The sequence below is a fragment of the Streptomyces sp. NPDC059009 genome (assembly GCF_042740175.1).
GTDB lineage: Bacteria > Actinomycetota > Actinomycetes > Streptomycetales > Streptomycetaceae > Streptomyces.
Window position 1 is genome coordinate 1 of the sequence record NZ_JBHYJB010000023.1, and the last position, 57,671, is coordinate 57,671.

The window sequence follows — 57,671 nt, forward strand, 5'->3', positions numbered from 1 at the left end:
CCGCTGCCGCGGCCCTGAGTTGCCCTGTATCGCCTCAAGGGCTCGTCCTCAAGCGCCGGACGGGCTAGAGATAGCCCGTCCGGCGATTGAGGACGAGGCCGTCCAGGCCGAAAAAGGGGGTCTAGGGGCAAAGCCCCAGGAAGGCCGCCCCAGGGGCGACGGAGTCGCTGTTTCGGGAAGGGGCGGGATCGGGGAAAAGGACCCCCCTACCCCAGCAGCCGCTTCGTCAGCGTGAACTCCTTCACGCCCTCCGGATAGTCAGGGATCACGCACACCAGCTCATACCCCTGCCCCCGATAGAACCCGGGCGCCTGGAAGTCCCACGTCTCCACACGGGAGTTGAGACACCCCCGCTCCACCCGCGCAACCCGCTCCGCCTCCCCCAGAAGACGGGACCCGAGCCCCGCCCCCCGCACCCGCTCGTCCACCCACAGAAAGTCCACGTGCAGCCACCGCGCCCACGTGTGCGCCGCCAGCCCCCCGGCCAGCTCCCCCTCCTCCGTCAACGCCCAGAGACCCAGCGGGACTTCGTCGTCGTCCGGCGTCCCACGCAGCGCACGGAGCGCAGGGGACGCCGCCACGTTCGTCTCGCGCAGCCGGGACCGAAGAAGGGCAAGCCGCTCTTTGTCGACTCCTGTCTCCATACGAAACATACGGCTCACCATAAACGCGCCGGGCAATCAGTTCTGCAAATCACCTTCCGCTCCTGGCGTCCGGCTCTACTCTGAAGGGCAGTGCCGGTGGGGGCCGGCATGGATCAGGGGGCGAGACAGTCGGGTACGACGCCCGGCGTGGGGGTGGCAAGCGGTGCACGGCGGCGGCCGTGTGGCTGTGGCGATCCTCGTTCCGGGCGCCGTACCTGCGCAGTTCGTACCCCGGCCATCGACGATGGGGTGTCCCCCCGCTCCGTTCAGGAGCTGGGGAAGGGGGTTTCCGTGGTTCGTATCCGAGTTCTGGTCGTCGACGACCATCGCATCTTCGCCGAGTCGCTGGCCGCCGCGCTCGCGGCCGAGCCCGACGTCGACGTGTCCGCGGCGGGCAGCGGTCCCGCCGCACTGCGCTGCCTGGAACGTGCCATCAGCGAGGGCCGCCGCTACGACGTGCTCCTGGTCGACGCCGACCTGGGCAGCACGGCCAGTGCGCTGCAGAGCGGCCGGGCCGCCGTCTCCGTCCAGGAGGGCAACGCGGACGGGCTCGTGGACGGCATCTCCCTTGTCGCGGGCGTGCGTTCGGGCCAGCCGAGCGTGCGTACCGTGGTGCTCGCCGAGAAGGACGATCCGCGCCGTGCCGCCCTCGCGCTGCAGGCCGGAGCCTCCGGCTGGGTCGCCAAGGACTGCTCTCTCTCGCGGCTCCTCACCGTGATCCGCGGTGTCCTGCGGGACGAGACGCATCTGCCGCCCGCCCTGCTCACGGGCGTGCTGCGGGAGTTGACCGCAGCGCGCAAGCACCGCACCGAGAGCGAGCGCCTCGTCGAGTCGCTCACCCCGCGCGAGCGGGAAGTCCTGCGGTGCATGGTGGCGGGGCTGGGCCGCAAGGCCGTCGCCGAGCGGCTCTTCCTGTCCCCGCACACCGTCCGCACGCACATGCAGAACGTGCTGGGGAAGCTGGGCGTCCACTCCACGCTCGCCGCCGTGGCGCTCGCCCGGCGTGCCGGTGTCGGGCCCGTCGACCTAGCCGGGGATGTTGTCGAACGGGGCGGTCAACTGGCGTAGCAGCCCCGCCAGTTCACCCCGCTGGGCGCGGGACAGCTCCGCGAGGATCGCCCGCTCCTGGGCGAGCAGGCCCGCCAGCGCCTGGTCCGCGCGGTCCCGGCCCTCGTCCGTGAGGCGTACCAGGACGCCGCGGCGGTCGCTCGGGTCGGGCAGCCGCTCGACGAGGCCCTTCTTCGCGAGCCGGTCGATGCGGTTCGTCATCGTGCCGGACGTGACCAGGGTCTGGGTCAGAAGCTGCCCGGGGGAGAGCTGATAGGGGGCGCCCGCCCGGCGCAGCGACGTCAGGACGTCGAACTCCCAGGGCTCCAGCTGATGCTCGGAGAAGGCGAGCCGGCGGGCCCGGTCCAGATGGCGCGCCAGTCTGCTGACGCGGCTCAGCACCTCGAGTGGCTCCACGTCGAGGTCAGGGCGCTCGCGGCGCCACGCAGCGACCAGACGGTCGACCTCGTCCTCCATGGCGATCAGTGTAGGGGGTCTGTCGACCTCAAGTCTCTTGACGTCAAGATACTTCGAGTGTGAGGCTGGAGATCCAACGCCCCACGGAGCCTCGCCCACGGTGACTTGGAGGACCCCCGCCATGCCCGCAGCCCCCGCCCCCACCTGGGACCCCGGCCAGTACCTGCGCCACGCCGACCACCGCGCCCGCCCCTTCGGCGAACTCCTGGCCCGCATCCCCGAACCCCCGGCCACCGCCCCCCGCATCGCCGACCTCGGCTGCGGCCCCGGCAACGTCACCGCCCAGCTCGCCGAGCGCTGGCCCACCGCACACATCACCGGCTACGACAACTCCCCGGAAATGCTCGCCCGCGCCGAGGCCCACGCCGGAGAGACCCCGGGCGGCGGCCGCCTCGACTTCGCACACGCCGACGTGGGGCGCTGGCTGCCCGAGGAGACGTACGACGTGATCGTCTCGAACGCGACGCTGCAGTGGGTCCCCGGCCACGTCGAGTCCTTCGCCGCCTGGGTGGACCGCCTCGCCCCCGGCGGCACCTTCGCCTTCCAGGTGCCCGGCAACTTCGACGCCCCCAGCCACGTACTGATGCGGGAGCTCAGCGAGTCCACGCGGTGGCAGGGGCTGCTCGGCGGGGTGCTGCGGCACGCGGACGCGGTCCTCACCCCCGCCGACTACCTGGAGCGGCTCGCGGCCCTCGGCTGCGCCGCCGACGTCTGGGAGACCACCTATCTGCACCTGCTCCAGGGCCCCGACCCGGACCCGGTCCTGGACTGGGTCAAGGGGACGGGCCTGCGGCCGGTCCTCACCGCCCTGGAGGGCGACCCCAAAGCCCGCACGGAATTCCTCGACGCGTACCGCGGACTGCTGCGCGAGGCGTACCCGGCGACCGGCCACGGCACGGTGTTTCCTTTCCGCAGGGTCTTCGCGGTGGCCCGGAAGGAGAACTGACCAGATGCTCGTGACCGTCGACCACATCCAGCTCGCCGCCCCGCCCGGCAGCGAACCCGCCCTGCGCACCTACTACGGAGAAGTGCTCGGCATGACCGAGCTGCCCAAGCCGCCGGTGCTCGCCGCCCGCGGGGGCTGCTGGTTCCGCGCCGGACCCGACGGAGGAGTCCAGCTGCACCTGGGCATCGAGGAGGACTTCCGGCCCGCACACAAGGCCCACCCCGGGCTGCGGGTGCGGGACATCGAGGCGTACGCGCGGCGGCTCCTCAACAAGGGCGCGAGCGTCACCTGGGACGAGAACCTCCCCGGACACCGCCGCTTCTACTCCCACGACCCCGTGGGCAACCGCATCGAGTTCCTGGAACACGTCGCCCCCGGGGTGTGAGACCCGGGGGCGACATTCAGACCGTGAGGCGGTGGCCTCGGCTCTTCAGCTCTTGCGGTGGCCTATCAGACGGGGCTTCGGCTCCAGACCGTCCAGACCGTGCCACGCCAGGTTCACCAGATGCGCGGCCACCTCCGCCTTCTTCGGCTTGCGGGCGTCCAGCCACCACTGGCCGGTCAGGGCGACCATGCCGACCAGGGCCTGCGCGTACAGCGGCGCGAGTTTCTGGTCGAAGCCACGCGTCTTGAACTCCTGGCCGAGGATGTCCTCGACCTGCGTGGCGATGTCGGAGATCAGGGACGCGAAGGTGCCCGTCGACTGCGCCACCGGACTGTCACGGACCAGGATGCGGAAGCCGTCCGTGTACGACTCGATGTAGTCGAGGAGAGCGAACGCCGCCTGCTCCAACAGCTCACGCGGATGACCGGCCGTGAGCGCACCCGTCACCATGTCCAGAAGCTGGCGCATCTCCCGGTCCACGACGACCGCGTACAGACCCTCCTTGCCGCCGAAGTGCTCGTACACCACCGGCTTGGAGACCCCGGCCTTCGCCGCGATCTCCTCCACCGACGTGCCCTCGAAGCCCTTCGCGGCGAACAGGGTGCGGCCGATGTCCAGCAGTTGGGAGCGGCGCTCGGCGCCCGTCATACGGGTACGGCGCGGGCGCCGCTTGCTGTCCTTGCCGGAAGTGCTGTTCGAAGAGCTCGTGCTGGAGTCGGTCGCCACACCCTCCATCATGCCGCGTCGGCGGTCTCGGCCTTGCGGCGGGAGTCGATCCGCGACCGCGACGGCCAGCGCACGTCATGGGCCCAGCCCAGCTGCTCGCACCAGCGGATGATCCGGGCCGACGAGTCGATCTGGCCGCGCATCACACCGTGCCGCGCCGACGTCGGGTCCGCGTGGTGGAGGTTGTGCCACGACTCGCCACAGGAGAGGACAGCCAGCCACCACACGTTGCCCGAGCGGTCCCGGGACTTGAAGGGGCGCTTGCCGACCGCGTGACAGATCGAATTGATCGACCACGTGACGTGATGGAGCAGCGCCACCCGGACGAGCGATCCCCAGAAGAAGGCCGTGAAGGCGCCCCACCAGGACATCGTCACCAGGCCGCCGACCAGCGGCGGGATCGCCAGGGACACCACGGTCCAGACGATGAACTGGCGGGAGATGGCGCGGATCGCCGGGTCCTTGATCAGATCCGGTGCGTACTTCTCCTGCGGCGTCTGCTCCTCATCGAACATCCAGCCGATGTGCGCCCACCACAGGCCCTTCATCAGGGCCGGGACACTCTCGCCGAACCGCCACGGGGAGTGCGGGTCGCCCTCCGCGTCCGAGAACTTGTGGTGCTTGCGATGATCGGCCACCCAGCGGACGAGAGGCCCCTCCACGGCCATCGAACCCGCGACCGCCAGCGCGATCCGCAGCGGGCGCTTCGCCTTGAACGAGCCATGCGTGAAGTAGCGGTGGAAACCGATCGTGATGCCGTGACAGCCGAGGAAGTACATGAAGACGAGCAGGCCCAGGTCGAGCCAGCTCACCCCCCAGCCCCAGGCCAGCGGCACCGCCGCGACCAGGGCGAGGAATGGGACCGTGATGAACAGCAGCAGCGTGATCTGCTCCAGGGAGCGCTTCTGCTCGCCGCCGAGCGTGGCGGAGGGAAGCGAGATCCCGGTCGTGTCCGGTGCCGGGTCGGCGGCGCCGTCCGCGATCACATCGGGGCTCATCGTCATGGGCATCCCCTACGGGGTTGAGGGTAGTGGCAGGTGTAGGTGAACGGGTGGGCCCGCCTACGGGTCCGTAACTTACGGCGTCGTAAGTATGTCAGTGCGTGGCCCGGCGGCAAGAGGCCGTGAATCCTGTGCTTCATCCGGACACCTATCCTTGGACTCGGTCGGACAGCGCGGTCCGCTCGCTATCTCCCCCGGACCCTCACCGGGGATCCCCCCGGACCCTCCCGGGGACCCCTCCCAGTGCCTTACGAACACTGCAAGGAGCCGCACCTGTGAGCAGTGCAGACGACCAGGGCCGCCAGGCCAACGGAAACGCCAGCACCGAGCTGCGCGCCGACATCCGCCGCCTCGGCGACCTGCTCGGCGAGACCCTCGTACGCCAGGAGGGCCCCGAGCTCCTCGAACTGGTCGAGAAGGTCCGCCGGCTGACCCGCGAGGACGGCGAGGCCGCCGCCAAGCTCCTCGGCGGCACCGAACTGGAGACCGCCGCCAAGCTGGTGCGCGCCTTCTCCACCTACTTCCACCTCGCCAACGTCACCGAGCAGGTGCACCGCGGCCGCGAGCTCCGCGCCAAGCGCGCCGCCGAAGGCGGCCTCCTCGCCCGCACCGCCGACCGCCTCAAGGACGCCGACCCCGAGCACCTGCGCCAGACCGTCGAGCACCTCAACGTGCGCCCCGTCTTCACCGCACACCCCACCGAGGCCGCCCGCCGCTCCGTCCTGAACAAGCTCCGCCGCGTCGCCGAGCTCCTGGAGACCCCGGTCATCGAGTCCGACCGGCGCCGCCACGACACCCGCCTCGCCGAGAACATCGACCTGGTGTGGCAGACCGACGAGCTCCGCGTCGTCCGCCCCGAGCCCGCCGACGAAGCCCGCAACGCCATCTACTACCTCGACGAACTGCACGCCGGCGCCGTCGGCGACGTCCTGGAAGACCTCACCGCCGAGCTGGACCGCGTCGGCGTCCAACTCCCCGACGACACCCGCCCGCTCACCTTCGGCACCTGGATCGGCGGCGACCGCGACGGCAACCCGAACGTGACCCCGCAGGTCACCTGGGACGTCCTGATCCTCCAGCACGAACACGGCATCAACGACGCCCTCGAACTCGTCGACGACCTGCGCGGCTTCCTCTCCAACTCGATCCGCTACACCGGCGCGACCGAGGAACTCCTCACCTCGCTCCAGAGCGACGTCGAGCGCCTCCCCGAGATCAGCCCCCGCTACAAGCGCCTCAACGCCGAAGAGCCCTACCGCCTCAAGGCCACCTGCATCCGGCAGAAGCTCGAGAACACCAAGGAACGCCTCGCCAAGGGCACCACACACGAAGCAGGGCGCGACTACCTCGGCACCGCCGAGCTCCTGCACGACCTCACCCTCATCCAGACGTCGCTGCGCGCCCACAAGGGAGCCCTCTTCGCCGACGGCCGGATGAACCGCACCATCCGCACCCTCGCCGCCTTCGGCCTCCAGCTCGCCACCATGGACGTCCGCGAACACGCCGACGCCCACCACCACACGCTCGGCCAGCTCTTCGACCGCCTCGGCGAGGAGTCCTGGCGATACGCGGACATGCCCCGCGAGTACCGCCAGAAGCTGCTCGCCAAGGAGCTCAGGTCGCGGCGGCCGCTCGCCCCGTCCCCGGCGCCCCTCGACGCCGCCGGAGAGAAGACCCTCGGCGTCTTCGAGACGGTGAAGCGGGCCCTCGAAGTCTTCGGCCCCGAAGTCGTCGAGTCGTACATCATCTCCATGTGCCAGGGCGCCGACGACGTCTTCGCCGCCGCCGTACTCGCCCGCGAGGCCGGCCTCATCGACCTCCACGCGGGCTGGGCGAAGATCGGCATCGTGCCGCTCCTGGAGACCACCGACGAGCTGCGCGCCGCCGACGTGATCCTCGACGAGATGCTCGCCGACCCCTCGTACCGACGCCTCGTCGCCCTCCGCGGCGACGTGCAGGAGGTCATGCTCGGCTACTCGGACTCCTCCAAGTTCGGCGGCATCACCACCTCCCAGTGGGAGATCCACCGCGCCCAGCGCAGGCTGCGAGACGTCGCCCACCGCTACGGCGTACGACTCCGCCTCTTCCACGGCCGCGGCGGCACCGTCGGCCGCGGCGGCGGCCCCTCCCACGACGCGATCCTCGCCCAGCCCTGGGGCACCCTCGAAGGCGAGATCAAGGTGACCGAGCAGGGCGAGGTCATCTCCGACAAGTACCTCGTGCCGTCCCTGGCCCGCGAGAACCTCGAACTCACCGTCGCCGCCACGCTCCAGGCATCCGCGCTGCACACCTCCCCGCGCCAGTCCGACGAGGCACTCGCCCGCTGGGACGCCGCCATGGACGTCGTCTCGGACGCCGCGCACTCCGCGTACCGCAAGCTCGTCGAGGACCCGGACCTGCCGACGTACTTCCTCGCATCGACGCCGGTCGACCAGCTCGCCGACCTGCACCTCGGCTCCCGGCCCTCCCGCCGCCCCGGCTCCGGCGTCTCACTCGACGGACTGCGCGCCATCCCATGGGTCTTCGGCTGGACCCAGTCCCGGCAGATCGTACCCGGCTGGTTCGGTGTCGGCTCCGGCCTGAAGGCGCTGCGCGAAGCCGGCCTGGACACGGTGCTCGACGAGATGCACGAGCACTGGCACTTCTTCCGCAACTTCATCTCGAACGTGGAGATGACACTCGCCAAGACCGACCTGCGCATCGCCCGCCACTACGTGGAGACACTGGTGCCGGACGAGCTGCGGCACATCTACGCGATGATCGAGGAGGAGCACGCACAGACGGTGGCGGAGGTCCTGCGAATCACCGGCGGGTCCGAACTGCTCGGCTCCAACCCGGTACTGCAGCAGACCTTCGCGATCCGCGACGCCTACCTCGACCCGATCTCCTACCTTCAGGTAGCCCTCCTGAAGCGGCAGCGAGACGCGGTCGCGGCGGGCGAGGAAGCCGACCCACTGCTCGCCCGGGCGCTGCTCCTCACCGTCAACGGAGTGGCCGCAGGACTGCGCAACACCGGCTGATCGCTTGCCTGTCGGGCCCCGCACCACTGGGTGGTGCGGGGCCCTTTCAGCTTCAGCTAGAACGTCAGCGTGGCGAAGGCCGCCGTCAGCAGCGCGCCACCCGCCAGCGCCATCCCCCACGCCGTACGCGTCGCACGCAGGCCACCCGCCACCACGATCGAGGCCAGCAACAGCGCGCCGCCCAACGGGATCCACGCGCTCAGGAAGCCCGCCCCGTCCGCCCGTACGACATCACGGGACGTCCCCGACTTACGCGCCACCGGGATGCGGGCGCCCTTCTTCTCCGAGATGGAGCGGTCGATCACGACCTTGACCGTACGGCGAGAGGCGCCGGACGACGCCGCATACGAGCCCTCGCACGCATCGGAGCCGCAGCGCGTCACCGTCATCGTGCCCCGGTCCGCGTCCTGCGCGCGCACCACGTGCCGGGCCGTGTCCCAGGACGCCCAGACGCCCGCGACGATCAGCAGCGCCGCCAGGGCACCCATCGCGGCACGGCGACCATGGGAGAGGAGCCGTCGGTCAGACATGGCCGCGATCCTTGGGGATACGGCTGCGCTCCGTCAACAGCGGGCCTCAAACGGCCACACCGCGTTACGAGTTGTACGTGCTCTGTGCGCGCTCCAGGCCCTCGGACACGAGCGCCTCCACCGCGTCGGCGGCGCGGTCCACGAAGTAGTCGAGCTCCTTGCGCTCCGTCGAGGAGAAGTCCTTGAGGACGAAGTCCGCGACCTGCATCCGGCCCGGCGGGCGGCCGATCCCGAAGCGCACCCGGTGATAGTCCGCGCCGAGCGACTTGGTGATGGACTTCAGGCCGTTGTGGCCGTTGTCGCCGCCGCCGAGCTTGAGGCGGAGCACGCCGTAGTCGATGTCGAGCTCGTCGTGGACGGCCACGATGTGGTCCGTGGGCACCTTGTAGAAGTCGCACAGGGCCGTCACGGGGGCACCGGAGACGTTCATGTACGACATCGGCTTGGCCAGGATCACCCGGCGGCTCGCGGGCCCGGGCGGACCGATGCGGCCCTCCACCACCTGGGCCTGACCCTTCGTCGCCCGCTTGAACTTGGCACCCATCCGCTGCGCGAGCAGATCGGCCACCATGAAGCCGACGTTGTGCCGGTTCATCGCGTACTCGGGACCGGGGTTGCCGAGCCCGGCGATCAGCCAGGGGGCGGTGTCGTCGGACATACGCGTTCCTTCGGTCAGCAGCGGTCAGCAGCGGTCGGCGGTGTCGGCCAGCGAGACGGGGTGGCAGGCACAGCCCACCACCCCGTACTCACATTCAGACGCGAGAGGCTCAGGCCTCGGCGGCCTCGTCGCCCTCGGCCTCACCCTCGGCCGGGGCCTCCTCGGCCTGCGCGGCCAGGACCTGCAGAACGACAGCGTCGTCCTCGACGGCCAGCGTGGTGCCGGCCGGCAGCGTGATGTCCTTGGCGAGGACGGAGTCACCGGCGTCCAGGCCCGCCACGGAGACCGTGACCGACTCCGGGATGTGGGTGGCCTCGGCCTCGACCGGCAGAGCGTTCAGAACGTGCTCGAGCAGGTTGGCACCCGGGGCCAGCTCGCCCTCGGTGTGGACCGGGACCTCGACGTTGACCTTCTCGCCGCGCTTCACGAGAAGCAAGTCGACGTGCTCAAGGAAGCCCTTGATGGCGTCGCGCTGGACGGCCTTCGGGATCACGAGCTCGGGCTTGCCGTCGACGTCGATGGCCAGCAGCACGTTGGACTGACGCAGAGCCAGGTTCAGCTCGTGGCCGGGAAGGGTGATGTGGGCCGGCTCGTTGCCGTGGCCGTAGACGACCGCGGGGACCTTGTTCTCGCGGCGGATGCGGCGGGCAGCGCCCTTGCCGAACTCGGTACGGGCCTCGGCGGCGAGCTTGATCTCAGCCATGGTGCACTCCTCGTAGATAGGTACGGATTGGTCACCCGGCCACGAACGGCCTGCTACGAAGAGCGCGTCGATTACGGACAGCCACCCATTCCCGTACGGAAATGAAAGCGGCCTCCCTCGCCGAGCAACTCAGTGAGTCTACCCGGCGGGGAGGCCGCCCCAGAAATCGATCTTCAGAGCAGGCGTACGGTCACGCCTGCTCGTCGAAGAGGCTCGTCACCGAACCGTCCTCGAAGACCTCACGCACCGCGTTCGCGATCGTCGGCGCGATCGAAAGCACCGTGATCTTGTCGAGCTCCAGCTCACCCGGGGTCGGCAGGGTGTCCGTGAAGACGAACTCGCTGACCTTCGAGTTCTTCAGCCGGTCCGCCGCAGGACCCGAGAGCACGCCGTGCGTGGCCGTCACGATGACGTCCTCCGCGCCGTGCGCGAACAGGGCGTCGGCGGCGGCGCAGATCGTGCCACCGGTGTCGATCATGTCGTCGACCAGGACGCAGACCCGGCCCTTCACGTCACCGACGACCTCGTGGACGGTGACCTGGTTGGCGACGTCCTTGTCGCGGCGCTTGTGCACGATCGCGAGGGGGGCGCCCAGGCGGTCGCACCAGCGGTCGGCGACGCGCACGCGGCCGGCGTCCGGCGACACCACGGTCAGCTTGTCGCGGTCGACCTTCGCACCCACGTAGTCCGCGAGGATCGGCAGCGCGAAGAGGTGGTCCACCGGACCGTCGAAGAAGCCCTGGATCTGGTCCGTGTGCAGGTCGACCGTGAGGATACGGTCCGCACCCGCGGTCTTCATCAGGTCGGCGATCAGACGGGCCGAGATCGGCTCGCGGCCCTTGTGCTTCTTGTCCTGACGGGCATAGCCGTAGAACGGCACGATCACCGTGATGGAACGGGCCGACGCGCGCTTCAGCGCGTCGATCATGATGAGCTGCTCCATGATCCACTTGTTGATCGGAGCGGTGTGGCTCTGGATCAGAAAGCAGTCGGCGCCGCGCGCGGACTCCTGGTAGCGGACGTAGATCTCACCGTTGGCGAAATCGAAAGCCTTCGTCGGCACGATGCCGACACCCAGCTTGTGTGCGACCTCCTCGGCCAACTCGGGGTGGGCGCGGCCGGAGAAGAGCATCAACTTCTTCTCGCCGGTCGTCTTGATCCCGGTCACAGCACTGTCTCCTCAGAGAGTTCGTCCCGCTGCCGTACTGACGCGTCCCGGTGCGTCGAGTCGGCCGATGTGTGCACCTATCACGGTACGCCGTCGCCGACGCACCTGTTTCCGGTCAGGCTTCGCTGTCCGGCTTCCGGGAGGCCGCCTCGGCCGCCTTCGCCGCCGCGCTCCCCGGACGCTTCCGGGCCACCCAACCGTCGATATTCCGCTGCTGGCCCCGCGCCACGGCCAGCGAGCCGGGCGGCACATCCTTCGTGATCACGGAGCCCGCGGCGGTGTACGCGCCGTCCCCGACCGTGACAGGAGCCACAAACATGTTGTCCGATCCGGTCTTGCAGTGGGAACCCACCGTCGTGTGGTGTTTGGCCTCACCGTCGTAGTTCACGAAGACGCTCGCGGCACCGATGTTGCTGTACTCGCCGATGGTCGCGTCCCCGACATAGCTCAGATGCGGCACCTTCGTGCCCTCACCGATCGAGGCGTTCTTCATCTCCACGTACGTCCCGGCCTTCGCCTTCGTCCCGAGCCGCGTGCCGGGCCGCAGATACGCGAACGGGCCGACGCTCGCCTGCTCCCCGACCTCGGCGCCGTCCGCGACCGTGTTGTCCACCCGGGCACCCGCACCGACCGAAGTGTCCTTCAGCCGGGTATTGGGCCCGACTTCGGCCCCCTCCCCGATGTGGGTGGCGCCCTGCAACTGCGTCCCCGGGTGCACGACCGCGTCCTGCTCGAACGAGACGGTCGCATCGACCCAGGTGGTGGCCGGGTCGACGACCGTGACGCCCGCGAGCATGGCCGCGGTGAGCAGCCGGTCGTTCAACGTCCGCCGGGCCTCGGCCAGTTGGACACGATTGTTGATACCCGCGATCTCACGGTGGTCGGCGGCGACCGAGGCACCCACACGGTGCCCCGCCTCCCGCAGGATCCCGAGCACGTCCGTGAGGTACTCCTCACCCTGGCTGTTGTCGGTACGCACCTTGCCGAGCGCATCCGTCAGCAACTGCCCGTCGAAGGCGAACACCCCCGAGTTGATCTCACGGATGGCACGCTGCGACTCGCTGGCGTCCTTGTGCTCGACGATCGCGGTCACGGCACCGGAGACACCGTCGCGCACGATGCGGCCGTAGCCCGTCGCGTCCGGGACCTCGGCGGTCAGCACGGTCACCGCGTTGCCGTCGGCGGCGTGGGTGTCGTTGAGGGCGCGCAGCGTCGCGCCGGTGAGCAGCGGGGTGTCACCGCAGACGACGATGACGGTGCCGCTGACCGGGCTCCCGGTGCCGCCCGCCAGCTCCTCCAGCCCCATACGGACGGCATGGCCCGTCCCGTTCTGGGTGGGCTGGAGCGCGGTGCGCACGTCCGGCGCGAACGTGGCGAGATGCGCCTCGACTTCCTCGTGCTTGTGACCGACGACGGCGACGATCTGCCCGGGGTCGAGCTCTCCACTGGCTGCGAGCACGTGTCCGACCAGCGAACGTCCGCAGATCTCGTGCAGGACCTTGGGCAGTGCCGACTTCATACGGGTGCCCTCACCCGCTGCGAGGACGACGACGGCGGTCGGGCTGTTGGCGCTCACGGGGGTGCCCTTCGGCTGCGGAGGGGTGGGGTTTCCTCATGGAGAGGACATCCGCAGGATACCGGGGCGTTTGGGGGCGGAAATGAGGAAGGGTCCTGACCTTGGGGTCAGGACCCGAACCGGGGCACTGCTCGCCTGGGCTCCCCCGCAAGGATTCGAACCTTGTCCTGCTAGTACCAAAAACTAGTGTGCTGCCAGTTACACCACGGGGGACAGCGCCTCAGACCTTACCTGAGACGCGCCTCGGAGTCGGCGGCGATTCCCCGCCACCACCCTTCAATGCGGCAGTACAAATCGGCACCTTGCCGGACTCTGATGACGAGGCAGCCCCGGTAGTCATCGCCGGTGTTCTTCCGGACGGTCTTCGGGTTGTGCTTCTTGAGCGTTGTCCGTTGGGTTCAGGATGTCGTTGTTGAAGACCTTCAGCTCGTCGCGGATCTGTCGAAGGCCCAGCCCTGCTCGCCGCAGCGCCACCGCCCGCTCCCGCAACCCCTCGAAGTCGGCGTACTTGCCTGTGATCTCTGTCATGGGGCGACCCTCGCCGGGGGAGCGGGAAGGCGGCCACAGTTCTGGGTGGGGTCCAGCAGTTCGAGTGGGGGCCCTGTCCGGGGCGGGCTCAGCAGTCCGCTGAGCCCCGCGCCGGGAGTACCGCCGAGACTCTGAAGCCGCCCGCCTCCGTCGGCCCCGAGACGAAGACGCCGCCCAGGGCGCGGACACGTTCCTGCATGCCGAGGAGGCCGTTGCCGCCGCTGGGGAGGCGGGCCTCGGGGGAGCCGGGGACGGGCTCGGGGGGTGGTTCGTTCTCCACCTGCATGGCTATCTCGGAGGTGCGATGGGCCAGGCGTACGTAGGTCTTCGCGCCCGCCGCGTGTTTGTGGACGTTGGTGAGGGCTTCCTGCACGACGCGGTAGGCGGTCTGCTCGACGTCCGCCGGGTAGCCGGGGGCGGGGGGCTCGCCGTCGACCGAGAGGTCCACCGCCATGCCCGCGGCCCTGGACTGGCCGACCAGTTCGTCCAGTTCGGCCAGGCACGGGCCGTCGGAGGAGTCGTCGGCGCGGGCCGCCGCCGCTGCGGCCGCGGCGGCCACCGAGGCGAGCGGGACGGGTGCCGTGGAGGGGGCGGTGCTGCCGCGCACTCCGGGGGTGGTCGCGGTGTTCTCGTTGGTGCGCAGGACGCCGAGCATCTCGCGCAGCTCGGTGAGGGCCTGGCGGCCCATGTCGCCGACGAGGGCGGCGTTCTTGACGGCCTTCTCGGGGTCTTTGCGGGCCACCGCCTGGAGTGCCGCCGCGTGGACGACCATGAGGCTGACCCGGTGCGCCACCACGTCGTGCATTTCGCGGGCGATGCGGGTCCGTTCCTCGTTGCGTGCCCATTCGGCGCGCTCCTCGGCGCGTTCGGCGAGGAGCTGGAGTTCGCGCTCCAGACTGTCGGCGCGTTCCCGCAGGCTTTCCATGAGGCGGCGCCGCGCGCCCACGTACAGGCCGAAGAGGAGGGGTGGGGCGGTGATGCCGAGTGCGGTGGTGATTGCGGCGAACGGTACGAACCAGTCGCCGACCTGGAGGTCGCCGCGTGACATGTCCTGGTCGGCGCGGACGAAGGCGATGATGAGGGTGCCGAGCATCGACATGCCCGCCAGGGAGCCGATGATGCGGCGTGGCAGTTCTGCGGCGGCCAGTGAGTAGAGGCCGACGACGGTGAGGAGTACGCCCATGCGGGCGGGTGTCACCGCGATCGAGACGAGGACCACGGCGATGGGGAAGCGTCGGCGCAGGAGCAGTACGGAGCCGGCGAGTGCGCCGAAGACGACGCCGGCCGCCATCGGTATCCCGGCGTCCCGTGCGAAGGGGATCCCTTCGGCGCCGCATTCCAGGGCGGACAGGACGGCGAGGACGATGTCCAGGACCGCGCTGCGGCGTCGTTCCCACCACCACGGCCCGGTCATGGCCGTGGTGCGACTGTCCCCCGTCGTGGTCATGTCTTCCAGCGTACGGGCGTCGGGCCGCCCGTTCCCGGGAGTTTTCGGGCGGGGGCCGGGGGTGGCGTCAGGGGTGGTGTCTGGGGTGTCTTCGGCATGTCAGCCCACCCGCAGCCGGTCCGGGCGGGCGCCTGTGACGAGGGTCGCGAGGGCCTCGTCGATGTGGGCGCCCAGGTACCAGTCGCCGCTGTGGTCGAGGCTGTAGACGCGGCCTTCGGTGTCGAGGGCGAGGAGCGCCTGGGTCTGGGTCTCTTCGCCTATGGGGCAGACCGCGCGGCCGAGTGCCCGGCCCAGGTCGCCGAGGGTGCGTGCCAGGTGGAGCCCGTACATCGGGTCGAGGTGCACGGCGGCGGGGGCGATCTCGCGGCCCGGGCCCTGGGGTGCGATGTGCAGTCCGCCGAATTCGGCCCAGGCTTCGACGGCGGCGGGGAAGACGGCGTGCTGGTGTCCGGCGGGTGAGGTGTGGCGGCGCAGGACGTCGGCCCAGATCTCGGCCTGCTTTATGTCCCAGCGGCCGGGCCGCCAGCCCGCGGCGCGCAGGGCGGCGTCGACCGGGACGGGGAATCGGGTGGTGGAGGCTGCGTCGGCGTGCATGGGCCCTCGTGTTCGGTGGTCAGTTGTCGTTCGGCGGCTCGGTGGAGGGTTCCACGACCCGCACGCCGAAGTGCGCCGTCAGTGCGGTGCAGGAGCGGCAGGGGCGGGCGAAGGCGCCGTGCAGCGGGTCTCCGTCCTCGCGGATGCGGCGGGTGGTGAGCTTGGCGTGCTTGAGGGCTTTGCGGGCCTCGCCGTTGGTCATCGGTTTGCGGGCGGCGCGCTTGGAGCGGTTCGCGTCGGCCGCCGTCAGGTGCCGGGAGACGAGGATGGCCTCGGCGCAGCGGCCGGTGAAGCGTTCGCGCTGGCCGCTGGTGAGGGTGTCGAGGAAGTCCTGGACGAGTGGGTGCAGCGGCGGGGGCTCTTCGCCCCGGGCCGGGGTGCAGGTGAGGGTTTCGCCGCGTACCGAGAGTGCGGCGGCGACGGTCGGCAGTATGCCGTCGCGGCGGTGGGCGAGTACGGGTGTGCGTGCGGCGACGCTGCTCCAGCCGACGCGGGGGTCGCCCGTGCCCATGGTGCTGGTGCTGTCGTCGGCCATGCCGGTTGGTGCCGTCTGCATGGTGGTGCTTCCCCTCCCGTGCCGCGGCGGTGGCCGCTGGTGCGCCACCTCCCCGTAGCGCTTGCACAGATTGCCAAATGGGACGGGTGGTGCGGAAGCTGGGGCTCTGCGACACGCGGGGCTTTCGGCGCTCGGTGACCGGGTCGTGGCGGGTGGTCACGGAAGCGGAGGGGCCTTGACCGGTACGGAACCGGAGGCCCGGTGACCGGTGTCGTTCTTACGCATAGGCTGTTCGCTGATTCGCGTTCCAGCATCTTCATATCGCCGTCTTCATCTCCAGATCTCCATCTTCTTCAGTGCCGCAGGGGGCAACCGCCATGACGACAGGTCGGCTCGGGCAGCAAGCCGCGCCGCCGAACGCGGCCTATGCCGGGCAGGTCGTGCGCTTCCCGGACCCGGTCCGGGCCGCCCGCCACCCCAGAGGGGTGCGGATCGACGAACACGGCTACCCGGACTTCTCGCCGTACGCCCGCGCGGTCGCGGAGATCGCCGAGCCCCCCGAGGGTTTCGGCGTCGACGAGCTGCGTCTGACGGATTACGTGTCGGCGAACGCGGCGCTCGCGGCGGCGGGCCACGACCTCTGGGAGACCATTCCGGCGGTGGCGACCCCGCACGGCTGGACCTGGCACCACGTGCCGCACGGCCGCCGCCTGGAGCTGGTCCCGGTCGAGGTCAAGGCGCTGCTGCGGCACCACGGCGGGCTCGCCACCACGGCCGTGGACCAGAACAAGCGCGGCACGCGCCCGCTCCAGGAGACCCGTCCCGCCCATCTCGGCCTGCCGAAGTCGGGGGTCGCGGTGACCGAGGCCCAAGTGCTGGGTGTCGAGGAGGACTTGGGGTACCGGCTGCCGGGCGCCTACCGTTCCTTCCTGAAGGCGGCGGGCGGCTGCGCCCCGGTCGGTGCGGCGCTCGACGCGGAGCTGGGTCTCCTCATCGACCAGCCGTTCTTCACGGTCCGGGACGAGGCCGCGGTCAACGATCTGGTGTACGTCAACAAGTGTCTGCGCGATCACCTCACCAAGGACTATCTGGGCGTCGGTTTCGTCCAGGGCGGTCTGCTCGCGGTGAAGGTGAAGGGTGACCGGATCGGTTCGGTGTGGTTCTGCGCGTACGACGATGCGCGGGATGTCTCGGAGGTGTCCGGCTGGGCCCCGGCGGAGCGAGTGGAGCGCCTCCTTCTGCCCTGTGGTGACGACTTCGATGCGTTCCTGTCCCGGCTCGCGGGTAATCCGCCGGAGCTGGAGACCGTGGCGAACCTGATGGTGGACGGCGGCTTCGCGCACTCCGTCCCCGTGTCCTCGGGTGGGGAGTGAGTGTGCCGATGGTGACGTTCGCACAGGCGCAGGAGCGCGCCGAAGAGTGGATCAACGGAGATGTGCCGGGCTATCAGCACCGTGAGGTGCGGGTGCGGGAGTTCGAGCTCGGCTTCGTCGTCTGGGCCGAGGACCGTGAGACGGGTCCGGTCTCGGACGGCGGCTGCCAGCGGCTCGTCATCGCCCGTGACAGCGGCGAGGCCACGCTCTGGCCCGGCCTTCCCGTCGGTGAGGTCATTCGCCGGTACGAGGAGGAGTACGGGGTTCCGGACACGGCCCCGGACCCGGAGCCGGCGCCGCCCGAGCGGGTGGACCTGAACCAGACGTCGTTCCTGTTGAGTCCGCCGGAGTGGCTCCAGGAGGCGGCGGACAAGCTGGGGATTCCGGATCGGCGGGGGGAGTCGGCGGGTTCGGGTTCGAGCTCCGCTTCGGGTTCGGTGTCGGGGGCGGTGCCGTCGCAGGCTTCGCCGTCTTCGCCGTCTTCGCCGTCTTCGGCTTCGGCACAGCCTTCTCCAGCTCCTTCCGCTCCTTCCGCTTCGTCCGCTCCTGGTGAGGGTGCGCCGTGGCCGTCGGCCGGGGCCTCCGGTGCTGCCGGTGCTGCCGGTGTTTCTGGTGTTTCTGGTGCGCGGAGTGGCGGTGGCCATGAGTCCGCCGCCGACGAGGGCGTGCGTGCGGCGTCGCCCGCCGCGCCCGCCGGTGCCACTCCGTGGGCCGGTACGGACAGCAACTCCGAGGCGGGCGAGGACCGTTCGGTCCCGCTGCCCGCGACGGTCTTCGCGCCGCCGCTCTCGGGCCAGGACGACGACGGGGACACCCCGCCGCCCGCGGTGGCCCCCGAGGCCAAGACGGCCCTGATGTCGGGCGGCAGCCAGCTTCCGAAGACGACGGTCGCGCCTTCGCTCGGCGGGCCGGGCGGCCAGGGGGGTCCCGGCTCTCCGGGTGCTCCGGGTGCTCCGGGTACTCCGGGTGCGCCTGCGGGGCCCGCCGCTCCGGGGGTGCCGGACCCGGCCTCGTACGGGTACCCGCAGGGTGGCCCCGGTGCTCCGGGCGCCCCTGCTGCGCCGGCTGCCCCGGCCGCTCCGGGTGCGCCCGGCTTCAACGCCCCGCCGCCGCCCGCCGGTTCGGCCGTCTCCGGGCTCAACGCGCCGCCCCCGCCCGCGGGTTCGGCCGTCAGTGGCCCGAACGTGCCACCGCCGCCTGCCGGTTCGGGTACCCCTCTGCCTCCCGGTGCCGGGGACATCGCCGACGCCGCGACCAGCAAGGCGCAGTCGCCGCCGCGCGGTGCCCGTGGCTCCGGTGCCGGTGCCGGTGCCCCGCCGCCGCCCGCGCCGCCCGGTGCTCCGGGCGCGGCCCCCGGCAGCACGCCGCCGCCGTCCGGTCCGGGCGCTCCCGGCACCCCGGCGGGCGGCTATGTGCCGACCCAGCTGGTCTCCTCGCTCGGCGGCAACGAAGGCATCCAGCTCCCGGACGAGCCCGCCGCGCCCGCCGCGCCCGCCGCTCCGGGTGCCCCGCAGCCGCCCGGCCCGCCCGGCTCCCCGGGTACGCCGCCCGGTGGTGTGCACCACGCGGCGACGATGCTGGCCGACCCGAGCCAGGGCGGCCAGGGAATCCCTGCGCCTCCGTCGGCTCCGGGTGCGCCGGGTGCCCCTGGTGCTCCGCAGCCGCCTGGCGCTCCTGGTGCTCCTGGCGCGCCTGGTGCGGGTGCTCCGGGTACGCCTCCCGGCGGTGTGCATCACGCCGCCACCATGCTGGCCGGTCCGGGTCAGGGTGGCCCCGGTGCGCCCGCGCCTCCGTCGGCTCCTGGTGCGCCGGGTGCTCCTGGCGTGCCTGGTGCGGGTGCTCCGGGTGCGCCTCCCGGTGGTGTCCACCACGCCGCCACCATGCTGGCCGGACCCTCGGTCGGCGGCCCCGGCGCTCCCGGTGCCCCGCAGCCGCCCGGTGCTCCGGGTGCCCCTGGTACTCCGGGCGCCCCCGGCATGGCGCCGCCCGGCCCGCCCGGTCAGCCGTACGGCTATCCGCAGCAGCCCACCGGTCAGCCGACCGTCGGCCCCGGCTACCAGGCCGTGCTGCGCTACCGCGCGCCCGACGGGAGCGAGCAGCAGCTGATCCGGCGTTCGGCGCCCGGCACCCCGCACCCGGAGTGGCAGATCTTCCACGAGCTGCGCGCCATGAACATCCCGCCGGACCAAGTCCTCGAACTCCACACGGAGTTGGAGTCCTGCCAGCTGCCCGGCGCCTACTGCGCGCGCATGATCAAGGAGACCTGGCCGCAGGCCCGGATCGCCTCGATCGCCCCGTACGGCACGGACCACGCGTCCCGCCAGCAGGGCATGCAGCAACTGCTCGCGCACCAGGGCGAGTTGCACCAGGTCGCGGACGGCCCGGCGCGCCCCGCGCCGGTGCGCGCGCCGCTGCAGCAGGTGCAGCCCGCGCCGCCGGTGCCGCCGGAGGGCGTGGCGCAGGAGATCGCGGGCTCCTTCGGGCCCGGCGTCTTCCGCTTCGACCAGCGCGCGGTGTCGCGCCAGGGCGTGCCGGACATCGTCGCGCACACGCTCGTCGTGGCGGGTCTGCCGGCCGACTTCGGCCCGTTCTTCTGGGCCCAGGCCCAGCCGGGGCGCCCGGTGCCGACCCTCGCCGAACTGGCCCAGGAGCGTGGCGTGGTGCCCGCGTCGGACGCCGGTTCGTATCTGGTGATGGGCAGCGACTTCGGCCGCGCCATCTGCGTCCAGTACGGCACGGCGAACATCGTGGCCGTCCCGGTCGAGGCCGGTCCGGGCGGAGCCCCCGTACCGCCGCAGTTCGTGAACACGGGCCTGCCCGAGTTCGCGCGCAGCCTGGCCCTGCTCGGCCGGATGTGGCGGCTGCGGTACGGGCTCAACCAGGAGCAGGCGGGCCGTTGGACCGTCGACTTCCAGGGCCAGCTGGCCGCGCTCGACCCGGCGGCGCTGGCTTCGCCGGAGAGCTGGTGGTCGGTGCTGCTCGAGCAGATGTGGGACGGGCTGCTGTAGGGCCCGGCTGTCTGTGTAGGGCCGGGCTGTCTGTGTAGGGCCGGGCCGGTGTGCTGCTGGTCCGGTGTGGGCCGCCCGGCCGGGCACTGACGTACGTACGAATGAGGCGCTCGAATGAGGCGCTCGACCTGCGCGACGGGTCGGGCGCCTCGATCATGCGGTCATGGCAGCCACGGGCGCGGGCGCTGTCCCGCGGAAGAAGCGCCGCTGGCCGAGGAGGGTCCTGCTGATCCTCCTCGCCCTCGTCGTGCTGGTCGCTGCCTATGGCACGGCCCTGTATTTCTGGGCCGATTCGCGACTGCGGACGACGAAGGCGTTCGCCGCCTACGAGGGTGAGCCGGGCCCGAGCAAGGGCACCGACTGGCTGCTCATCGGCTCCGACAGCCGCTCCGCGCTCACCCCCGAACAGCGCAAGGAGCTCCATGTCGGCAACGACCAGGGGCTCAACACCGACACGATCATGGTCCTGCACTACGGCGACAGCGGGCCCTATCTGGTCTCGATCCCGCGCGACTCGTACGTCCCGATCCCCGGCCACGGCAAGGGGAAGATCAATTCGGCGTACGCGATCGGGGGCGCCCCGCTTCTGACGCGCACCGTCGAACAGGCCACCGGGCTCCGCCTCGACCACTACGCCGAGGTGAACTTCCTCGGCTTCGTGGACGTGGTGGACGCGTTGGGCGGGGTGCGGATCTGTGTGCCGTCCGGCGGGCTGCACGATGAGAAGTCGGGTGCGGACTTCGATGCCGGGTGTCAGCACATGGACGGCGTCCAGGCGCTGCAGTACGTGCGCGCCCGCTACAGCGATCCGCTGGGTGACCTGGGCCGGGTCAAGCGCCAGCAGCAGTTGGTGAGCGCGGTCGCCGACAAGGCCGTGAGCTGGCGGGTGCTGCTGCCGCCGTGGGAGCTGATCCCTTTCGTGAGCGCCTCGCTGGACGCGCTCACGGTCGACCGGGACACGGGGGTGGGTGCCCTGGCGCAGCTCGGCCTGAAGATGGAGGGCCTGTCGCACGGGTCGGGCGCCACGACGACGGTGCCGGTGGCTTCGGAGCCGGACATCGCCGGGGTCGGGGATGTCGTGGTGTGGGACGAGGAGAAGGCGGGGCGGCTTTTTGGGGCGCTGAGGGACGACCAGCCGCTTCCTTCGTCGTCGTAGAGGGTGTCCGACCTCCTCGATTCCGACTTCTGACGGCAATTGGCGCATCCTTGACCGGGTGGGGTGGGCGGAGTGTCGCGTTATGAGCGCTTCCGCTTGATCCATCAAGATGTGCGCCAATCGCGTTGTACGTCGGAGAGGGGAATCAAGGATGAGCAGTGCATCGGTGTCGCCTCACGGCTTCGTGACCGTGCGGGGCCGCGGCTACCGTCCCGAGCAGGTGGAGGCGTACGCCGCAGGGGTGTCCCAGGAGCGCGACGGCGCGTGGGAGCGTGCCGCTCGGCTCACCGTCCTCGCCAAGGAGATGGAGGCGGAGGCGGAGCGGCTGCGCGTGACCGTCTCGCAGCTCGCCCCCCAGACGTACGAGACGCTCAGCGAGCGCGCCCGGTATCTGCTCGCCCTGACCGAGGAGGAGGCCGTGGCGGTGCGCGCCGCCGCGGAGTCCGAGGCCGCGGCGGCCGTGGAGGCCGCCGAGAGCGAGGGGCGGGAGTGGGCCGAGGCGGCGCGGGCGTACGCGGACTCGGTGCGGGGGGACGCGGAGGAGCGGGCCCGGCAGCGGTTGCTCGCGGACCGGGCGGCGGCCGATGAGGCGCGGGTCGCCGCGCGCCGTGATGTGAAGGAGTGGCGGGGGGAGGCGCTGGCCGCGCTGCGTGAGACGCGGGAGCGTGCGGAGGGGCTGCTCGCCGAGCAGGAGAAGGAACAGGCGGAGCGCTGGGAGGCGGCGGAGCGGGAGCTCGCGGAGCGCGAGGCGGCGGCGGACGCGGTGGCGGCGGAGCGGGTGGCGGCTGCGGAGGCGCGGCTGTCCGAGGCGAAGCGGGCGTTCGCGGAGGCGGAGGAGTCGGCGCGGCACGGGCAGGAGGACGCGGAGGCGCAGGGGGCTGAGCTGGTGGCGGAGGCGCAGGTGCGGGAGGAGCGGGTGGCTCGGGAGACGGAGCGGGTGCTGCGGGAGCACGGGGAGGAGTGGGACGAGGTGCGGGCGCACATGGATCATGTGCGGAGCAGTTTGGCTGCGCTTACGGGGCGGGCTGCGGCTGCGGAGTAGCGGGCGGGGTGCGTGGCGGGTGGGGGCGGGGCGGGGCGCGGCCGGTGGGTGGGTCGGGGTGGGGACGCGGCGGTATGTCCGTCCTCGAAAAGCCGGGGGCGCTGTGCGAGTGCATGAGTACTGGCTTGGGTGGGGTGCTGTACTGCGGGCGGACATACCGCCGCGTCCCCACCCCTTGCGCCGTCGCCCGTCTGCGGGCGGTCGCCCCTTCCGGCCAGTAGGCCCTCCCGCCGCGTCCCCACCCCTTGCGCCGTTGCCCCTTCCGGCCAGTAGGCCCTTGCGCCGTCGCCCGTCTGCGAGTCGTCGCCCCTTCCCGCCAGCAGGCCCTCCCGCCGGTCGCCCACCTGCAGGCCCTCCCGCCTTCCCGCGCGAGGGCGGGTCCCTTCAGCCTCGGGGGGATCATTCAGCCCGTCCGGCGTTTGAGGACGAGGCCGTTCAGGCCGATGGGGGTCTGGGGGCGCAGCCCCCAGGAGGGTGCGCCAGGGGCGACGGAGTCGCCGGTTCGGGAAGGGGTGGGGTTGGGGAAAGGGTCACGCTCGGGCGGGAGGGCCCTCCTCCTGGCTCGCGGGGGTGCCCGGAGACGGCGCCGGCTCTTCCGTGCGTACGGGAAAGCGGCGAGGAGCCAGGAACAGCAGGACCAGAAGCGCGAGGCCCGCCGCGCACGCGGCACCCAGATACACCGACTCCACCGCCGCGTCGACGGCACGGCGCAGGCGCTCGGGATCGGCCACCGACCCGGGGTCCTCAAGGGACTTGGCGACCGAGTCCAGGGAACCGGAGCCGCCGAGGCGGGAGCTGAGGACGCCATTGGCCACCGCCCCGAACAGCGCCGCCCCCACCGTCTGCCCGATCTGGCGGCAGAAGAGGACCGACGCCGTCGTCGTGCCCCGCTCCGACCAGCCCACCGTGGACTGCACCCCGACGATCAGCGGGAGCTGGAAGAGGCCGAGTGCCGCGCCCAACAGGAGCATGATCAGGGCCGGTTGCCAGGCCGAGCCGGGGTACGGGAGGAACTGGAATGTGAGGAGGATGAGGGCTGCTGCCGCTATGCCTGTTATCGCTGTGTTGCGGAAACCTATGCGGCGGTACACGTGTTGGCTGAGCGCCGCCGACACCGGCCAGCTCAGGGTCATCACCGAAAGTACGAAACCCGCCGCCATGGGAGCCAGGCCCAGCACCGACTGTGCGTAGGTCGGGAGGAAGACCGTCGGGGCCACCATCAGGAGACCGAGGGCGCCGAGCGCCAGGTTCACCGCCGCTATGGTGCGGCGGCGCCAGACCCAGCCGGGGATGATCGGCTCCGCCGCCCGGCGTTCGATGACCACCACGATCGCCGCCAGGGCCAGGCCGCTGCCGAAGAGGGTGAGGGACGGGGGTGACAGCCAGGGCCAGGCCACCCCTCCCTGGACCAGGGCGGTGAGGAGCACGCCGCCGCAGGCGAAGACCGCCAGCGCGCCCGCCCAGTCGATCTGCGGACGCTTCGGTGCTGTGCGTGCCGGCTCGTGGAGGTGGCGGGCTATCAGCCACAGCGCGATGGCACCTATGGGCAGGTTGATGAGGAAGATCCAGCGCCAGTCCGCGTAGGTGGCGATGAGCCCGCCGAGCGCGGGGCCCGCGACCGCCGATACCGCCCACACCGTGGACAACTTGGCCTGGATCTTGGGGCGTTGGTCGAGTGGATAGAGGTCGGCGGCGAGGGTCTGGACCGTGCCCTGGAGGGCGCCGCCGCCGAGGCCCTGGACGACGCGGAAGGCGATGAGGGCCGCCATGTTCCACGCGCTCGCGCAGAGGGCCGAGCCGAGGAGGAAGAGGATGCTGCCCGCGATCAGGACCGGTTTGCGGCCGAAGGTGTCGGAGAGCTTGCCGTAGACGGGCAGCGTGACCGTGACGGCGAGGAGGTACCCGGAGAACAGCCAGGAGAAGACGGAGAAGCCGCCGAGGTCGCCGACGATCTGCGGGACGGCGGTGGAGACGATCGTCGAGTCCAGGGCGGCGAGCGCCATGGACAGCATGAGCGCGGCGACGACGGGGCCGCGGCGGTCGGGGATGCCCGTACGGCTCGTGTCGCTCGTGTCGCTCGTAGCGCCTGTGTCGCCTGTGTCGCCTGTATCGCTCGTGTCGTTCGTATGGGGTCCTGGAGTGCCCTTGTCGGGATCTGGACTGCCCACCGTGATTCCTTCCCCCTGCACCTGTTGCTCCGGGCCACCATCTCACCTCTTCGTGCAGGTGGACGAGGGGGCAGTGGGCGAGAGGGTGGAGGTGACCCTGAGAAGGCTCCACCGGCGGGTGGAGATCCCCTAGGGGAACCTCCGTACTGCGGACCGGGCCGCCTTCGTCCCGGCGGAGGACGAGAAGGCCCGGAGCGGGTTCTTAAATGGTTCTTACGAGGGGCCCGGCGGGGGCGGAGGGGTCGGCGGGGCGGCGGGGACGGCGCGAGGCCAACCACCCTTCCGAAGGTGGGGTTTTCCCCAGGAAAAGACTCCGCTGCGCACCAGCGCGCGCGGGCACCCCGGCCACCGAGACTGACAAGCACCGACAAGCGCCGAGCACACCCGGCTCATCGCATCACCGACATAGGAGACTTACCGTGACAACGGCTGTGACCACTCCCAGGCACGGGGGCACTGGAGGAGGACGTACGGCCGTGGCGGCGCGGGCTCGCCAGGTCGTGAAGGCGTACGGCAGTGGGGAGACCCAGGTCGTCGCGCTCGATCATGTCGATGTCGACGTGGCGCGGGGGCAGTTCACCGCGATCATGGGGCCCTCGGGGTCCGGCAAGTCGACGCTGATGCACTGCCTCGCCGGGCTCGACACCGTGACCAGCGGGCAGATCTACCTGGACGAGACCGAGATCACCGGGCTCAAGGACAAGAAGCTCACCCAGCTGCGGCGGGACCGGATCGGGTTCATCTTCCAGGCGTTCAATCTGCTGCCGACCTTGAATGCCATCGAGAACATCACGTTGCCGATGGACATTGCCGGGCGGAAGCCCGACCGGGGGTGGCTGGATCAGGTCGTGGAGACCGTGGGGCTCGCCGGGCGGCTCAAGCACCGGCCCACCGAGCTCTCCGGCGGCCAGCAGCAGCGCGTCGCCGTCGCCCGTGCCCTCGCCTCGCGGCCCGAGATCATCTTCGGTGACGAGCCGACCGGGAACCTCGACTCCCGTGCCGGGGCCGAGGTGTTGGGCTTCCTGCGGAGGTCCGTGACCGAGCTCGGGCAGACCATCGTGATGGTGACGCACGACCCGGTCGCCGCCTCGTACGCGGACCGCGTGCTGTACCTCGCGGACGGCCGGATCGTCGACGAGATGTACAACCCGACCGCCGAGCAGGTGCTGGACAGGATGAAGCACTTCGACGCGCGGGGGCGTACGTCATGAGTTCCACCGTGATGAAGACCTCGATGCGCAACTTCTTCGCGCACAAGGGGCGCATGGCGCTGTCCGCCGTGGCCGTCCTGCTGTCGGTGGCGTTCGTGTGCGGCACGCTCGTCTTCTCCGACACCATGAACACGACCTTCGACAAGCTCTTCGCCGCGACCTCCGCCGATGTCACGGTCAGCCCGAAGGACGCCGGGGACGCCGACGAGCGGCCCAAGAGCGGCAAGCCGGAGTCGCTGCCCGCCTCGGCCCTCGCGCAGGTGAAGAAGGCGGACGGCGTGAAGTCCGCCGAGGGCGCCGTCAGCAGCGACAGCGTCACGGTGGTCGACGCGAAGAACAAGAACGTCGGGCCGACGAGTGGCGGGCCGACCCTCGCGGGCAACTGGACGCACAACGACCTGCGTTCGATGGAGATCACCTCCGGCCACGCCCCGCGCGGCCCCACCGACGTGATGGTCGACGCCGACACCGCCGACAAGCACGACATCAAGATCGGCGACGAGCTGCGTACGATCTCCGTCCTCGGCGACTTCAAGGCCAAGGTCAGCGGCATCGCCACCTTCAAGGTGACCAACCCGGGCGCGGGCGTCTTCTTCTACGACACCGCCACCGCCCAGCGTGAACTCCTCGGCGCCACCGGCCGGTTCACCCAGCTCAACCTCGCCGCCGACGCCGGTGTCAGCGACACGCAGCTGAAGCAGAACGTCACGAAGACGCTGGCCGCCGACACCCCGGGCGCCTACAAGGTCAAGACGGCGAAGGAGAGCGCGGACGACAACCGCAAGTCGGTCGGCGACTTCCTCGACATCATGAAGTACGCGATGCTCGGCTTCGCCGGGATCGCCTTCCTCGTCGGCATCTTCCTCATCATCAACACCTTCTCGATGCTGGTCGCCCAGCGGACGAGGGAGATCGGCCTGATGCGCGCCATCGGGTCGAGCCGCAAGCAGATCAACCGCTCCGTCCTCGTCGAGGCCCTGATGCTGGGCTTCTTCGGCTCCGTCCTCGGCGTCGGCGCGGGCATCGGTCTCGCCGTCGGCCTGATGAAGCTGATGTCCGGCATGGGCATGGAGCTGTCCACCGCCGACCTGACGGTGAAGTGGACAACTCCCGTCGTCGGCATGACCCTTGGTGTCGTCGTCACGGTCCTCGCCGCCTACCTTCCGGCCCGCCGCGCGGGCAAGGTCTCCCCGATGGCCGCGCTCCGCGACGCCGGTACGCCGGCCGACGGCAGGGCGGGCGTGCTGCGCGCCGTCATCGGGCTGCTCCTCACCGGCGCGGGCGGCGCCCTGCTGTACCTGGCCGGGACCGCCGACAAGGCGAGCGAGGGCTCGCTCCCGCTCGGCGGCGGTGTGGTGCTCACGCTGATCGGCTTCGTCGTGATCGGTCCCGTGCTCGCCTCGGGCGTCGTACGGGTGATCAGCGCGGTCCTGCTGCGCATGTTCGGCCCCGTCGGGCGGATGGCCGAGCGCAACGCGCTGCGCAACCCGCGCCGCACGGGCGCCACCGGCGCGGCCCTCATGATCGGCCTGGCCCTGGTCGCCTGCCTCTCCGTGGTCGGCTCCTCGATGGTCGCCTCCGCCACGGACGAGCTGGACAAGTCGGTGGGCGCGGACTTCATCGTGCAGGGCACGGGCAACAACCCGCCGCCGGTCACGCCCCAGGCCGAGCAGGCCCTGAAGAAGAGCCCGTACATCTCCCACGTCACCCGCTACAAGGACGTCCAGGCCGACGTCACCACGCCGGACGGCAAGACCGGCAAGAAGATGGGCTTCAGCGCCGCCGACCCGACGTACGCGCAGGACCTGCGCAAGGAGACGGTCGCGGGCGAGCTGTCGGCCGCCTACGGCACGAACGCCATGTCGGTGGGCGAGGACTTCGCCAAGAAGCACCACCTGAAGGTCGGCGACGAGCTGAAGGTCGCCTTCGACCACGGCCGGACGGCGCAGCTGCGGCTCGCGGCGATCACCTCGGACGACAGCTCCCTCGACCAGGGCGCGATGTACGTGAACATCGCGACGGTCGCGCGCTATCTGCCCGCCGACCGGATGCCGCCGAGCGACATCGTGTTCGCCAAGGCGGCCGAGGGCAAGCAGGACGAGGCGTACAAGGCGCTCAAGGCGAGCATGCAGACGTACCCGCAGTACAAGGTCATGGACCAGACCGACTTCAAGCAGACCCTGAAGGACCAGGTGGGCCAGCTCCTGAACATGGTCTACGGGCTCCTCGCCCTCGCGATCATCGTGGCGGTCCTGGGCGTCGTGAACACGCTCGCCCTGTCGGTCGTCGAGCGGACCCGGGAGATCGGTCTGATGCGGGCGATCGGTCTGTCGCGGCGGCAGCTGCGCCGCATGATCCGCATGGAGTCGGTCGTGATCGCCCTGTTCGGCGCGCTGCTCGGCCTCGGGCTCGGCATGGGCTGGGGCGCGACGGCCCAGAAGCTGCTCGCCCTGGAGGGCCTGAAGGTCCTGGAGATCCCCTGGCCGACGATCCTCACGGTCTTCGTGGGCTCGGCCTTCGTGGGGCTCTTCGCGGCGCTGGTGCCGGCGTTCCGGGCGGGGCGGATGAATGTGCTGAACGCGATCGCGACGGAGTAGCAGCTACTCCGTGTAGCCACCCGCAATGGGGGAGCGGGGGAGGGAGGGCCCGGAAGCGAGAGCTTCCGGGCCCTCCTCGCTCGCGCCGTACGGCCGGGCGGTCACCCTCAGTGGCCGAGCCGCCCCCCGCGGGGCAACCGACGTACGCTGGAGGCCCCCGGCCCGTACCACGTGTCGGGCGTCTCGCGTTGCCCACCCTTGGACGGGAAGCCCACACCATGAGCCTGCACGGACTCCTCGACGCCGTAGTCAAGGACGCGGCCCTCACCGAAGCGGTGGAGGCCGCGTCCGGCGGTAACCGGCACCACGTCGACCTGGTCGGCCCCCCGGCCGCCCGCCCCTTCGCCGTGGCCGCCCTGGCCCGCGAGACCGGGCGCACCGTGCTCGCGGTGACCGCGACCGGGCGGGAGGCCGAGGATCTCGCGGCCGCGCTGCGCTCACTTCTTCCGCCCGACGGAGTGGTGGAGTATCCGTCGTGGGAGACGCTGCCGCACGAGCGGCTGAGTCCGCGCTCCGACACCGTGGGCCGGCGTCTCGCCGTCCTGCGCAGGCTGGCGCACCCGAGGAGTGACGACCCGGAGACCGGGCCCGTGTCCGTCGTCGTCGCGCCCGTGCGCTCCGTGCTGCAGCCGCAGGTCAAGGGGCTCGGGGACCTGGAGCCCGTCGCGCTGCGGTCGGGGGAGAGCCGGGACCTGGGCGAGATCGTCGAGGCGCTCGCCGCCGCCGCGTACTCGCGGGTCGAACTCGTCGAGAAGCGCGGGGAGTTCGCGGTGCGGGGAGGCATCCTCGATGTCTTCCCGCCCACCGAGGAGCATCCCCTTCGTGTGGAGTTCTGGGGGGATGACGTCGAAGAGATCCGGTACTTCAAGGTTGCCGATCAGCGGTCCCTCGAAGTCGCCGAGCACGGGCTCTGGGCGCCGCCCTGCCGCGAGCTGCTGCTGACCGAGGACGTCAGGGAGCGGGCCGGCGCTCTTGCCGAGCGGCACCCGGAGCTCGGTGAGCTGCTCGGCAAGATCGCCGAGGGCATCGCCGTCGAGGGCATGGAGTCCCTCGCGCCGGTCCTCGTCGACGACATGGAGCTGCTGCTCGACGTGCTGCCCGCCGGGGCCATGGGTCTGGTCTGCGACCCGGAGCGGGTGCGCACCCGGGCCGCCGACCTCGTCGCGACCTCCCAGGAGTTCCTGCAGGCCAGCTGGGCCGCCACGGCGGGCGGGGGAGAGGCGCCCATCGATGTCGGCGCCGCCTCGCTCTGGGGCATCGCCGACGTCCGTGACCGGGCCCGCGAGCTCGGCATGATGTGGTGGTCGGTGAGCCCCTTCGCCGCCGACGAGGACCTCAGCGACGACACCCTCAAGCTCGGCATGCACGCCCCCGAGACCTATCGCGGGGACACGGCCAAGGCCCTCGCCGACACCAAGGGCTGGCTCGCCGACAGCTGGCGGACCGTGTACGTGACGGAGGGGCACGGCCCGGCCTCCCGCACCGTCGAGGTGCTCGGCGGTGAGGGCATCGCGGCCCGGCTGGACAAGGAGCTGGCCGAGATCAGCCCGGCCCTCGTCCACGTGGCCTGCGGCTCCATCGAACTCGGCTTCGTGGACCCGCAGTTGAAGCTCGCCGTCCTCACCGAGACCGACCTGACCGGGCAGAAGGCGGCCGGCAAGGACGGCCAGCGGATGCCCGCCCGGCGCCGCAAGACCATTGACCCGCTCACCCTTGAGTCCGGTGACTACATCGTTCACGAACAGCACGGTGTAGGGCGCTACATCGAGATGGTGCAGCGCACCGTGCAGGGCGCCACCCGGGAGTACCTCGTCGTGGAGTACGCGCCTGCCAAGCGCGGGCAGCCCGGGGACCGGCTCTACATCCCCACCGATCAGCTGGAGCAGATCACCAAGTACGTGGGCGGGGAGGCCCCGACGCTGCACCGGCTCGGGGGCGCCGACTGGACCAAGACCAAGGCGCGCGCCAAGAAGGCCGTCAAGGAGATCGCCGCCGATCTGATCAAGCTGTACAGCGCGCGCATGGCGGCGCCGGGGCACTCGTTCGCGCCCGACACCCCGTGGCAGCGCGAGCTGGAGGACGCCTTCCCGTACGCGGAGACGCCCGACCAGCTCACCACCATCGCCGAGGTCAAGGAGGACATGGAGAAGACGGTCCCGATGGACCGGCTGATCTGCGGTGACGTCGGTTACGGAAAGACGGAGATCGCCGTCCGCGCCGCCTTCAAGGCCGTCCAGGACGGCAAGCAGGTCGCGGTCCTCGTCCCCACCACGCTGCTCGTGCAGCAGCACTTCGGGACGTTCTCCGAGCGCTACTCCCAATTCCCCGTGAACGTGAAGGCGTTGAGCCGCTTCCAGACCGACACCGAGTCGAAGGCGACCCTCGAAGGGCTGCGCGACGGGTCGGTGGACATCGTCATCGGCACGCACCGGCTCTTCTCCTCCGAGACCAAGTTCAAGGACCTGGGCCTGGTCATCGTCGACGAGGAGCAGCGCTTCGGCGTCGAGCACAAGGAGCAGCTGAAGAAGCTCCGCGCGAACGTGGACGTGCTGACCATGTCGGCCACGCCCATTCCCCGTACGCTCGAAATGGCCGTCACCGGCATCCGCGAGATGTCGACGATCACCACGCCGCCGGAGGAGCGCCACCCGGTCCTGACCTTCGTCGGGCCGTACGAGGAGAAGCAGATCGGCGCCGCCATCCGGCGTGAACTCCTGCGCGAGGGCCAGGTCTTCTACATCCACAACCGCGTCGAGTCCATCGACCGTGCGGCGGCGCGGCTGCGCGACATCGTCCCCGAGGCGCGGATCGCGACCGCCCACGGCCAGATGTCCGAACAGGCCCTGGAGCAGGTCGTCGTGGACTTCTGGGAGAAGAAGTTCGACGTGCTCGTCTCGACGACGATCGTCGAGTCCGGCATCGACATCTCCAACGCGAACACGCTGATCGTGGAGCGCGGTGACAACTTCGGTCTCTCCCAGCTCCACCAGCTGCGCGGGCGTGTGGGCCGTGGCCGCGAGCGCGGTTACGCCTACTTCCTCTACCCGCCGGAGAAGCCGCTGACCGAGACCGCGCACGAGCGGCTCGCCACCATCGCCCAGCACACGGAGATGGGCGCGGGCATGTACGTGGCGATGAAGGACCTGGAGATCCGAGGGGCCGGAAACCTGCTCGGCGGCGAGCAGTCGGGCCACATCGCGGGTGTCGGCTTCGACCTCTACGTACGGATGGTGGGCGAGGCCGTGGCCGACTACCGGGCGTCGCTGGAGGGCGGTGACGGGCTTTCGGATGAGCAGCCGCCGCTGGAGGTCAAGATCGAGCTGCCCGTCGACGCGCACGTCCCGCACGACTACGCGCCCGGCGAGCGGCTCCGCCTCCAGGCGTACCGCGCCATCGCCTCCGCCAACACGGAGGAGGACATCAAGTCCGTACGCGAGGAACTCACCGACCGCTACGGCAAGTTGCCCGAGCCGGTGGAGAACCTGCTGCTCGTGGCCGGGCTGCGGATGCTGTCGCGGGCGTGCGGCGTCGGCGAGATCGTGCTCCAGGGCAACAACATCCGCTTCGCGCCCGTGGAGTTGAGGGAGTCGCAGGAGCTGCGGCTCCAGCGGCTCTACCCCGGGACGGTCATCAAGGCCGCCGCGCACCAGGTGCTGGTGCCGCGCCCGAAGACCGCGAAGGTCGGCGGGAAGCCGCTCGTCGGGCGCGAACTGCTCGGCTGGGTGGGGGAGTTCCTCACGTCGATCCTGGGGTCGTGAGCCATCGGCTTCACGGCGTGCACGCCTCGGCGACGGACAGGCTGTTCTCGTAGAGGTGGTGGCGGGTGATCCGGCCGTCCTCGACGGTCAGGCGCAGCGAGAAGGGCCCTGCGTAGGACTTGCCGATCGCGCGGACGGTGCCGGAGAGGTGTCCGAAGAGCACCGCGTCGGTGCCGTCCACGAGGACGGTGTCGAGGCTCGCCCGCGCCGACTCGGGGATGACGTGGGCGAGCAACTCCTCGCCCTGTGCGGCGCATTCGGCACCCGTGCGGCGCGGGCGGAGCCACGGGACGGCCGGGTTCTCGGCGAGCAGCCAGTCGACCTCGTCGGCGAACAGGGCGGTGAGCCGCTCGGTGTCGGCGGCCATGCGGGCGGCCAGGAACTCCTGGACGGTGGCGCGGGTGGCCTCGGCGACGTCCGTGGACTGAGGGGCCTTGGTGGCGCCGGCGGCCTGAGTGGGCTGAGCGGCCTGAGTCGGCTGAGTGGGCTGAGCGGGCTGGGTGGCGTCGGTGGTCGTCATGGCACTGATCGTGCCCCGGGCGCGCGGCCCGCGCGATTACTTCCGGGGTAATGCTTCCGTACGCCTCGTTCCCCAACCCGCAAGCCGCCCCCGGACGTTGGTCCGTGGGCGGCCTGCGGATGTGCCGACAGGGGTGCCGGTGGGGGTGCCGGTGGGCCTACTCGGGCTTGTCGCGGTCCATGCCCAGCTTGTCCTCCACCTGCTCCTGAACCGAGTTGACCTTGTCCTCGTACTTGCCGCCGGTCTTCTCGTTGATCTCCTCTTCCGCGGCGTCGGAGACGTCCTTGGCCTTGTCCTTGGCCTGGTCCTTGAACCTGTCGAAGATGCCCATAGGGGGCTCCTTCCGGGCGTTCGGGGGTGGTGCACGAACGACGATACGTCCGTAATGCCCCGATTGCTCGCCGAGGCCCTGCGTGGTCTGGACCACTGGGCCGCTACGCTGCGCGCATGCTTCGTACCGCCGCCGCGTCCCGTGTCACCGCCCTGCCCCGCACCACCGCCGCCCTGCTCCTCGGCGCCCTGCTCACCACCACCGCCTGCACCGCCGAGGACGAGAAGTCGGGCGGCAGCTCCGGGCCCGACGCGAAGGCCGGTTCGGCGCTCGCCGCCGTCGACGCGCTCACGGTCAAGGGCCGGGCGCCGAAGACCGGGTACGACCGGGCCCGCTTCGGCACCCCCTGGGCCGACACCGACGGCAACGGCTGCGGCACCCGCGACGACATCCTCAAGCGCGACCTGAAGGACGTCACGTTCCGCGGCGGCGACTGCACGGTGGCCTCGGGCACCCTCTCGCCGGACCCGTACACCGGCAAGGACGTGAGCTTCACGCGCGGTCGCAGCCGGGTCGACATCGACCACCTCGTGGCCCTCTCGGACGCCTGGCAGAAGGGCGCCTTCCAGTGGGAGCCGGGCAAGCGCATCGCCCTCGCCAACGACCCGCTCAACCTCCTCGCCGTCGACGCGGGCCCCAACCGGGGCAAGGGCGACGGCGACACGGCCACCTGGCTGCCGAAGAACAAGGCGTACCGCTGCACCTATGTCGCTCGGCAGGTCGCCGTGAAGAAGAAGTACGGGCTGTGGGTGACGGCCGGGGAGCGGGACGCGATGAAGCGGGTGCTCGGCAGCTGCCCGCAGGAGAAGCTGCCGTCCGGCGGCAGCCCGACCGTCGCACCGCCCCGCTTCCACGCGCGCTGAGCCGAACCCGCCGGTCGCGTGGGCACCCGTCGGTCGCGTGGGCACCCGCTGTCCCGTGGCCACTCGCCGGTCCCGTAGGCACCCGCCGGTCCCGTAGGGCCCGGCGGGCCGCTCAGGTGCCCAGCTTGCTCAGCGCGTCGAGGTCGAGGACCTTGCCCGCGGGCGGGTTGGCGCGGACCGGCTTGTCGTAGTCCGTGAAGGTCATCTCCAGCGGCTTGTTCTTCTTGTCCACGCCGTCGGCCTTCAGGAGATACGGCTTGCCCTCGGTGGCGATGTAGAGGGTGCCGTGCCCGTCCTTGTCCTTCGAGTCGAGGGTGAACGCCGGGGTGCCGCCGAGTGTGGTCGCCTTGCCCCTGCGGATGACTGACTTGTCCTTGCCGCCGTCGCCGTCGTCGTCGCCGTCCGTGAGGTCGGAGAGCATGTTGTCCAGGTCGCAGAGTTCGTCGAACTCCTTGGCGTCCGGGCTCTTCGCGTTCATCTTCACCCAGCGCCCCGCGAGCATCTGCACCATCGCGTCCGTCTCGGCCTTCGACCCGGTCTTGCCCAGGGCGCGCACGAAGTCCTCGTCGTACTTCATGTAGAGGGTGGAGCCGGTCCTGACCAGGTCGGCGGAGCCCTGCTCGGCCATGCCGATCGTGCCGGCGCACCGGCCCTGCCGGTCCAGGGCCAGGTCCATGGTGATCCGGCCGCCGTCGTCGTTCGGGCCCGAGCCCTTGATGCGGAGCGAGGAGGCGCTCTTCGTCGCCTCTTCGGCCTTGTCGCTGATCTGCTTGCCGCTGAGCCCGGCGAACGGCTCCTTCGCCGGGTCCGGCTTCTTCGACTCCGGGGCCTGTGAGGTCTTGTCGGAGCCCGAGCCGCCCGAGTCCGAGCCGCAGGCGGTGAGGCCGAACGCCGCGACGGCGGCCAGGCCGAGACCGGTGAACGTGGTAAGTGCGGTGCTGCGCATGGCAGTTGCCCCCCAAGGGCGCTAAGTGCAGTCCCCCCATGGACTGTTGAGGACACAATGAGAGCAGGAGCTGTGAACCGCGTCAACACGCAAAGCTGTGGATGTAGGGTTAACGGGCGCGCGTGACCAGGCGCGTGGACGAGGGGAGCGGGTCCGTGCCGGACAGTCTGCAGAGTGGTGCGCGGGGCGCCGCGTCCGCCGGGGCCGCATCATCTATCGGTGCCGCGTCCGGCGGTGCCGCGTCCGCTGGGGCCGCGTCCGGCGGCGCCACGTCCGTCGGCGCCGCCGAGGTGACCGCCGCCGGGATCGCGCGGCTCGCCGGGGTCGGCCGGGCCGCCGTCAGCAACTGGCGCCGCCGCCACCCGGACTTCCCCCGGCCCGTCGGCGGCACCGAGACCAGCCCCTCCTTCGCCCTCGCCGAGATCGAGGGCTGGCTGCGCGACCAGGGCAAGCTCGCCGAGGTCCCCCTGCGCGAGCGGGTCTGGCAGCGGCTAGCGGGCCACCCGGCGGGCCCCGTCACCGCCCTCCTGCACACCGGCTGCGCCCTGCTCCTCGTGCACGACCGGCACCCCAAGTGGCTGCGGGTCAGCGCCGTGTCGGACGAGCGCATGGCGCAGCTCCTGCCGGACGCCCTCGACGACGTGCTCACCCCGCGCTTCGGGGTGCGCAGACGCCGGGCGGTGCAGGCACCCGAGCCCGCCCAACTGCTGCCGTCCGTACCGCTGTTGCGCGCGGCCGTGGAGCTCGCCGCCGGGCTCGGCACCCGGCAGACGTACGAGTTCCTGCTCGGCCGCCACCTCGACGCGAACCCCCGCCAGTACCCGCTCACCCCGGCCGGACCCGCCGAGCTGATGGCCGCGCTCGCCGGGCCCGCCCGCACCGTCACCGACCCGGCCTGCGGCACCGGTGCCCTGCTGCGCGCCGTCGAACCGGTCCCCGGCCAGTACCTGTACGGGCAGGACAGCGCCCCCGGTCTGGCCGCGCTCGCCGCGCTGCGCCTGGCCCTCGGCTCCGGGAACTCCGGGAGCCATGGGAACTCCGGGAGTCACGGGAGTGCCGGGAGTCCCGGGAGCCGAGGGAGTTCCGGAAGCGCTCAGCGGTCCGCGAGCTTGGAGACGACCGTGCGCACGATGGCCGCCGACACCCTGCGCGCCGACGCCTACCCCGACCAGCGCGCCGACGCCGTGCTCTGCCACCCCCCGTTCAACGAACGCAACTGGGGCCACGACGAGCTCGCCTACGACGACCGCTGGGAGTACGGCTTCCCGGCCCGCACCGAGTCCGAACTGGCCTGGGCGCAGCACGCGTTGGCCCGCCTGCGGGAGGGCGGCACCGCGGTCCTCCTGATGCCGCCCGGCGCCGCCTCACGCCGTTCGGGCCGCCGTGTCCGGGCCGACCTGCTGCGCCGGGGCGCCCTGCGCGCGGTCATCGCCCTGCCCCCGGGTGCCGCACCCCCGTACCACCTCCCGCTCCACGTATGGGTGCTGCGCAAGCCCACCCAACGGCAGCCCACCCAACGGCAGCCCATCCAACGGCAGCCCACCACACCGGAGTTGCTGCTCGTGGAGGCGGCGGGCCTGGCTCCCGCGGACGGCAGGCCCGCCTGGGCGCGGGTGCGGGACGCGGTGCTCGACGCGTGGCGCGGCTTCGACCAGCACATCGGTGACGGCACGTGGGCCGCGAGGCAGGGCTTCGCCCGCGCAGTGCCGGTGCTCGAACTCCTCGACGACGAAGTGGACTTGACCCCGGCCCGGCAGCTGCCACCCCCGGACTCCGGCACCGTGGGCCAGGACCTCGCCGCGGTCCGCGGTGACCTGGACGAGGCGCTGCGCCGGGCCGCCGCCCTCGCCCCCGCTCCCGCGCCGGACCCCGGCGCGGACGAGGACGCCGCCTCCTGGCCCCTCACCACCGTCGGTGAACTCGCGCGCGCGGGCGCCCTGTCCCTGCGCAGCGGAACGGGCGCCCCCGTGGACGCCCCGCAGGTCCCCGCACTCACCGTCCTCACCGGCCACGACGTCCGCGCCGGCACCGCGCCCTCCGGCACCCCCGACGACGCCGCCCCGGCCGACACGGCCCCCGTCTTCGCCGAAGTCGGCGACGTCGTCGTCCCCTTGCTCGGCGGCACCGTCGCCGCCCGCGTCGTGGACGAGGCGACGGCGGGCGCCGTACTCGGCCGCGGCCTCACCCTGCTGCGCCCCGACCCGGCCGCGCTCGACCCCTGGTTCCTCGCCGGATTCCTGCGCTCCGCCGTGGGCCGCCGCCAGGCCAGCAGCTACGCCTCCACCTCGGCGCGGCTCGACGTACGCCGACTGCGGCTGCCCCGCATCCCCCTGGAGCGCCAGCGCGCCTACGGCGTCCGCTTCCGGGCGCTCGCCGAGTTCGAGGACGCGCTGCGCCAGGCGGGGCGCGCCGGGGAGCAGTTGGTGCGCGGCCTGCACGACGGACTGACGGCAACGGTTCGGTACAACCCTTAACCGCTCCCCGGAGTCGGCCTATACGCTCGAACCCGCATCCGTTCGTTTTCCGGCCGTACGTTCCTTCGTGGGAACCGGGTACGGCCTCTTCAGGCACCAGGAGAGCAGCCATGCACGGCCCGGGCTACGCGCAGCCGCATCCACCGGCGCCCTCCGGCGGCACGCATGTGACCTTGCGCGTGGTCTTCGTCGTCCTCGCCGTCATCACCTGCGGACTCGCCGCGTGGGCGCCGCTGCTCCGGCTCGCCGTCGTGACGCGCAAGGCCCACGACTGGGTGCTGTTCGGGCTCGTGGCCGCCCTGGACGGCACGGCGCTCGTGCTCATCGCGGTCGACCCGGGCGACGACGAGTTCACCGGCTCCGGCAACGCGGGCATGGCCATCATGGTCTGCACGATGTTCGCCGCCGTCATCTACTACCTGGTCGCGGACATCCGCCACTTCGGCCGAACAGCCCTCCAGCAGGCCCAGTTCATGGGGTACGCGTCCGGGGCGCAGGCTCATCCCCAGGCCCAGCCGTCGTACGGCTACCCGCCCCAGCAGCCCGGCCCCGCCCCCGGCCCCGTCCACTTCCAGCAGACCCAGACCCACCTCCACCAGCCGCCCCAGGCCGAGCCGCCGTACCCCGCGCCGCAGCAGGCCCCGCACACCCCGCCGCCGCCCGCGCGCCCCGCGCCCGCCCGCATCCACCAGGTCCGGGCCGAACTCGACGAGCTCAGTGACTATCTGCGCAAGCAGGAAGGCGGCAGCTGACCGTGGCGGCAGGCACGGGTGCGGCGACCGGCGGCCGGGTCGTCGCCGGGCGCTATGAGCTCTCCACCCTCATCGGCCAGGGCGGCATGGGCCAGGTCTGGACGGCGTACGACCAGCGCCTGGACCGCCGCGTCGCCGTCAAGCTGCTGCGTCCCGACCGGGTCGCGGGCGCCGAGGCCGAGGAGCTGCGCCGCCGCTTCGTGCGCGAGTGCCGCGTCACCGCACAGGTCGACCACCCCGGCCTGGTCACCGTGCACGACGCGGGCAGCGAGCCCACCGAGGACGGGGACCTCTTCCTCGTCATGCAGTACGTGGACGGCGCCGACCTCGCCGACCACCTCGCCGAGAACAACCCCTACCCCTGGCAGTGGGCCGTCGCGGTCGCCGCGCAGCTGTGCGCCGTGCTCTCCGCGGTGCACGCCGTCCCGATCGTGCACCGCGACCTCAAGCCGCGGAACGTGATGGTCAAGCAGGACGGCACGGTCACCATCCTCGACCTCGGCATCGCCTCCGCCATCGACACGGACACCACCCGCCTCACCCACACCGGTTCCCCCATCGGCAGCCCCGCCTACATGGCCCCCGAGCAGGCGATGGGCGGCGCCGTGGGCCCGTACACCGACCTCTACGCCCTCGGCGTCCTGCTCCACGAACTCCTCAGCGGCGACGTCCCGTTCGCGGGCTCCACCGCCCTCGGCGTCCTCCACCGCCACCTCTACGAACCCCCGCTCCCGGTGCGCCGGCTGCGCCCCGAGGTCCCCGAAGCCCTGGAGAAGCTGGTCCTGCGCCTGCTCGCCAAGGACCCGCAGCACCGCCACGGCAGTGCCCAGGAGGTCTACGAGGACCTGCTTCCGCTGCTGCCCGCGCGCGGGGCCCCCACCGGCGGCCCCCTCGACCCGACCCGCCCCTTCCTGCGCCCGCACGCGCCCTGGCCGGACCGCGCCACGACCCCGGCGCCCACCCCCGGCACCCCACCGCCCCCGCCGGGCGGACCGCCCTCCGGCCCGCCCCAGCAGGACGTCGCGCGCGCCGTCGACGACGTCAAGCGCCTCCTCGGCGAGGGCCGCATCACGCAGGCCGTCGACATCCTCGGCGCCATCCTCCCGGCCGCCGCCGTCCAGCACGGCGAGCACTCACCCGTCGTCCGCACCCTGCGCAAGCAGTACGCCGCGACGCTCATGGACGACGGCCAGTACCGCCGCGCCCTGCCCGAGCTGCGCCGCCTCGCCGACGAGCGCGCCGCCGAGTCCGGCCAGGCCGACCCGCAGTCCCTCCAGTTCCGCCACGACGCGGCGATGTGCCTTGAACAACTGGGCGAACCGGCAGCGGCCCTGGCCGAATACCGCGCCCTGCTGCCCCACTACGAGAACCACTACGCCTCCGACGACCGCGCCCGCCCCCTCGAAATCCGCCGCCGCATGGGCCACTTGCTGCTCGCGCTCGGCGACCGCCCGGCCGCGCACGACACCCTGGCGCGCCTGCTCCTGGACGCGGAACGGCTGCACGGGTACGGCCATCCGTTCCCGGCGGAGATCCGCCGGACGCTGCAGTGGCTCGGACAGGTGCGCGGATAGCCCCCGTACGGCCCTCCACGGGGTACCTCAACTCCCGGGAAATCGTTGGTCGAATAGGTGGCCGAGGAGACGGCCACTGCCTACCATCGATCACTGCCGGACTTTGTGCGCCCGCCCGCCGCCCGACCACCACCCCTGGCCGAGGCGCTGCGCGCCGCCCGTCTTTGCAATCTCGCCTCCGGGAGGCCACCTTGCACCGCCGCTCCAGCCGTCGTCGCACCGCCCTCATCCTCTCCGCCGCGGCCCTCGCCGCGGCGCCCCTCCTGACCGCCTGCGGCAACGACGCGCACCCGGGCGCCGCGGCCGTCGTCGGCGGCGACCGCATCACGGTCAGCCAGCTGGAGAGCCGGGTGAACGAGGTGCGGGCCGCCCAGCGCAAGGCCATCCCCGACAGCCGGCAGTACGCCCAGGCCATCTCCAAGTCCGGCGGCCTCACCCGCGCGACGCTGCACTCGATGGTCCTCGACCGTGTGCTGCACCGCGCCGCGTCCGACGCGCGCGTGCACGTCAGCCGCCGCGAGGTGCAGGAGGCGCGGGCGGGCCTGGTCCAGCAGGCGGGCGGCGAGAAGGCCCTGCAGCAGGGCTACCTCCAGCAGTTCAACGTCGCCCCGGCCCGCATCGACGACAACCTCCGTACGGAGATCGAGGCCAACAAGCTCGCGAAGAAGCTGGGCCTCGACATGAACTCCCCCCAGGGCCAGGCCGAGTTCTGGAAGAACCTGACGGCGGCCTCCAAGAAGATGAAGGTCGACCTGAACCCGCGCTACGGCACGTGGGACGTGAACAAGAGCAGGCGCGTGGACGCGAAGACGCCATGGCTGCGTGAGGTGACGGCGGGGCCGTCGGCGGACGGGCAGAGCCAGGTGTAGCGGGCGGGCGCGGCGGGTCCGCGGACCGGTACGCAGCCGGGTCCGCGGCCACCGGCCTTCGTCCTTCTCGGGTGGCTGTCAGTGCGGTGGGTTACGTTCGACGGGTGAACGCATCAACGCCCCCGGCCGCCGCCGCTCCCCCCACCAGCGGTCGCGTCATCCTCCTCACCACCAGCCATCGCGTCGCCCCCGGCCTGCTCTCCTGGCCCGCCTGGCAGGCCCTGCACGTGGCGGACGAGGTCCTGTGCGCCGACGCCGCCCACCCCCAGCTGCCCTATCTGCGCGAGGCGGGCGTCGCGGTGGAGCAGGCGTCACCGTCCGCCCAGGAGCTGGTCGACGCCTGCGCGGGCGGCCGCACGGTCCTGGTGATCGCCACGGCAGAGGGCGACCGTCCGTTGACGGACGGCCTGGCCCGCCTGGCCGGTACGGGCCGCGTCCCGATGCCGGACCTGGAGCTGCTCCCCGCCTCGTACGACCTCCCCGGCGCCCGGCTGCTGGACCTGGTCCAGGTCATGGACCGCATCCGCCTCGAATGCCCCTGGTCGTCCCAGCAGACCCACAAGGGCCTGGCGAAGTACGCGATCGAGGAGGCGTACGAGCTGGTGGAGGCGATCGAGGACGGCGACCGCACGGAGCTGCGGGAGGAGCTCGGCGACGTCCTGCTGCAGGTCGTCTTCCACGCACGCATCGCGGAGGAGGCGTCCGGGGAGTCCGAGGGGGAGGAGCCGTTCTCCATCGACGACGTGGCCGGGACCATCGTCGAGAAGCTCATCCACCGCCACCCGCACGTCTTCGGCGAGGAGGCCGCCGAGACCCCCGAGGAGGTCAAGGACCACTGGCTGCGCACGAAGGCGGAGGAGAAGCGCCGCGAGTCGGTGACGGACGGGGTGCCGGTGGGCCAGCCCGGCCTGGCCCTGGCCGCGAAGCTCGCATCGCGCGTGCGCACGGCGGGACTTGAGGTGCCGCTGCCTTCGGGGGAGGGCATGGGCTATGAGCTGCTGCGGCTCGCGGTGGCGGCCGAGGCGGCGGGGGTGGACCCGGAGGCGGCGCTGCGGGGGGCCGCGCGGGCCTATCGGGACGCGGTGCGCGCTGTTGAGGGGGCGGGGGCGTAGCCGACGGGATTACGGTTGCTCCCTAGGGCTGGTTCGGCTGGTTCGGGGAGCAGGGGGCTTGCGTGGAGCGGGAGTTGGAGGTGCTGGCGGAGGCGGGGGCGCAGGTCCTGGTGCGCCAGCTGAGCAGAGCGCACCCCTCCAAGTGGGCGCGGGCGAGGTATGAGTTCACGGAGTTCTTCCGGCAGGCGGGCGTGGCGTCGGGGTACGAGGCCAACCTGGACCTGAGCCGGAGAGAGGCGCTGGGGGCCCCGGCGGGCGGGGAATTGCTGCTCCGGCTCCGCAAGAACTGGGAGCGGGAACTCTCCGTCGGTCTGGCGCGCAACGCCCGCAGCGCGGAGAAGCTGCGCTCGATCGTGGGCGAGTTCGGACCACGTCCGGAGTCCGGAGCCACAGTGGTGCCCTGTCCCGGATGCGGCGCCCTCAACTGGCCGGTCAACGCACTGTGCGAGGTCTGCGGGCGTGGCCTCCCGCCCCAGGAGAAGGCGGCTGACTCCCGGCGGACCCGGGAGAAGACGACTGATCCCCGGCCGGCCCGGCGGGCCCGGCGGACCCGGGAGAAGGCGGCCGATCCCCAGCAGCCCTCCGCCGTACGCAACACGATCGACGGCGGCACCTTCGCGGGCCCGGTGATCCCGTCGGGTGCCGTCGGCGAGGTCACCGTCCACCCGGTCCACGCCCAGGGCGACCACGTCGACTTCAGCAGTGGTGACTTCAAGGGCCCCGTCATCGGCGTCCAGAACAACTACGGCACTCAGCCGGACCCCAACACCCCGGCGACGGCCGACAGTTGGCCCACCCGCACCCAGCTCCGCCGCCTCGCCCTCGGCATCCACCCCGCCCGCAGGTCCGCCGACACCCCCGGACTCCCGCCCTACATCGCGCGGGACTGCGACGGCGAACTGGCCGACCTCGTGCGGGAGGCCACCGTCCACGGCGGCCTCGTCGTCGCCACGGGTGAGCCCATGTCCGGCAAGACGTCGACGGCCTGGGCGGCGCTGCGGGCGGGCGTGGCCAAGGACGCCCGCGTCTTCGTCGCCCAGCCCGGCACCGACCTGCACGACCTCCCCGCCCAGCTCCGCGGCCGCGACCGCACGAAGACGCACGTGGTGTGGCTCGACGACCTCGCGGCGCACCTCGACGAACAGGGCCGCACCGCCGGGCTCCTGGCTCAGCTCACCAGCGACGGCGTCCTCGTCCTCGCGACCATGCGCGACGAGACGTACGACATGCACCGCTTCGGTGGCCGCCCGGCCTCCCGGGTCCTGAGCGCGGCCCGGAAGACGGAGGTCCCGGGCCGGTGGAGCGAGGCCGAGCTGGCACGCCTCGCCGAGGCGGACGATGCGCGCCTCGTGGACGCCGTCCGCTGGCGCGGCGACCGCAGCGTTCCCGAATTCCTGGCCCTCGGACCGGAGTTGTGGGACGAGTGGCGCCGCGCCCGCCGCGCGAGCGGCAACCCCCTCGGCCACCTCCTGGTCCGCGCCGCGATCGACCTGGCCCGCTGCGGGCTGCCCCGGGGCGTGGACCGGGAACTCCTGAAGGTCGTCTGCGAGGCGTACGAGGAACACGAGCAGTACCGGGCGTACGGCGGTGGCACGGGCTTCGACGCGGCGCTCGCCTGGGCCACCGCACCCCGGCACGGCGGGCCCGGACTCCTCGTGCCCGGCGAGTGGGACGACACCTGGCGGGCCTGCGGATCCCTGATCGCGGACGCGGCCCGCGCACCCGCCGAGACGGGCCCCGTGCCGGACGGCTTCTGGGTCCGCGTCCACGAGGAGCTCGACGTCCACGACCCGCGTGAGCTGGCCGACTTCGTGACCTCGTTCCAGCAGATGCTCGTGCCGCGTGCGGCGACGGGCGACGCCTTCGCCCTGGACTGGCTCGGCGCCCTGGCCGAGTGCGCGGGGGACACGGAGACCGCCGAGGGCAGGTACGCCGAGGCCGCCTGCCTCGGCCACACCAAGGCCGCCGCCTCCCTGGGACGACTCCTCGCCCGGCGCGGCGCCGAAGCGGAAGCGATCCCGCACCTGGAGGCGGCGGCCGAGGCGGGCGAGCCCGGCGTCCTGACCCTCCTCGGGCTGCTCCACCGCAACCGGGCCGTCCACTACCTCCGCCGCGCCGAGTCCGACGGCGACGCCGAAGCGGCCGCCCGCCTCAAAGGCCCCCTCGTGCCGCCCGATGACGCCTCGGCGGCGCCCTGACCCTTAGTACCTTTGGCCCAGGGCGAGTTGACGCTGGGGATGGGTGATCGATGGACGCGGAGTTGGCGGCGCTGGCGGCTGCGGGGAGCTCGGCGCTGGTGCAGGCGGCGGCCACGGACGCGTGGGCGGCCCTGCGCGACCGAGTGGTGGAGCTCTTCGGGCGGAACCCGGAACTGCGGGAAGCGGAAGCGCGATTGCTCGACGGGTCCCGGGAGGCGCTCCTCGCCCCGGACGGCACCCCCGCACGCGGCGACGCCGAGGGCGAGCTGACCGGCGAGCTGCGCTTGCTCCTCGCCCAGAACCCGCGGGCCGCCGCCGAACTGCGGCGCATCATCGAGGAGTTCGAGCCCCCGGCGGACCGGAGCTCGCAGACCGCCGAGGTCACCAACACCCTCTCCGGCGGTGTCTTCCACGGCACCGTCGTCCAGGCGCACACCGTCGAGGACCTCAGCGTCCACCTGCCACCGGTCGAGGGCCACCAGATCGACTTCAGCGGCAGCGAGTTCAAGGGCACCGGCCCCGTCATCGGCGTCCAGAACAACTACGGCAACGACCACGGCCCCCAGCCGGGCGGCACCCACTCCGCCGACGGCTGGCCCCGCGTGGACGAACTGCGGCGCCTCTCCTTCGGCGTCCGTCCCACGAGCCGCTTCGGGGACGAGCCCGCCCTGCCGCCGTACGTGCCCCGGGACTGCGACGACACCCTCGGCGCCCTGGTGGCGCACGGCCTGCGCGAGGGCGGCCTCGTCGTGGTCATCGGCGAGCCGCTGTCCGGCAAGACGATGACGGCGGCCTGGGCGGCGCTCCACCCCGCGACCGGCCCCGGCACCCGCATCCACCGCCCCGACCCCGGCACGGACCTGCGCGACCTCCCCGCCCGGCTGCGCGGCGGCACGGGCCACTACATCGTCTGGCTCGACGACCTGGAAGGGCACCTCGGCGAGCACGGGCTCACGGCGGGGCTGCTCGCCCAGCTCACCCAGGAGCGGGCGCTCGTCCTCGCGACGATGCGCGACGAGGCGTACGCGCGCCACCGCTTCGGCGGCGCCGGCTCCCAGCGCGTCCTCGCCGGCGCCCGCACCGTCCACCTCGGCTGCGACTGGAGCGCACCGGAGCTCGGCCGGCTCGCGGACCGTGCCGCCGGCGACCCGCGCCTGGCGGCGGCCCGGAACCGCCACGGCGGCACCGGGGTCACCGAATTCCTCTCCGTGGCACCGGAGTTGTGGGAGGAGTGGCGGCACGCGGGCCGCGGGGGCAGTACGCACCTGCGCGGCCATCTCCTGGTGCGGGCCGCGATCGACCTGGCGCGGTGCGGGATCGAGGACGACATCCCGCTGGAGCTCCTGCTCGACATCCAGGGCCGGTACGCGGAGTACAAGGAGCAGGTGGCCGCCGGCGCCGGGCAGCAGACGCCGGCGGACGCCCTCGCCTGGGCCACGGCACCCCGGCACGGCGTGACCGGGCTCCTCGTGCCCGGGAGCGCGGACGACACGTACCGGGCGTACGGCTCCCTCGTCGCGGACGGCGCCCGCTCCGGGGAACTGCCGCCGCTCCTCGACGTGGTGTGGGTCCGTGCGGTCCTGGGCTCGAAGAAGCACGGGTTCGCCGCTCTCCCGGCCGTGACCGCGGGGTACCGGGCCGCCTTCCTGCCGCGCGCGGAGGGCGGCGAGGCCCAGGCGCAGTGCATGCTCGGGTTCTTCGCGGAGGACGCGGGCGACACGGAGGAGGCGGAGACCTGGCACCGCAAGGCGGCCGACCGCGGCCACATCGACTCCTGTGTCCAGCTGGGGAACCTCCTCGCCAGGCGCGGCGCCGGAGCGGACGCGATCCCCTACCTGGAGTCGGCCGCCGAGGCGGGGAAGCGGGAGGTGCTGCCCCTCCTCGGCCGCCTCCTCCAGGAGCGCGCCGTCCACTACCTGCGCCGCGCGGAGTCCCACGGCAACGCGGAGGCGGCGGCCCGCCTCAAGGGGCCGCTGGTGCCGCCCGACTCTCCCGTGGCGGACCCCGGGGCTCAGTACCGTTGACCGAGGGCGAGTTGAGGCGTTGGGGGCCGTGTCGTGTCGGAGTCGGAGATCACCACGCTCGTGGCCGCCGTGAGCTCCGCGCTCGTGCAGGCCATGGCGACGGAGGCGTGGCCGACCGTACGGGACCGCGTCGCCGGTCTGTACGGGCGGCGGGCGGCGGCGGAGGCCGTGCGGCTCGACGCGGCCCGGGCGGAGCTGCTCGCCGGGGACCGGGACGGGGGACACGAGGACGACGCGCAGGCCGAGTGGCGTGCGCAACTGCTCGGGCTGCTCGCCGACAACCCGGGCGCCGCCGAGGAACTCCGCGATGTGGCCGAGGAGTTCGAGCCCCTGGCGGACGACAGCCCGCAGGTGTGCAACAGCGTGCCGGGCGGCCGCGCCGAGACCATCGTGCAGGCGGGCACGGTCACCTCGCTCACGGTCCACGAACGACCGGCACCGCAGGTCTCCCGCGACCACGTCGACTTCAGCAAGGGCACCTTCCACGGCTCGGTCATCGGCGCCCAGCACATCTACGACTCCCGGGGCAGCGGCGCCCGCACCCCCGACTGGCGCCCCGCCCAGGAGCTCGGCCCCGCCGAGATCGGCGTCCGCCCCACCCGCCGGGTCCCCGGCCTCCCGGACATCCCGCCCTACGCCGCCCGTGACATCGACCCCGAGCTCGCCGCCGCCCTCGACGGCGGCGGCCTCGTCCTGCTCCTCGGCAAGCCCTGCTCCGGCACGTCGTACACGGCCTGGAACGCCCTGCGCGCCCTGGACGGCCACCAGGTCTACGCCCCCGAGCGCGGCGCCGACCTCCGGGCACTGCTCGGTCCGGTCAAGGAGAACCCGGGGCAGTACGTCCTGTGGCTCGACGACATCGAGGGACACCTCGGTGAACGGGGCCTGGAACCAAGTCTGTTGGAGCGGTTCAAGGTGCTCGGCGTGCGCATCCTCGCCACGATGGACCCCGACACCTACTACGAGCGCAGGACCGGCTCCCGTCCCGGCGACCGCGCCATCGCGCATGCGCGGACCGTCGAACTGCCGGGGCGGTGGACCGAGGCGGAGCTCGCCCGCCTGGCCGAGCACACCGAGGACCCACGCTCGTACGAGGCGTACCTGTGGTCCGAGAACGCGGGCCCACCGGCCCACCTGGCCCTCGGCCACCTCCTGCACGAGGAGTGGCAGCGCCTCAGCGCCCGGGACGCCGACCCGGCGGGCGTCGCGGTCGTACGGGCGGCGCTGGACGTGGCGCGGTGCGGGTACGCGGCGGCGGTGCCGCTGAAACTGCTGGTGGCCCTCGGGGCGCCGGGCGAGACGACGGAGTGGGCGGCGACGGAGCGGTGCGGGTACGCCGGGTTTCTGCTGCCGGGGGAGGAGCCGGGGACGTGGCGGGCGCACGGGGCGCTGGTGGCGGGGGAGTTGAGGGTGGGGAGGCCGGTCACGGACGACCTGCAGTGGGAGGTGTACGACGCGACCAAGCCTGACTCCCCGGAGGAGCGTGCGGTCATCGATGGACTGGTCCCAGTGCTGCGTTCTCGCGCGGCGGCCGGTGACGTGGACGACGCGTACGCACTGAGCATGGAGTTCACCTCCGGAGATGAGAGCGATGAGTGGCTGCGCGCGGCCGCGGACGGAGGCCATGCGGGCGCGGTCGCCAGGCTTGCCGATCGACTCTTGGACCAGGGCAGGACGGACGAGGCCCTCCCCTACCTGGAGCGTGCCGCCGCGAACGGTGCCGTCTGGGCCATCGGCGAGCTCACCCGCCGCCACCTCGCCCTCGCCCTGGCCGAAGGGCGCCTCACGAAAGCCGTCGTGGGCCGGCCTGTCCAAGCGGTGGCCGTCGGCGATCTCATGGCCGGTACGCCGGGCCGGGAAGCCGAGGCGATGCGGCACTATCTCAGGGCCTGGCAGGGCGGCAGCGCCGACGCCGCCCTGCGCATCGCCGGACTCCTCCGGGACCAGGGCCGTTCCGACGAGGCCGAAGCCTGGTACCGCCACGCGGCCGAGGCACGGGACACCATCGCCGCCCACAGCCTCGGCGTGCTCCTCTCCACCACGCCGGGCCACGACCCCGCCGAGGTCGAGCAGCTCTTCACTCGCGCTGCCGACGCCGGTCACGCGCAGGCGGCAACCGCTCTCGGCGTCCTGAAGGAGGGCCGAGGCGACATGAAGGCCGCACACGCCCTCTACAAGAAGGGAGACGCAGGCGGTGACCCCGAAGCCGCCTACCGGATCAGCCGCCTCGCGAAGGACCCCAAGATCCGTAAGGCATGGCTCAAGCGGGCCGCCATCCGCGGCCACTACCAGGCAGGCAAGGAAACCGGCGCGTTCGAGCCGCCCCCCGCTCCGGATACCGTCAAGAAGTGACCGACAGCTCTACCCCGACGCCTGAGACCCCCGCGACCCCCGCGACGCCCGAGACCCCCACCGTGCCGAACGCCACACCGGGCCCCACGCCGGAACTCTTCACCTGGGAATTCGCCACCAACCCCTACCCCGCCTACGCCTGGCTCCGCACCCACACCCCCGTACACAAGGCGACCCTCCCCAGCGGCGTCGAGGCATGGCTGGTCACCCGGTACGCGGACGCCCGGCAGGCCCTCGCCGACCAGCGGCTCTCCAAGAACCCGGACCACCACGCCGAGCCCTCGCACGCCAAGGGCAAGACCGGCATCCCGGGGGAGCGCAAGGCCGAGCTGATGACGCACCTGCTCAACATCGACCCACCGGACCACACCCGGCTGCGCCGCCTCGTCTCGAAGGCGTTCACCCCGCGCCGCGTGGCCGAATTCGCGCCGCGCGTGCAGGAGTTGACCGACCAGCTCATCGACCGGTTCGCGGCGGAGGGCGAGGCCGACCTCATCCACGACTTCGCCTTCCCGCTCCCCATCTACGCGATCTGCGACCTGCTCGGTGTCCCGCGCGAGGACCAGGACGACCTGCGGGACTGGGCGGGCATGATGATCCGCCACGGCAAGGGCCCGCGCGGCGGCGTCGCCCGCTCCGTGAAGAAGATCCGGAACTACCTCGTCGAGCTCATCCACCGCAAGCGCGACGAGCCGGGCGACGACCTGATCTCCGGCCTCATCCGGGCCTCCGACCACGGCGAGCACCTCACGGAGAACGAGGCCGCGGCGATGGCCTTCATCCTCCTGTTTGCCGGTTTCGAGACGACCATCAACCTCATCGGCAACGGCACGTACGCTCTGCTGACGCACCCAGAACAGCGCGAGCGGCTCCAACTCGCCCTGAGGGAAGGCGATGTCGGCCTCCTGGAGACCGGCATCGAGGAACTCCTGCGCTACGACGGCCCGGTGGAGCTGGCGACCTGGCGGTTCGCCACCGAGCCGCTCACCATCGGCGGCCAGGACATCGCCGTCGGCGACCCCGTCCTCGTCGTGCTCGCCGCCGCCGACCGGGACCCGGAGCGCTTCGAGGGGCCCGACACCCTCGACCTCGCGCGCGCCGACAACCAGCACCTGGGGTACGGGCACGGCATCCACTACTGCCTCGGCGCGCCCCTCGCCCGGCTGGAGGGGCAGCGGGCGCTCGCCACCCTCCTCACGCGCCTGCCCGACCTGCGGCTCGCGGCGGAACCTGCCGATTTGCGCTGGCGCGGCGGGCTCATCATGCGCGGACTGCGCACGCTGCCGGTGGAGTTCACGCCCCCGGAGAACTCGGCCGGAAGCGACGGAAGCTGACGTTCCGTCAGGGCTGTGACTTTCACGTGATCTCCGCTGCATCGACTTGTGACAAGCGTTCGAGTCCCGCTACGTTCACCAGTCATCGCGGCACCACCCGCGACCGTGGCGTCCTCCGCCGCGGCAGCCACGGAAAGGCACGCGCATGCTCTCCGGGAACGGTCGTCACCGTCGCCCCCGTCAGGCCCCTGCTCTCGTCGTCGCGGCGGGGGTCGCCGGATCTGCCATCGCCATCCCGCTGCTCGGCGCCACCAGTGCGAGCGCCGCGGACGCCGCGACCTGGGACCGGCTCGCGGAGTGCGAGAGCGGTGCCTCCTGGAGCGCCAACGAGGGCAACGGCTATTACGGCGGGCTGCAGTTCTCGCAGGAGGTCTGGGAGAACTACGGCGGTCTCGACTACGCGCCGAGCGCCGACCAGGCCAGCCGCTCCCAGCAGATCGCCGTCGGCGAGAAGGTGCTGAAGGACCAGGGCCCCGACGCCTGGCCGAGCTGCTCCGCGGTGGCCGGACTCACTCAGGACGGCACCGCCCCGGACGTCGACCCGGGCGCTCCCACTCCGGTGCCCACCGACTCCTCGGACCCGTCTGACGCCCCGTCCGACCCCTCGTCGGAGACCCCCGGCGGCAGTGACAGCGGCAGCGACGGTGGCGACACGCCCGGCGGTGGTGACTCCGCCGGAGACAAGAATCACGACGAGCCGGGCAACACGGACGAGACGTCCAAGCCGTCCGACGACGCCTCGAAGCCCTCCGAGGGTTCCGCCGAGCCCTCCGACGGTGCCTCCGAGCCCGCGGACGACGGGGCCGAGCCGTCCCCGTCCAAGCCCTCCGGGAGCGAGGGCGGCGAGGGCAGCGAGGACCCGGACAAGTCCGGCCAGGACGGGCCCACTTCCCCCGGCGACGACGAGGCCGGCCCCGCGCCCGCCCCGTCCGACTCCACGCCCTCCAGCGGCGGCCGCCACCGCGGCGGGCACGCCGACGAGGGGGCCCACGACGGCGCCAAGGACCGCTCGGGGCGCCACGCCTCCCGCGGGCAGTCGCGCGACAAGGACGCGGCCGACGGCACCTACACGGTCCGCCCTGGGGACAGCCTCTCGGCGATCGCCGACGACCTTGACGTGCACGGCGGATGGCCCGCCCTCTACGACGGCAACAAGAAGGCCGTCGGAGCCGACCCGGACCTCATCCTTCCCGGTCAGCGCCTCGATCTGGGCGAAAAGTAAGGGAAGTTGACGGTAGGCACCCGGCCTCCTTATTCGTAAATGTCCGGTTTGGCGCGAGTGAGAGATGGGTCTCAGAAGCCCTGATCGTCTTTGAAATTCCGGGGATCGCGTGCCTACGGTCATCACCGCTCGCCACTGCGGGCCCCGCCGGTCGGTACGCCGAATCCTGCCAACCGCCGGACGGGAACAGTCGTCGCGTCAAGCGCCGTAGGCAGGAGCGGGGGACCCAAGGTTTGCGCCGGGCCCACCCGGACGGTGGCTCAACACATGAGCCGCCGGACGGGGTTGGGAACGGCTAGGGGTTAAGTCGCGCTCAAGGAAGCGCGGCCGGGCACTCACTGGCCCGAACCCGACAGCTCACCTCGCAGGCGTCGGTGAGGGGATCTAACTCATGCTGCGTTCCAGCAAGGGCAAGCACCGTCGTCCGTCCAAGGCCACCCGCGTCGTCACGCTCGCCGGTGTCACCGGCGTCGCCGCCGCCGCCCCGCTGATGGCGGCCGGCTCCGCCTCCGCCGCCACCGGCTCCGAGTGGGACGCCGTCGCCCAGTGCGAGTCCGGCGGCAACTGGTCCATCAACACCGGCAACGGCTACCAGGGCGGCCTGCAGTTCTCGCCGTCGACCTGGTCCGCCTACGGCGGCACCAAGTACGCGCCCACCGCCGACAAGGCGTCCAAGGCCCAGCAGATCGAGATCGGCGAGAAGGTCCTCGCGGGCCAGGGCAAGGGTGCCTGGCCGAGCTGTGGCGTCGGCCTCTCCAACGCCTCGTACAGCGGTGGCGGCTCCACCGAGCAGCAGCAGCCGCAGCAGCAGGCCCCGAAGCCGAAGCCGAAGCCGCAGCCGCAGGCCGAGCGCACCGAGCAGGCCCCGCAGCAGCAGCAGAAGCCGCAGGCCCAGCCGCAGCAGACCGCCCCGAAGTCCGACTCGAAGAAGACCGTCGAGACCCCGACCGGCAAGACGGTCAAGAAGGGCGACGGCGAGTACAAGGTCAAGAAGGGCGACACGCTCTCCAAGATCGCCGAGTCGCACCACGTCAAGGGCGGCTGGCAGAAGGTCTACAAGCTCAACGGCGACATCATCGACGACGCCGACTTCATCTACCCGGGCCAGCAGCTGCACCTCAGCTGAGGCTGAGGCGAGCCGCACCTCAGTGAGCTGAGGCGGCCCTCCCGCCCTGACCTGCCGCAGGGCACCCCCGTCCCCACGGGCTCCCCGCCCCGGTGCGCGTATCCCCCGTACGCACCGGGGCGGGGGCATGTCCGGGCACCCGTCCGACCCCCGGCCCGGCCCCCTTGTTCGCTACTAGCGAGTAGAGAAGATGGGCTTACGCCCTGATTCCAAGGTATTTGGGCCCCTGTTCGTCCCAGGAGGCGGGCGGTCGGCTGGCCGAAGCTCCGGAGCCCGTTAGGCTCAGGAGACGCAGGGCCAAAGCGACCCCGCGTACCGCGCGTACTCGCGTCACATCCCAGAAGGAGATGCTCGTGCCGTCCATCGACGTCGTCGTAGCCCGGGAAATCCTGGACTCCCGAGGCAACCCCACGGTCGAGGTCGAGGTCGGCCTCGACGACGGCAGCACGGGTCGTGCTGCTGTCCCGTCCGGCGCCTCCACCGGTGCCTTCGAGGCCATCGAGCTCCGTGACGGTGACCCCAACCGCTACCAGGGCAAGGGTGTCGAGAAGGCCGTCCTCGCCGTCATCGAGCAGATCGGCCCGGAGCTCGTCGGCTACGACGCCACCGAGCAGCGCCTGATCGACCAGGCCATGTTCGACCTGGACGCCACCGACAACAAGGGCTCGCTCGGCGCCAACGCCATCCTCGGCGTCTCGCTCGCCGTCGCGCACGCCGCCTCCGAGGCGTCCGACCTGCCGCTGTTCCGCTACCTCGGTGGCCCGAACGCGCACCTGCTGCCCGTCCCGATGATGAACATCCTGAACGGCGGGTCGCACGCCGACTCGAACGTCGACATCCAGGAGTTCATGATCGCCCCGATCGGCGCGGAGTCCTTCTCCGAGGCCCTGCGCTGGGGCACCGAGGTCTACCACACCCTCAAGAAGGTCCTGAAGGACAAGGGTCTGTCCACCGGCCTCGGCGACGAGGGCGGCTTCGCCCCGAACCTGGACTCCAACCGCGCCGCGCTCGACCTCATCCTCGAGGCCATCAAGCAGGCCGGCTACGTCCCCGGCGAGCAGATCGCCCTGGCGCTCGACGTCGCCGCGTCCGAGTTCTACAAGGACGGCAAGTACGAGTTCGAGGGCAAGTCCCGCTCGGCCGCCGAGATGACCGAGTACTACGAGGAGCTCGTCTCCGCGTACCCGCTCGTCTCCATCGAGGACCCGCTGTTCGAGGACGACTGGGCCGGCTGGAACGTCATCACCGAGAAGCTGGGCGAGAAGGTCCAGCTGGTCGGCGACGACCTGTTCGTCACCAACCCGGAGCGCCTGGCCCGCGGCATCGAGGAGAACTCGGCCAACGCCCTGCTCGTCAAGGTCAACCAGATCGGCTCGCTGACCGAGACGCTGGACGCCGTCGAGATGGCCCAGCGCAACGGCTTCAAGTGCATGATGTCCCACCGCTCCGGCGAGACCGAGGACGTCACCATCGCCGACCTGGCCGTCGCCACCAACTGCGGCCAGATCAAGACCGGCGCCCCGGCCCGCTCCGAGCGCGTCGCCAAGTACAACCAGCTCCTGCGCATCGAGGAGATCCTCGACGACGCCGCGGTCTACGCCGGCCGCAGCGCCTTCCCGCGCTTCAAGGGCTGATCCCCCGGGGCTACGCGCTAGCCCGTCGTACGTACGTCCCCGTACTCGGTCCCGTACCGTGTGCGGGGACGTCCGCACGTACAGGGGAGGCGGGAGACATGGCCGTGAAGGACCGGGACCGGTTCTCCACCGCGGCGCGGCTGCGGGTGCTCGGCGAGCAGACCGCGGCCCGCGTCTACCGCTCCCAGACCAAGCGCCAGGCCCGCCGCTCCCGGCTCACCGGCCGCGCCGCGCTCCTCGTCCTGGTGGTCTGCTCCCTGGTCGTCGCCCTCGCCTACCCGATGAGGCAGTACGTCTCGCAGCGCGCCGACATCGCGGAGCAGCGCCGCGAGCAGGCCGCCCGCCGCGCGGCCGTGGAGCGGCTCCGCGACGAGAAGGCCCGCTGGCAGGACGACGCGTACGCGGAGCAGCGCATCCGGGAGCGGCTGCACTACGTGCGCCCGGGGGAGACCGGCTTCATCGTGATCGACCCCGACGCGGCGAAGCCGTCGCGCGCCGAGCAGGGCTCGTCGGACCGCCCCTGGTACTCGAACGTGTGGGACGGCGTGGACAAGGCCGACCGCACCGACGACGAGTGACCACCCCGCTCACCCCGCTCACCCTCGCTTCCCCCCCGCTCACCCCAGAACAGCAGACAGGCGAAAGACAGGCATGGACACCCCGCCGCCCAGCACCCCGCGCACCGAGCCCACCGACGCCGACGTCGAGGCATTCAAGGAGCAGCTCGGCCGCCCGCCGCGCGGTCTGCGGGCCATCGCGCACCGCTGCCCCTGCGGTCAGCCGGACGTCGTGGAGACGGCGCCGCGTCTCCCGGACGGCACGCCGTTCCCGACGACGTACTACCTGACGTGCCCGCGCGCGGCCTCCGCGATCGGCACGCTCGAGGCCAACGGCGTCATGAAGGAGATGTCGGAGCGGCTCAAGACGGACCCCGAGCTGGCCGCGAAGTACCGCGCCGCGCACGAGGACTACATCGCGCGCCGCGACGCCATCGAGGTCCTCGAGGGCTTCCCCAGCGCGGGCGGCATGCCGGACCGGGTGAAGTGCCTGCACGTCCTGGTGGGCCACTCGCTGGCCGCGGGCCCGGGCGTGAACCCGCTGGGCGACGAGGCCATCGCGATGCTCCCGGAGTGGTGGCGCAAGGGCGCCTGCGTGACCTCCGAGGCCGGAGAGTAGGCCGTTTCCGTTGTGGGCAGGCGTTCCGCACGGCGGAACGGGTGGGCACAACCCCCGTCGCAGGGGGCCGATAACAGCGAGGAGAACTCACAGTGACCCGCGTCGCGGCGATTGACTGCGGAACGAACTCGATCAGGCTGCTCGTGGCAGACGCTGACCCGGACACGGGGGAACTCGTCGACCTGGACCGGCGGATGACGATCGTCCGCCTGGGACAGGGCGTGGACAAAACCGGCCGCCTCGCCCCGGAGGCGCTGGAGCGCACCTTCGCGGCCTGCCGCGAGTACGCCGCGGTCATCAAGGAGCACGGCGCGGAGAAGGTCCGCTTCGTGGCGACCTCGGCCTCCCGCGACGCCGAGAACCGCGACGACTTCGTCCGCGGCGTCCTGGACATCCTCGGCGTGGAGCCGGAGGTGATCAGCGGCGACCAGGAGGCGGAGTTCTCCTTCACGGGCGCGACGAAGGAGCTCAAGGGGAGGGACGATCTCGCCAAGCCCTACCTGGTCGTGGACATCGGCGGCGGCTCGACCGAGTGCGTGGTGGGCGACGACACCGTACGGGCGGCCCGTTCCGTGGACGTCGGCTGTGTCCGCATGACCGAGCGCCACCTCACGGTCGACGGCGCCGTCACGGACCCGCCGACCGCCGCGCAGCTCGACGCGATCCGCGCCGACGTCGAGGCTGCCCTCGACCTCGCCGAGCAGTCCGTGCCGCTGCGCGAGGCCCGCACCCTGGTCGGCCTCGCCGGGTCGGTCACGACGGTCGCGGGGATCGCGCTCGGGCTCCAGGAGTACGACTCGGCGGCGATCCACCACTCCCGGATCCCGTACGAGTCGGTGCGCGAGATCGCGGACCGTCTCGCGGGCTCCACGCACGCCGAGCGGGCCGCGATCCCGGTGATGCACCCGGGCCGGGTGGACGTCATCGCCGCGGGCGCCCTGGTGCTGCTCGCGATCATGGAGCGGACCGGTGCGCGCGAGGTCGTGGTGTCGGAGCACGACATCCTCGACGGCATCGGCTGGTCGATCGCCTGAGCAGGTCAGGCACCGTCTGAGCGCTCGCCGGGGGGCCGAAAGGCCCCCCGGCGCGGGTCTGACGACGTCCTGTCGGAAACCTTCGTGAAGTTCTTCACAAGGAAATCGGCCCCGTTGGGCGAAGTTCAGGGCCTTAGGGCCCCCGAATGTGGTCGCAGGGCCCCCGGGGTCCGCATCCGCGCCCCGTTGCGGGGGTGTTGCCGACGTATGAACCGGGCAGTGGTCCACTCCGTACGGGAGCCAAGAGGGGCAGCTCACAAGGGGTGGACAACGACTCGCGTTACACCGTGGTTCCCTCACGCCGCCATGACCTCCGTCACGTGGGCGGCGAAGTGTAGCAGAGCCCCCACCCATGCTTGTGAAGGGGCGCACGAGCGACCCCCTCGAAGGGGGTGGATACTCGATGGCATGAGCACCACGGAGCGTCCCAGGATCCTCGTAGTAGGCGGTGGGTACGTAGGCCTGTACGCAGCTCGACGCATTCTGAAGAAGATGCGCTACGGAGAGGCGACCGTCACGGTCGTCGACCCGCGCTCGTACATGACGTACCAGCCCTTCCTCCCCGAAGCTGCGGCCGGCAGCATCTCGCCTCGGCACGTCGTCGTCCCGCTGCGACGCGTGCTGCCCAAGGCGGAAGTCCTCACCGGCCGGGTCACCACCATCGACCAGGACCGCAAGGTCGCCACGATCGCGCCGCTCGTCGGCGAGGCGTACGAGCTGCCTTTCGACTACCTCGTCATCGCGATGGGCGCGGTCTCCCGCACCTTCCCGATCCCCGGTCTCGCCGAGCAGGGCATCGGCATGAAGGGCATCGAGGAGGCCATCGGCCTGCGCAACCACGTCCTCGAGCAGCTCGACAAGGCTGACTCCACGACCGACGAGGAGGTCCGCCGCAAGGCGCTGACCTTCGTCTTCGTCGGCGGTGGCTTCGCGGGTGCGGAGACCATCGGCGAGGTCGAGGACATGGCCCGCGACGCGGCGAAGTACTACACCAGCGTGAAGCGCGAGGACATGCGCTTCGTGCTCGTCGACGCCGCGGACAAGATCCTCCCCGAGGTCGGCCCCAAGCTCGGCCAGTACGGCAAGGAGCACCTGGAGAGCCGCGGGGTCGAGGTCTACCTCTCGACGTCGATGGACTCCTGCGTCGACGGCCACGTGGTCCTGAAGAACGGCCTCGAGGTCGACTCCAACACCATCGTGTGGACCGCGGGCGTCAAGCCCAACCCGGCGCTGCAGCGCTTCGGTCTGCCGCTCGGCCCGCGCGGCCACGTCGACACTCAGACGACCCTCCAGGTCCAGGGCACCGACTACATCTGGGCCGCGGGCGACAACGCCCAGGTGCCGGACATGGTCGGCCGCAAGGCGGGCAACGAGAACGCCTGGTGCCCGCCGAACGCCCAGCACGCGCTGCGGCAGGCGAAGGTCCTCGGCGACAACGTGATCTCCGGTATGCGGGGCTTCCCGCAGAAGGAGTACAGCCACGCCAACAAGGGTGCGGTCGCCGGTCTCGGCCTGCACAAGGGCGTCGCGATGATCGTCATGGGCAAGATGAAGATCAAGCTCAAGGGCCGTCTCGCCTGGTACATGCACCGCGCGTACCACGGCATGGCGATGCCGACGTTCAACCGCAAGATCCGTGTCTTCGCGGACTGGACGCTCGGCATGTTCCTCAAGCGCGAGGTCGTCTCCCTCGGTGCGATGGAGACGCCGCGCGAGGAGTTCTACGAGGCGGCCAAGCCCGCGCCGAAGCCTGCGGCCGCCAAGGTCGAACCGGCCGTGGCTCCCGTCGAGGAGAAGGCCAAGGCGTCCTAGCGGACGGCTGAAGCGAACCGAAGGGCCCCCTGCCATCCGTGGTGCAGGGGGCCCTTCGG

General features: G+C 71.7%; 45 protein-coding genes, 1 tRNA gene and 1 riboswitch. Of the genes, 28 read left to right on the forward strand and 18 right to left on the reverse strand.

Annotated features, from left to right (window positions below; all coding sequences use genetic code 11):
- Positions 1 to 206: 206 nt before the first annotated feature.
- Positions 207 to 665 carry a GNAT family N-acetyltransferase gene (locus tag ACFWYM_RS22755; protein ID WP_384840360.1) on the reverse strand — a complete coding sequence of 153 codons (459 nt, stop codon included), beginning with the start codon at positions 663 to 665 and terminating at the stop codon, positions 207 to 209.
- Between the two features lie 270 nt (positions 666 to 935).
- Here ACFWYM_RS22755 and ACFWYM_RS22760 point away from each other — a divergent pair, with 270 nt between their 5' ends.
- Complete coding sequence (locus ACFWYM_RS22760) at positions 936 to 1,712, forward strand: LuxR C-terminal-related transcriptional regulator (RefSeq protein WP_384840046.1); 777 nt, start codon at positions 936 to 938, stop codon at positions 1,710 to 1,712.
- Here ACFWYM_RS22760 and tamR read toward each other — a convergent pair.
- The gene (gene tamR / locus ACFWYM_RS22765; RefSeq protein ID WP_384840049.1) at positions 1,671 to 2,168 is read right to left on the reverse strand and encodes a MarR family transcriptional regulator TamR; all 498 of its coding nucleotides are present in this window, start codon (positions 2,166 to 2,168) and stop codon (positions 1,671 to 1,673) included. The two genes, ACFWYM_RS22760 and tamR, sit on opposite strands and share 42 nt — an antisense overlap.
- Before the next feature lie 121 nt (positions 2,169 to 2,289).
- Here tamR and ACFWYM_RS22770 point away from each other — a divergent pair, with 121 nt between their 5' ends.
- Together ACFWYM_RS22770 and ACFWYM_RS22775 are read left to right on the forward strand one after the other, a co-directional pair.
- Positions 2,290 to 3,114 (forward strand): trans-aconitate 2-methyltransferase, encoded by an 825-nt coding sequence (locus ACFWYM_RS22770; RefSeq protein ID WP_384840052.1) that lies wholly within the window; start codon positions 2,290 to 2,292, stop codon positions 3,112 to 3,114.
- Positions 3,115 to 3,118: 4 nt separating this feature from the next.
- Positions 3,119 to 3,499, forward strand: a complete 381-nt coding sequence (locus ACFWYM_RS22775; RefSeq protein ID WP_384840053.1) for a VOC family protein — start codon at positions 3,119 to 3,121, stop codon at positions 3,497 to 3,499.
- Positions 3,500 to 3,544: 45 nt separating this feature from the next.
- Here the strand turns inward: ACFWYM_RS22775 and ACFWYM_RS22780 are convergent, their stop codons facing one another.
- Both ACFWYM_RS22780 and ACFWYM_RS22785 read right to left on the reverse strand, forming a co-directional pair.
- Complete coding sequence (locus ACFWYM_RS22780; RefSeq protein WP_384840056.1) at positions 3,545 to 4,237, reverse strand: TetR/AcrR family transcriptional regulator; 693 nt, start codon at positions 4,235 to 4,237, stop codon at positions 3,545 to 3,547.
- Positions 4,234 to 5,229: an acyl-CoA desaturase gene (locus ACFWYM_RS22785; RefSeq protein ID WP_384840059.1), complete on the reverse strand. Its 996-nt coding sequence runs from the start codon at positions 5,227 to 5,229 to the stop codon at positions 4,234 to 4,236. The genes ACFWYM_RS22780 and ACFWYM_RS22785 overlap by 4 nt, the downstream gene beginning before the upstream one ends.
- Before the next feature lie 272 nt (positions 5,230 to 5,501).
- Here ACFWYM_RS22785 and ppc point away from each other — a divergent pair, with 272 nt between their 5' ends.
- Positions 5,502 to 8,246 carry a phosphoenolpyruvate carboxylase gene (gene ppc / locus ACFWYM_RS22790; RefSeq protein WP_384840062.1) on the forward strand — a complete coding sequence of 915 codons (2,745 nt, stop codon included), beginning with the start codon at positions 5,502 to 5,504 and terminating at the stop codon, positions 8,244 to 8,246.
- A gap of 56 nt (positions 8,247 to 8,302) precedes the next feature.
- On the opposite strand, the gene ACFWYM_RS22795 is transcribed toward ppc, so the two are convergent.
- The 10 genes from ACFWYM_RS22795 to ACFWYM_RS22840 form a co-directional block, all read right to left on the reverse strand.
- Complete coding sequence (locus ACFWYM_RS22795) at positions 8,303 to 8,776, reverse strand: hypothetical protein (protein ID WP_384840065.1); 474 nt, start codon at positions 8,774 to 8,776, stop codon at positions 8,303 to 8,305.
- Positions 8,777 to 8,840: 64 nt separating this feature from the next.
- Positions 8,841 to 9,434, reverse strand: a complete 594-nt coding sequence (gene pth, locus ACFWYM_RS22800; RefSeq protein ID WP_384840068.1) for an aminoacyl-tRNA hydrolase — start codon at positions 9,432 to 9,434, stop codon at positions 8,841 to 8,843.
- A 109-nt stretch (positions 9,435 to 9,543) separates the two neighbouring features.
- Positions 9,544 to 10,137: a 50S ribosomal protein L25/general stress protein Ctc gene (locus tag ACFWYM_RS22805; RefSeq protein ID WP_384840071.1), complete on the reverse strand. Its 594-nt coding sequence runs from the start codon at positions 10,135 to 10,137 to the stop codon at positions 9,544 to 9,546.
- A 190-nt stretch (positions 10,138 to 10,327) separates the two neighbouring features.
- Positions 10,328 to 11,305, reverse strand: a complete 978-nt coding sequence (locus ACFWYM_RS22810; protein ID WP_384840074.1) for a ribose-phosphate diphosphokinase — start codon at positions 11,303 to 11,305, stop codon at positions 10,328 to 10,330.
- A 115-nt stretch (positions 11,306 to 11,420) separates the two neighbouring features.
- Positions 11,421 to 12,881 (reverse strand): bifunctional UDP-N-acetylglucosamine diphosphorylase/glucosamine-1-phosphate N-acetyltransferase GlmU, encoded by a 1,461-nt coding sequence (glmU, locus tag ACFWYM_RS22815; RefSeq protein WP_384840077.1) that lies wholly within the window; start codon positions 12,879 to 12,881, stop codon positions 11,421 to 11,423.
- A gap of 140 nt (positions 12,882 to 13,021) precedes the next feature.
- Positions 13,022 to 13,094, reverse strand: a tRNA-Gln gene (locus ACFWYM_RS22820).
- Positions 13,095 to 13,217: 123 nt separating this feature from the next.
- Positions 13,218 to 13,409, reverse strand: a complete 192-nt coding sequence (locus ACFWYM_RS22825) for a hypothetical protein (protein WP_384840080.1) — start codon at positions 13,407 to 13,409, stop codon at positions 13,218 to 13,220.
- Between the two features lie 88 nt (positions 13,410 to 13,497).
- Positions 13,498 to 14,856: a sensor histidine kinase gene (locus tag ACFWYM_RS22830; RefSeq protein WP_384840083.1), complete on the reverse strand. Its 1,359-nt coding sequence runs from the start codon at positions 14,854 to 14,856 to the stop codon at positions 13,498 to 13,500.
- Positions 14,857 to 14,955: 99 nt separating this feature from the next.
- The gene (locus tag ACFWYM_RS22835; protein WP_384840085.1) at positions 14,956 to 15,450 is read right to left on the reverse strand and encodes an SUKH-3 domain-containing protein; all 495 of its coding nucleotides are present in this window, start codon (positions 15,448 to 15,450) and stop codon (positions 14,956 to 14,958) included.
- 19 nt (positions 15,451 to 15,469) lie between these two features.
- Positions 15,470 to 16,006 carry a YwqJ-related putative deaminase gene (locus tag ACFWYM_RS22840; protein ID WP_384840088.1) on the reverse strand — a complete coding sequence of 179 codons (537 nt, stop codon included), beginning with the start codon at positions 16,004 to 16,006 and terminating at the stop codon, positions 15,470 to 15,472.
- A gap of 317 nt (positions 16,007 to 16,323) precedes the next feature.
- Here ACFWYM_RS22840 and ACFWYM_RS22845 point away from each other — a divergent pair, with 317 nt between their 5' ends.
- The 4 genes from ACFWYM_RS22845 to ACFWYM_RS22860 all read left to right on the forward strand — a co-directional run bounded on the left by ACFWYM_RS22845 (position 16,324) and on the right by ACFWYM_RS22860 (position 22,525).
- Complete coding sequence (locus ACFWYM_RS22845) at positions 16,324 to 17,319, forward strand: SMI1/KNR4 family protein (RefSeq protein ID WP_384840091.1); 996 nt, start codon at positions 16,324 to 16,326, stop codon at positions 17,317 to 17,319.
- 8 nt (positions 17,320 to 17,327) lie between these two features.
- Positions 17,328 to 20,327 (forward strand): SUKH-4 family immunity protein, encoded by a 3,000-nt coding sequence (locus ACFWYM_RS22850; protein WP_384840093.1) that lies wholly within the window; start codon positions 17,328 to 17,330, stop codon positions 20,325 to 20,327.
- Between the two features lie 163 nt (positions 20,328 to 20,490).
- Positions 20,491 to 21,483 carry an LCP family protein gene (locus ACFWYM_RS22855; protein WP_384840096.1) on the forward strand — a complete coding sequence of 331 codons (993 nt, stop codon included), beginning with the start codon at positions 20,491 to 20,493 and terminating at the stop codon, positions 21,481 to 21,483.
- A gap of 151 nt (positions 21,484 to 21,634) precedes the next feature.
- On the forward strand, positions 21,635 to 22,525 hold the full coding sequence (locus tag ACFWYM_RS22860) for a cellulose-binding protein (RefSeq protein ID WP_384840099.1): 891 nt from the start codon (positions 21,635 to 21,637) through the stop codon (positions 22,523 to 22,525).
- Between the two features lie 530 nt (positions 22,526 to 23,055).
- Here the strand turns inward: ACFWYM_RS22860 and ACFWYM_RS22865 are convergent.
- Positions 23,056 to 24,573 (reverse strand): MFS transporter, encoded by a 1,518-nt coding sequence (locus tag ACFWYM_RS22865; protein WP_384840363.1) that lies wholly within the window; start codon positions 24,571 to 24,573, stop codon positions 23,056 to 23,058.
- A 539-nt stretch (positions 24,574 to 25,112) separates the two neighbouring features.
- Between ACFWYM_RS22865 and ACFWYM_RS22870 the strand changes: the two genes are divergently transcribed.
- The 3 genes from ACFWYM_RS22870 (at position 25,113) to mfd (ending at position 32,259) form a co-directional block, all read left to right on the forward strand.
- Entirely contained in the window at positions 25,113 to 25,904 is a 792-nt protein-coding gene (locus ACFWYM_RS22870) for an ABC transporter ATP-binding protein (protein WP_384840102.1), read from the forward strand.
- Positions 25,901 to 28,501 (forward strand): ABC transporter permease, encoded by a 2,601-nt coding sequence (locus ACFWYM_RS22875; RefSeq protein ID WP_384840106.1) that lies wholly within the window; start codon positions 25,901 to 25,903, stop codon positions 28,499 to 28,501. Before ACFWYM_RS22870 ends, ACFWYM_RS22875 begins: the two co-directional genes overlap by 4 nt.
- Positions 28,502 to 28,719: 218 nt before the next feature.
- On the forward strand, positions 28,720 to 32,259 hold the full coding sequence (mfd, locus tag ACFWYM_RS22880; protein ID WP_384840109.1) for a transcription-repair coupling factor: 3,540 nt from the start codon (positions 28,720 to 28,722) through the stop codon (positions 32,257 to 32,259).
- A 10-nt stretch (positions 32,260 to 32,269) separates the two neighbouring features.
- On the opposite strand, the gene ACFWYM_RS22885 is transcribed toward mfd, so the two are convergent.
- Positions 32,270 to 32,779, reverse strand: a complete 510-nt coding sequence (locus ACFWYM_RS22885) for a nuclear transport factor 2 family protein (RefSeq protein ID WP_384840112.1) — start codon at positions 32,777 to 32,779, stop codon at positions 32,270 to 32,272.
- Between the two features lie 157 nt (positions 32,780 to 32,936).
- Positions 32,937 to 33,110, reverse strand: coding sequence for an antitoxin (locus ACFWYM_RS22890; RefSeq protein ID WP_384840115.1), 174 nt, complete (start codon positions 33,108 to 33,110; stop codon positions 32,937 to 32,939).
- 116 nt (positions 33,111 to 33,226) lie between these two features.
- Between ACFWYM_RS22890 and ACFWYM_RS22895 the strand changes: the two genes are divergently transcribed.
- Entirely contained in the window at positions 33,227 to 33,973 is a 747-nt protein-coding gene (locus ACFWYM_RS22895) for an HNH endonuclease family protein (protein ID WP_384840118.1), read from the forward strand.
- Between the two features lie 112 nt (positions 33,974 to 34,085).
- On the opposite strand, the gene ACFWYM_RS22900 is transcribed toward ACFWYM_RS22895, so the two are convergent.
- On the reverse strand, positions 34,086 to 34,919 hold the full coding sequence (locus tag ACFWYM_RS22900) for a hypothetical protein (protein ID WP_384840121.1): 834 nt from the start codon (positions 34,917 to 34,919) through the stop codon (positions 34,086 to 34,088).
- Positions 34,920 to 35,209: 290 nt separating this feature from the next.
- On the opposite strand from ACFWYM_RS22900, the gene ACFWYM_RS22905 reads away from it, so the two are divergent.
- The 16 genes from ACFWYM_RS22905 to ACFWYM_RS22980 all read left to right on the forward strand — a co-directional run bounded on the left by ACFWYM_RS22905 (position 35,210) and on the right by ACFWYM_RS22980 (position 57,612).
- On the forward strand, positions 35,210 to 37,393 hold the full coding sequence (locus ACFWYM_RS22905; RefSeq protein WP_384840124.1) for an N-6 DNA methylase: 2,184 nt from the start codon (positions 35,210 to 35,212) through the stop codon (positions 37,391 to 37,393).
- Positions 37,394 to 37,503: 110 nt separating this feature from the next.
- Positions 37,504 to 38,145 carry a hypothetical protein gene (locus ACFWYM_RS22910; protein WP_384840127.1) on the forward strand — a complete coding sequence of 214 codons (642 nt, stop codon included), beginning with the start codon at positions 37,504 to 37,506 and terminating at the stop codon, positions 38,143 to 38,145.
- 2 nt (positions 38,146 to 38,147) lie between these two features.
- Complete coding sequence (locus tag ACFWYM_RS22915) at positions 38,148 to 39,719, forward strand: protein kinase (protein WP_384840130.1); 1,572 nt, start codon at positions 38,148 to 38,150, stop codon at positions 39,717 to 39,719.
- A 191-nt stretch (positions 39,720 to 39,910) separates the two neighbouring features.
- Positions 39,911 to 40,588: a SurA N-terminal domain-containing protein gene (locus ACFWYM_RS22920; protein WP_384840133.1), complete on the forward strand. Its 678-nt coding sequence runs from the start codon at positions 39,911 to 39,913 to the stop codon at positions 40,586 to 40,588.
- 104 nt (positions 40,589 to 40,692) lie between these two features.
- The gene (locus tag ACFWYM_RS22925) at positions 40,693 to 41,700 is read left to right on the forward strand and encodes a nucleoside triphosphate pyrophosphohydrolase (protein ID WP_384840136.1); all 1,008 of its coding nucleotides are present in this window, start codon (positions 40,693 to 40,695) and stop codon (positions 41,698 to 41,700) included.
- A 62-nt stretch (positions 41,701 to 41,762) separates the two neighbouring features.
- Positions 41,763 to 43,898 (forward strand): hypothetical protein, encoded by a 2,136-nt coding sequence (locus ACFWYM_RS22930; RefSeq protein ID WP_384840138.1) that lies wholly within the window; start codon positions 41,763 to 41,765, stop codon positions 43,896 to 43,898.
- Positions 43,899 to 43,948: 50 nt separating this feature from the next.
- Positions 43,949 to 45,922 (forward strand): tetratricopeptide repeat protein, encoded by a 1,974-nt coding sequence (locus ACFWYM_RS22935; RefSeq protein WP_384840141.1) that lies wholly within the window; start codon positions 43,949 to 43,951, stop codon positions 45,920 to 45,922.
- Between the two features lie 33 nt (positions 45,923 to 45,955).
- Entirely contained in the window at positions 45,956 to 48,274 is a 2,319-nt protein-coding gene (locus ACFWYM_RS22940) for a tetratricopeptide repeat protein (RefSeq protein ID WP_384840144.1), read from the forward strand.
- A 62-nt stretch (positions 48,275 to 48,336) separates the two neighbouring features.
- Positions 48,337 to 49,608 carry a cytochrome P450 gene (locus ACFWYM_RS22945; protein ID WP_384840366.1) on the forward strand — a complete coding sequence of 424 codons (1,272 nt, stop codon included), beginning with the start codon at positions 48,337 to 48,339 and terminating at the stop codon, positions 49,606 to 49,608.
- A gap of 145 nt (positions 49,609 to 49,753) precedes the next feature.
- Positions 49,754 to 50,830 carry a transglycosylase family protein gene (locus tag ACFWYM_RS22950; RefSeq protein ID WP_384840147.1) on the forward strand — a complete coding sequence of 359 codons (1,077 nt, stop codon included), beginning with the start codon at positions 49,754 to 49,756 and terminating at the stop codon, positions 50,828 to 50,830.
- Between the two features lie 193 nt (positions 50,831 to 51,023).
- A riboswitch (cyclic di-AMP (ydaO/yuaA leader) is annotated at positions 51,024 to 51,216 on the forward strand.
- A 5-nt stretch (positions 51,217 to 51,221) separates the two neighbouring features.
- Positions 51,222 to 51,956: a transglycosylase family protein gene (locus ACFWYM_RS22955; RefSeq protein ID WP_384840149.1), complete on the forward strand. Its 735-nt coding sequence runs from the start codon at positions 51,222 to 51,224 to the stop codon at positions 51,954 to 51,956.
- Positions 51,957 to 52,303: 347 nt separating this feature from the next.
- Positions 52,304 to 53,590: a phosphopyruvate hydratase gene (eno, locus tag ACFWYM_RS22960; protein WP_384840152.1), complete on the forward strand. Its 1,287-nt coding sequence runs from the start codon at positions 52,304 to 52,306 to the stop codon at positions 53,588 to 53,590.
- Positions 53,591 to 53,688: 98 nt separating this feature from the next.
- On the forward strand, positions 53,689 to 54,168 hold the full coding sequence (locus ACFWYM_RS22965) for a septum formation initiator family protein (protein ID WP_384840155.1): 480 nt from the start codon (positions 53,689 to 53,691) through the stop codon (positions 54,166 to 54,168).
- Between the two features lie 73 nt (positions 54,169 to 54,241).
- Positions 54,242 to 54,766, forward strand: a complete 525-nt coding sequence (locus ACFWYM_RS22970) for a DUF501 domain-containing protein (protein WP_384840158.1) — start codon at positions 54,242 to 54,244, stop codon at positions 54,764 to 54,766.
- 92 nt (positions 54,767 to 54,858) lie between these two features.
- Positions 54,859 to 55,800, forward strand: a complete 942-nt coding sequence (locus ACFWYM_RS22975; protein ID WP_384840161.1) for an exopolyphosphatase — start codon at positions 54,859 to 54,861, stop codon at positions 55,798 to 55,800.
- Between the two features lie 408 nt (positions 55,801 to 56,208).
- Positions 56,209 to 57,612 carry an NAD(P)/FAD-dependent oxidoreductase gene (locus ACFWYM_RS22980; protein WP_384840164.1) on the forward strand — a complete coding sequence of 468 codons (1,404 nt, stop codon included), beginning with the start codon at positions 56,209 to 56,211 and terminating at the stop codon, positions 57,610 to 57,612.
- The last annotated feature ends 59 nt before the right edge of the window (positions 57,613 to 57,671 follow it).

Coding starts and splice junctions, on each gene's coding strand:
- ACFWYM_RS22980 (WP_384840164.1), top strand. CDS start 56,209: ATGAGCACCACGGAGCGTCCCAGGATCCTCGTAGTAGGCGGTGGGTAC.
- ACFWYM_RS22830 (WP_384840083.1), bottom strand. CDS start 14,856: ATGACCACGACGGGGGACAGTCGCACCACGGCCATGACCGGGCCGTGG.
- eno (WP_384840152.1), top strand. CDS start 52,304: ATGCTCGTGCCGTCCATCGACGTCGTCGTAGCCCGGGAAATCCTGGAC.
- ACFWYM_RS22835 (WP_384840085.1), bottom strand. CDS start 15,450: ATGCACGCCGACGCAGCCTCCACCACCCGATTCCCCGTCCCGGTCGAC.
- ACFWYM_RS22935 (WP_384840141.1), top strand. CDS start 43,949: ATGGACGCGGAGTTGGCGGCGCTGGCGGCTGCGGGGAGCTCGGCGCTG.
- ACFWYM_RS22850 (WP_384840093.1), top strand. CDS start 17,328: ATGGTGACGTTCGCACAGGCGCAGGAGCGCGCCGAAGAGTGGATCAAC.
- ACFWYM_RS22970 (WP_384840158.1), top strand. CDS start 54,242: ATGGACACCCCGCCGCCCAGCACCCCGCGCACCGAGCCCACCGACGCC.
- pth (WP_384840068.1), bottom strand. CDS start 9,434: ATGTCCGACGACACCGCCCCCTGGCTGATCGCCGGGCTCGGCAACCCC.
- ACFWYM_RS22795 (WP_384840065.1), bottom strand. CDS start 8,776: ATGTCTGACCGACGGCTCCTCTCCCATGGTCGCCGTGCCGCGATGGGT.
- ACFWYM_RS22775 (WP_384840053.1), top strand. CDS start 3,119: ATGCTCGTGACCGTCGACCACATCCAGCTCGCCGCCCCGCCCGGCAGC.
- ACFWYM_RS22955 (WP_384840149.1), top strand. CDS start 51,222: ATGCTGCGTTCCAGCAAGGGCAAGCACCGTCGTCCGTCCAAGGCCACC.
- ACFWYM_RS22825 (WP_384840080.1), bottom strand. CDS start 13,409: ATGACAGAGATCACAGGCAAGTACGCCGACTTCGAGGGGTTGCGGGAG.
- ACFWYM_RS22860 (WP_384840099.1), top strand. CDS start 21,635: ATGAGCAGTGCATCGGTGTCGCCTCACGGCTTCGTGACCGTGCGGGGC.
- mfd (WP_384840109.1), top strand. CDS start 28,720: ATGAGCCTGCACGGACTCCTCGACGCCGTAGTCAAGGACGCGGCCCTC.
- ACFWYM_RS22875 (WP_384840106.1), top strand. CDS start 25,901: ATGAGTTCCACCGTGATGAAGACCTCGATGCGCAACTTCTTCGCGCAC.
- ACFWYM_RS22770 (WP_384840052.1), top strand. CDS start 2,290: ATGCCCGCAGCCCCCGCCCCCACCTGGGACCCCGGCCAGTACCTGCGC.
- ACFWYM_RS22885 (WP_384840112.1), bottom strand. CDS start 32,779: ATGACGACCACCGACGCCACCCAGCCCGCTCAGCCCACTCAGCCGACT.
- ACFWYM_RS22910 (WP_384840127.1), top strand. CDS start 37,504: ATGCACGGCCCGGGCTACGCGCAGCCGCATCCACCGGCGCCCTCCGGC.
- ACFWYM_RS22890 (WP_384840115.1), bottom strand. CDS start 33,110: ATGGGCATCTTCGACAGGTTCAAGGACCAGGCCAAGGACAAGGCCAAG.
- ACFWYM_RS22785 (WP_384840059.1), bottom strand. CDS start 5,229: ATGACGATGAGCCCCGATGTGATCGCGGACGGCGCCGCCGACCCGGCA.
- ACFWYM_RS22855 (WP_384840096.1), top strand. CDS start 20,491: ATGGCAGCCACGGGCGCGGGCGCTGTCCCGCGGAAGAAGCGCCGCTGG.
- tamR (WP_384840049.1), bottom strand. CDS start 2,168: ATGGAGGACGAGGTCGACCGTCTGGTCGCTGCGTGGCGCCGCGAGCGC.
- ACFWYM_RS22840 (WP_384840088.1), bottom strand. CDS start 16,006: ATGCAGACGGCACCAACCGGCATGGCCGACGACAGCACCAGCACCATG.
- ACFWYM_RS22965 (WP_384840155.1), top strand. CDS start 53,689: ATGGCCGTGAAGGACCGGGACCGGTTCTCCACCGCGGCGCGGCTGCGG.
- ACFWYM_RS22895 (WP_384840118.1), top strand. CDS start 33,227: ATGCTTCGTACCGCCGCCGCGTCCCGTGTCACCGCCCTGCCCCGCACC.
- ACFWYM_RS22805 (WP_384840071.1), bottom strand. CDS start 10,137: ATGGCTGAGATCAAGCTCGCCGCCGAGGCCCGTACCGAGTTCGGCAAG.
- ACFWYM_RS22900 (WP_384840121.1), bottom strand. CDS start 34,919: ATGCGCAGCACCGCACTTACCACGTTCACCGGTCTCGGCCTGGCCGCC.
- ACFWYM_RS22950 (WP_384840147.1), top strand. CDS start 49,754: ATGCTCTCCGGGAACGGTCGTCACCGTCGCCCCCGTCAGGCCCCTGCT.
- ACFWYM_RS22755 (WP_384840360.1), bottom strand. CDS start 665: ATGGTGAGCCGTATGTTTCGTATGGAGACAGGAGTCGACAAAGAGCGG.
- ACFWYM_RS22845 (WP_384840091.1), top strand. CDS start 16,324: ATGACGACAGGTCGGCTCGGGCAGCAAGCCGCGCCGCCGAACGCGGCC.
- ACFWYM_RS22780 (WP_384840056.1), bottom strand. CDS start 4,237: ATGATGGAGGGTGTGGCGACCGACTCCAGCACGAGCTCTTCGAACAGC.